Origin of the sequence: Rhizobium zaerense, assembly GCF_051810725.1 — a bacterium.
Classification (GTDB): Bacteria; Pseudomonadota; Alphaproteobacteria; order Rhizobiales; family Rhizobiaceae; genus Rhizobium; species Rhizobium leguminosarum_I.
The window spans coordinates 225,659-280,984 of sequence record NZ_JBPWQY020000003.1; the positions used below are offsets into that span (position 1 = coordinate 225,659).

Genomic DNA, 55,326 nt, shown 5'->3' on the forward strand with positions numbered 1-55,326 from the left:
ACGGCGGGCATGTCCCGCCGTCTGATTTCGTTTGGATATCGTCATTGGATGGTGCCGCTGCCGATCGGCTTACGGGATCGGGTCGAACTTCAGCTCGGAGAGCGATACGACCTTGTCGGTACGGGTCATTTTATATTCGGTATCCGGGCCGAGCCACTTGTCCCAGATCTTGTTGATCTCGCCCGATGTGTCGAGCTTGCGAAGGATCTCGTTTATCTTGGCGGTCAGCGCCGGCTGATCCTTGGCCATGCCGATGCCGATCGGCTGGTACAGCATCGGCTCCTCGATCATCCGCATTTCCTTGCCCTTGCTCTTCGATTCATTGACGAACTTGGTCGTCGTCATGGTGTTGGCCACCATGCCGCGCGCCTTGCCCTGCTGGACGGCGAGATAGGCCGAGGCGGTGTCCTGGAAGGTCAGCGGGTCGGATTTGTTGAGCTTGATCGACATCTCGGAGGTCGAACCCTTGGTCGAAGCGATGCGCTGACCCGCGTAATCGGCCTTCTTCTTGCCGGCATCGTCGGCCGGCACGATCAGCATTTCCTTAGCGAGATAATAGGGATCGCTGAACTGGATCTGCTCGGCGCGGCTTAGAGTATAGGCAAGGTTGGCAACGGTGATGTCGACCCGGCCGAGCTTGACCTCGGGCACGCGCGCCTCGACCGAAACCGGCTTGATTTCAGCCTTGACGCCCAATTCCTTGGCGATGGCGCCGCAGAGATCGACGTCGAAACCGGCCATCTCGCGGGTCTTCGGATCGGGTGACGCGAAGGGAGGAACGTCGGCGAAAGTTGCGCAGCGCAAGGTTTTCGCCGAGATGATGTTGTCGAGCTGATCGGCTTTTGCGGGCACGGCTGCCGCCATGCCGGCAAATGCGACGGTGAGGGTTAGACACTTCCAGTTCATTGCTGTTCTCCTTTGTTTTTGGTGGTTGGTATCAATGCCTGAGATCAGCGAGGAAACGCTGCGCCCGGGGGTGACTTGGATTGTTGAAGAATTCCTCAGGCGTCGTCATTTCGAGGATCTGGCCGGCATCGATGAACCAGACCCGATCGGCGACGTCGCGCGCAAAACCCATTTCGTGGGTGACGCAGAGCATGGTCATGCCTTCCGACGCCAGGCTCTTCATGACGGCCAGCACTTCGCCGACCATTTCAGGATCGAGCGCGCTGGTCGGCTCGTCGAACAGCATCACGGGTGGTTCCATGGCAAGAGCGCGGGCGATTGCCACCCGCTGCTGCTGGCCGCCGGAGAGTTGACCGGGATAGGCCCGCGCCTTGTCGGCGAGACCGACCCGATCGAGAAGCTTGAGGGCCTTGTCCTCAGCAACATCGGGCGCCACGCCTTTCACCCGGATCGGCGACATCGACACGTTTTCGATCACCGAAAGGTGCGGAAACAGGTTGAAGTTCTGAAATACGAAGCCGATCCGGCTGCGCAGTGCATTGAGTTCTTTTGCCCGCATGGCGGCGTGAATGTTTTGCCCGTCGAGCGTGATCGATCCGCTGTTGATCTCCTCGAGGCGATTGATCGTGCGGATCAGCGTCGATTTTCCCGAACCGGACGGCCCGCAGATGACCACGACCTCGCCGCGCGAGACCTGCGCATCGATCTCTTTCAGGACCGGGTAGTCGCCGTAGCTCTTGCAGACCTGCGACAGCCGAATCGTCTGCAATTCCTGTGCTGAAACCGACATGGTCATGGCTGCTCCGATATGATTTTCGATGGCGCGACCAAAGCGGCGGCAGGAAGGTTGGAAAGTCCCGCACGCCGCCGCGTGATGCTCCGCTCAAGGCGATTTGCGAAGTAGGTGAGCGTCCAGCAGATGGCGAAGTAGACGATCGCCAGGATCAGGAAGACCTGGAAAGGCTGCGTCAGGAGCTGGTTGTTGACCTGGCTTGCGGCAAAGGTCAGGTCCGGCACGTTGATCACGTAGCCGAGCGTCGTGTCCTTGATCGTTGAGACGAAGGTGGAGATGATGCTCGGGATCATGTTGTAGAGCGCCTGCGGCAGGATGATGAAGCGCATCGCACCGATATAGCTGTGGCCAAGCGCACGCCCCGCATCCATCTGGCCTGGTCCGAGCGCGACGATGCCGGCACGCACGACTTCGCTCAGGAACGCGCTCTGATAGACCACGAGCGTCGTCAGCATCGTGACGAAGCTCGGCACATCGGCGCCGGTCAGCAGCGGAACGAGGAAATAGCTCCACAGGATGAGCATCAAGAGCGGCACGCCCCTGGTGAAATAGACGAGTGCCGTGACCGGCCAGCGCAGCAGCGGCGACCTGGAGAGCCGCGCCAATGCGAAGAGGATGCTGACCGGAAAGGCGAGAGCGATGCTGAGCGCCGAAAGGATCAGCGTGTTGGCGAGCCCGCCAAGCGGTCCGTTCGGATATTGGCCGATCAGCAGCAGCAGCCAGTAGTCTCGGACGATGGCGATCATATCGTGGATCATGCCCGCGCGCTCCGGGCAGGATCCGTGCGCATCGACAGATAGGCGCCGATGCTCATGATCACGAGCGAGAAGAAAAGGTAGAGAACCGTGCCGATCAGGTAGATCTCGAAGGTCCGGAAGCTAAGGTTCTCGATTTCCTTGACGGCATGCGTCAGCTCCGAGGCTCCGATGACGACGGCGAGACTGCTGTTCTTGAACAGGGAAACGCTGTGATTGATGAGCGGCGGCAGCGCGTTGCGCATGCCTTGCGGCATGATGACGAAGCGCATCGCCGAGACATAGCCGTGGCCAAGCGCGCGGGCTGCCTGCATTTGGCCTGGACTGACCGAGCGCACGCCGGAACGAAGATCTTCGCTGAAATAGGCTGCCTGGCAGAGCCCGAGCCCGATCACCGCGAAAATGGCCTCGGCATTATGGACGGCCAGCCATTCGGCTACCCCGCTCGGCATCAGGGTGAAAATCCCGAAATACCACAGCATCAGCTGAACCAGGGTGGGGACGTTGCGGTGGTAGGAGACGTAAGCGGCAACTAACGGATCGCCGAAGCGAAAGGGCGACAAACGTAATGCCAGCAGCAGAAGCGCCAGCGCCATCGCCATAGACCAGGAGCCGGCATAGATGATGAAGGTCATCTCGATGCCATGCAGCAGCATGGCGGTATATTCCGGATTTCCGAGGATTGCCGAAAGGTCAGATCCGCTCACGGGTTTGGCTCCCCGGACTGATCTGTCTTCGCCGCAGGTTGGGGCTTTGCTGTCTGCAGGCCGCCCATGACCTGCAGCGTCGGCGTAATCTCCATATGCCCGATGTTGACGGCGACGGGGGCCGCTATGGCGAAGGCAATCGCGTCGGCGATATCGGTCGCCTGCGGCAGTTCGAAGCCATCGATGAACCGTTCCCTAATGCTGGGGTCATCGCCATGGACGTGATTGAAAATGTCAGTGGCGACCCGGCCGGGGCAGATTTCCGTGACCCTTACCCGCTTGCCGAAAGCGTCGATCCGCAGCTGGTTGGACAGCATGCTCACGCCGGCCTTGGTGGCGTGATAGGATGAGTTGCCACCGAAATTATAGGCGCCGGCAATCGACGAGATGTTGATGACATGTCCGCGGTCGCGCGCCACCATGCCGGGCACGACCATGCGGCAGATGTGCAGGACCGCCCGGAGATTGACGTCGACGAGGAGATCGATATCGCCCTCGTCGGCTTCCAGGAATTTCTTCGGTCGGTCGACGCCGGCATTGTTGACGAGAATATCGAACTCCACTCGACGCGTGAGCTCGGCCATAGCCTGACGGTCGGTCACATCGATGACGTGGGCGATGCAGCCCGTTCGCGCGGCCAGCTGCTGCAGCGCTTCGGCGCTACGGGCAACCGCATGGACCTCGATGTTCTCCCGGCGGAACCGCTCCACCACGGCTGCGCCGATACCGGAGGATGCGCCGGTCACCAGTGCGGTCTTGTAGTCGGAGAATGGCATTGTCGTTCCCTTGTTGTTGATCGAGACAGTAGCGAAGCTTAAACCCCTTGCCTAAGACCGATTATCTCTGGAGCAATAAGCAACGGTTATGGAGCCGGCGCAGGCTGCTGAAGAAACGACAGAGCTGATGCCGGGCATCGCCTCGCGGCGTCCGTGCCTCAGGCAGTCCCCCGTTCTGGCGCCGGCGTCGCGTTGCAAAAGCAATGCGCGTCTGCAAACATGTAAGCCGCGCAGAGCAGAACGGTACCCCGATCCTCATGGACATCAGACGCCTCAAATCTTTCATCGTGATCGTCGACAGCGGCAGCATCACGCGAGCGGCGGACCTTCTGCATATCGCCCAGCCGGCGCTCAGCCAGCAGCTTGCGGCGCTGGAGGAGCATTTCGGCCAGAAGCTGCTGATCCGCAGCCAGCAGGGCGTCAGCATGACCGATGCGGGGCATGCGGTGTATCGCCATGCGCAGATTATCCTTCGGCAGATGGAGCAGGCGCAAGCGGATGCCTCGGCAGCCGGCAATTCGCTTGCCGGGCGCGTGTCCGTTGGTCTCGTGCCCTTCAGCAGTGCCGCTACGCTGTCGGTCGACCTCCTGGCGGAGACCCGCAAACGGCATCCCGGTATTCTGCTGCACCTGACCGAAAGCGTCGGCCAGACCTATAGCCAGATGATCATGAACGGCCGGCTGGAGATGGCGCTTCTCCACGGAACCGGACCGATCAAAGGTGTCCGGTTCGAACCGATCCTCAGCGAAGAGTTTTTCCTTGTCGCGCATCGGGACTTTGCGATCGAAGCGGATGCGAAACCCGTTCCGGTGAATACTCTCGACGGGATACCGCTGCTGTTGCCGCCGGCCTATAATTTCGTCCGCCGCGCGGTCGATACAGCCTTCACCCGCACCCGCACCAATTTGAAAGTCGTGGCGGAAGTCGAGATCGTCCGTACCCTTGCCCGCGCGGTGGGCAGCGGTCTCGGCGCGACGATCATGCCGAAAGCCATCGCCGACCGCATCGTATCGGAATCGAGCGAACCGCTGATCTGCCGGCTCGTCTCGCCGCGGATCGAAGAAACCCTGTCGCTGTGTGTGTCCGACCAGAATCCCCTATCGGAACCGGCCCTTGCTGTCCGGGACATCCTTCTTGAGTTGACCGCACGCTTGAAAAACTGAAACGCGTTGCCAATCAGCGCATATCCCTGCAGAATTGAGCTATGCGCGCGCAGCCTTCGCCGAGTTTCTCCATGCTCGTGGCGTAGGAAATGCGAAAGAACGGGCTCATTCCGTAAGCCGCTCCTTGCACGGTCGCGACATGATGCTCGTCCACCAGCGCCATGACGAAATCGACATCGGTCTCGATCTTTCGCCCACCCCTGCTGGTCTTGCCGATCAGCCCGGAAATGTTGGGATAGAGGTAGAAGGCGCCTTCTGGCCTATGGCAGCGCAACCCTTCCACTTCCGACAATCTGTCGAGGACGAAGTTGCGTCTTTCCTTGTAGCTCGCCGCACGCTCCTTCAACAGATCCTGAGGACCGTCGAGCGCCGCGGTCGCCGCAGCCTGGGTCAGCGTTGCGATCCCGCCGCCATTCTGGCCGTTGACGTTGCTGATGGCGGAGATCAGCTCTTTCGGACCCGCACAAAAGCCGAGCCGCCAACCTGTCATTGCGTAAGCCTTGGAAACGCCGTTCATCGTCAGGACGCGCTCATAGAGCCTGGGTTCGACTTCGGCGATCGTGCAGAACTGGAAGTCGTCATAGACCAGGTGTTCGTAGATATCGTCGGTCATGATCCAGACATTGGGATGACGCAGCATGACCTCGGCGATGGCAGCCATCTCCGCCCGAGAGCAAGCGGCCCCGGTCGGATTGTTCGGGAAATTGAGGAAAAGCCACTTCGTGCGCGGCGTGATCGCCGCCTCCAGATCCTCGGGAAGCAGCTTGAAGCCGGTCTGCTCGTGGCAGGGGACGGCGACCGGGATGCCGCCGGCGAATTTGACGATATCCGCATAGCTGACCCAGGAGGGTGTGGGAATGACGACCTCGTCGCCTGGATTGCAGGTTGCCAGCATGGCATTGAAGATCACCTGCTTGCCGCCGCCCGAGACGACGATCTGGCTCGCCTCATAGTCGAGATTATTGTCCCGTTTGAACTTCCTGATGATGGCGGATTTGAGCGCCGGCGTTCCGTCCATCGGAGGATATTTCGTATCGCCCGCGAGAGCTGCCGCATGAGCCGCCTCGATTGCGTGGCCCGGAGTGGGGAAATCCGGCTCGCCAGACGAGAGGCTGACGACTTTGATCCCGTTGGCGGCCAGTTCCCTGGCGCGCTGGGTCATGGCGGCGGATGCGGATATGGAGACGTTTTTCAGGCGGTCTGATGCAGCGGACATCAAGAAGGTCCTTCGATGAGGGATTGGAACGGGAGACCGCCCGCAGGCGATCAGGATTGTATCAATCGGCGAGTTCGGCGGCAGGCGCGAGGGTCGCGCCCGTGGCTTCGATCTCGCCGCGCACGATGCCGGCAAGCTCCAGGGCGCCCGGGGTGTCGCTGTGGACGAGAATGGAGCGGGCCGGCATTGCGATCACCGCTCCGTCGATCGTCTCGACGCTTCCTTCGAGCAGGAATTTCCGTACGCGTGCACGCACCGAGGCTTCGTCCTTGATGACGGCGCCGGCGAGTCCGCGCGCGACGAGTCTGCCCTCGGCGTCATAGGCCCGGTCCGCCAGGAAAAGCGCCAGCGTCTTCAAACCTGCGCGTCTGGCCGCCTGTTGGATCTCGCTGCCTGACGTCACGAAGACGACGAGGCCCGCGTCCACGGCGGCGATCGCATCCATCATCAGGTCGGCGAGCAGAGGATCGCGATTGACCATATTGCCCATGGCCGCGTGGAAGCTGATATGGGACATCGTGACACCCTCGGCCTTGGCGATCGCCATCAGGGCGCCGAGCTGATAGAGCATCTGCTGGCGAAGCTCATCTGCCGAAAACGCTATTTCGCGCCGACCGAACCCGAGCCGGTCGGGCAAGCCCGGATGCGCGCCGATGCCGACGCCGTTCAGTTTCGCAAGCCGGACCATACGCCCCATCGTATCGGGGTCGCCGCCATGGAAACCGCAGGCGATGTTGGCCGACGAGACGAGTTTCATCATCGCTTCGTCGTCGCACAGCCGGTAGGGGCCAAATCCTTCGCCCATGTCGGAATTCAGATCGATCTTCATCAGCTCCTCCTTTTGACGGCCTCTTGGGCGGCACCCATTAGGCCATCGCCTTCAAGGCGCGCTTGACCATTCGGGATGTCTGCCCGACGTCGTCGACATAGCGGGCGACAGCCTGTTCCACCGCACGGGCCTCCGTATGCGTCGAGCGAACGAACTTCAGGCGTGCGCCGATGCGGGCTTGCCCGAGCCGCCAGAGATCGCATTCGATCACGCCGGCGATCTTCGGATAGCCGCCGGCGGTGTTGGCGTCGCTCATCTGCACGATCGGTTCGCCGCCGGGCGGAACCTGGATCACGCCGGGCACGACGCCGTGGGAGCGCATCTCGATGGACGTCGTTGGCGTGATGGGCTCGCCGGACAGGCGGTAGCCCGTCCGGTCGCTTCGGGAGGAAATCCTCCAGGTCCGGCTCCAGAAAGCTTCGCCGTCGCCTGCGAAAAGATCGTGCTCACCGGCAGGCAAGGCGCGGATCGGCAGCGTGCCGTCGACAGCAGCCGGGAAGACATCGCGCAGTGCCACGGCCGGTTCGACGACGGCAAGACCCGAGGTCGGCAGTATGGCGATCTCTGCATCCTTGCCGACCGCGATCCGGTCTCCCTTCGCCAGAGGCCGGCCTGAATTACCGCCAAAGCCGCCGCGCAGCGACGTGCTTCGCGAACCCATGACAACGGGAATATCCAGCCCGCCTCCGAGCGAAATATAGGAGCGCGCCAGCCGTGGAGGCTGTTTCAGTTCGAGAACCTGTCCGGGCTCCGCGATGTAAGCGCACCAGGGAAGTAATTCCAGTCCGTCCAGATGAGGTTTGCCGTCGGCGCCGGTCACGGCAAAGACGATGCGCTGCTCGAAACGCAGGCTGAACGGAAAGGTCTGCACCTCTATCGCGGCGGCATTTTCATCATTGCCGACGAGAATGTTGCCGATCCGGACCGCCAGCGGATCCATCGCGCCGCTGGCCGATACGCCGATATCGCGATAGCCCGGGCGGCCAAGATCCTGCACCGTGTTGAACGGACCGCTTTCCAAGATCTCGATCATAGCTCGATCCTCGCCGGCAGGAACCGCACCGTATCTCCAGGCGCCATCATGGCGGGGCTCGATGAGGCGGGGTCGAACATCTCAAGTGCCGCGAAGCCGATGGAATTCCAGCCGTTGGGGCCCGTGAGCATGGCGACGCCGGTCTGCATGCCGCCAATGGTCACGCAGCCCTTCGGCATCTTCAGCGAGGGCACGGTCTTTCGCGGCATGTAGATGCGCGGATCGAGGCCATGCAGGTAGCCGAAACCGGGCGCGCTGCCCAAGGCGAAGACACGGTAGGTCGCTTCATGATGGATGCGGACAACTTCGCGATCGCTCAAGCCCGAGAGATCGCAAAGGGCCGGCAGATCCGTCGCATATTCGCCGCCATAATCGACGGGGATCTCGATGGTCTTGCCGTTGAGGTCGATGCTGCGCGCATTCTCCCATGCCTCCAGCAGCCGGGCGACCACCGCATCCGGATCTTCGGGCGTCTCCTTGAAGATCACCAGCAGGTTGGTCATGCCGGGAATGTTTTCGGCAAGGTCCGCCCAACCTTTCACGCTCTGGGACAGAGCCCAGATCCGCCGCTGCGCGGCGAGATCGAAGTCGCCAGGCGCCTCGAGCAGGAAGGATCTGGCGCCGATCGAGGAAACCCGCGCCTGGTTTTTGGCGGCCGGAACGATCTCGCGTTGCGATGCATGTCTGTTCGTCGTGGCGATCATGATGGGAGCTCGATTTCGAACAGAGGATCGCCAAAGCCGACCAGCGCTCCGGGCTCGGCGAACAGCCTGGTCAAAACACCGGAACGGCCGGCGCGAAGGGGAAGCAGGATATGCCCTACCCCGACGAAGCCGACGATATCCGCATCGGATACGGAGCGCGGTAGATCTTGCGACATGGCGTAGGAGGCCGGATGATCGAGGCAGAAGTGGCCCGCCATTGGCGCCTTCACGACGGTCGATGCGGAGCCGGGAGCGCGGGGCGTCGCGTCGGTCGAGCTGATCCGGGCGCCACTTTCTCCAGCGACGATAATGCGAAGCTGTCCGCCCGGCCGGGAGATTTCGAGGCCGTTCACGCCGGCGGCCGTCAGCGCGTCGGTGAGGAATGCGATGGTCGCCGGATCGCTGAAGTCGATCGCGCTCATGCCGCCCTCCGCAGCTTCAGCCATTGTTCGAGATGGTGAATGTCAGTCTCGCCCTGCGCGAATACGCCGTCCTCGAACAGGGCGCGCAGGAAGGGGATATTGGTGGAAATTCCGTCGACCTCAGTGCCGGCAAGCGCTTCGCGCATTCTTGCCATCGCTTCCGCCCGCGTCGGCGCATGGACGATCAGCTTTGCGATCAGCGAATCGTAATAGGGCGAGACCTTGTAGCCGGCATGAATATGCGTATCGACGCGGATGCCTGACCCCGTGGGCAGAACCAGATGGGTGACGACACCTGCCGAGGGCAGGAAGCTATCCGGGTCCTCGGCGTTGATGCGGCATTCGAAGGAATGGCCTTCGCAGGTCACATCGCCTTGGACGAGATCGATAACGTGACCCTGAGCCACCCTTATCTGCGCCTGGACGATATCGACACCGCTCGTCATCTCGGTGACGGGATGCTCGACCTGAAGTCGCGTATTCATCTCGATGAAATAGAAAGCACCGTCCTCATAGAGGAATTCGAAGGTTCCGACACCCCGGTAGCCGATCTGAAGGCAGGCCTGCACGCAGGCCATGCCGACCGGCTGGATGATGTCGGGCACAATTCCCGCCGCCGGCGCCTCTTCCACCACTTTCTGATGGCGGCGCTGCATCGAGCAATCCCGGTGTCCGAGCCACACGGCATTGCCGTGATCGTCGCAAATGACCTGGATCTCGATGTGGCGCGGATGCCCTAAGAATTTCTCCATGTAGAGCGCGGGTGAGCCGAAGGCCTTGCGGGCCTCTTCCCGCGTCAGCGCAATTGCTTCATGCAGCAAATCGGCCTTTGGCACGACGCGCATGCCGCGTCCGCCGCCGCCGCCGGCTGCCTTGATGATGACGGGATATCCGATTTCGAGCGCTAGGCGCTCGATCGTGGCGGGGTCATCGGGCAGCGCGGTATCCGGACCGGGAACGCAGGGAACTCCGGCTGCCATCATCGCGCGCTTTGCCGATATCTTGTCGCCCATGATGGCAATCGAGGAGGTGGTCGGGCCAATGAAGACCAGGCCGGCCTTTTCGACAGCGTCGGCGAAGGCGGCGTTTTCCGATAGAAAACCGTAACCTGGATGGATGGCGCCCGCACCGGCCAGGCGCGCCGCCAGAAGGATGGCATCCTGATTGAGATAGCTCTTGGCAGCACTCGACGGGCCGATGCAGAGAAAGCTGTCGGCGGTGCTGCCGTAAGGCGCTTCCCTGTCCGCCTCGGAGCAGATCGCGACTGTCTTCAGGCCGAGCTCGCGGTAGGCGCGCTGAATCCGGACTGCGATCTCGCCGCGATTGGCGATGAGGACGGTATCGAAGCGGCCGCTCGGAGATTGTTCAGGCGTTTCCGGCATCAGGCAATCTCCGCCAGCAGATCGCCGGTCTCGACCTCGCCGTCGTCGATTTCGGTGAGATGGGTGATGCGCCCCGATCGCGGCGCCGCGATCGTGTTGAAGACCTTCATCGCCTCGATGATGAAAAGCGTTTGCCCCTCTTCCACCTCTTCACCGATTGCGACGAATGGCGGCTCCCCGGGTGCCGGGGTCCGGTGCAGAACGCCGAAGACCGGCGCCTTCACCGCATGGGTTTTTTCAGGCTTCGAAGGCGTATCGGCGCCGGCATTCTGGGCAAGGCTTGTCGTCGATCCCCTCTTGCTCGGGCTCGGCAGCAGCCTCCTGACCCGGCGACGTGCGGAAGATCCGAACCGTCACGTCCTTCTCCGTCACGGTCAGCTCGGTAATGTTCGATCGTCCGACAAAGTCGATCAGCGTCTTGATCTTCAAGAGGTCCATATGTGTGCTCGGAATTTCAAAATTCCACCGCGCATAGCTGAAGTTTCAGATCGCCCGGCGTTGTGATTTTCGTAGCACGACGCACCGACTGATGGGGTCAGACGAAGTTTTGATGGAGCGTGACCTGCGCCCAGTGGGGCATCTCGCCGAGCGCTTGCGAATTTCTCTCGACGGCAGCAGCGGCCGCCGGAATCCCCAGACGACTTGAATCCTTCTCGAGAAGTTACGCGTCATCGAACTGGTAGAGGCAACGGCTTCGACGGCCTCGATGCCGGGAGCCTTGTGACCTCATGCGGAACGGCCTTCGTCGAACAGGGAGCCAGACAGCCCCTAGCGATGATTCGCGGAAATCTTGCGGAGATGATCTCTTATCATCGCGCGAAACTCGCGCAATGTTCGAAACCCGATGTGCTGTGCAAGTCGGTGAACCGTCGTTTGAGAAACCTTGCAATTGCGCGCAATCACAGCGGCACTTTCGAATGCAATTATTTCCGGCCGTTCAATGACCTGCCTCGCAACTTGTTCGAGACTGTTTGGAAAGACGATCTGCCGTTTGGCGATCAGGTACTTCAGTTCCTGCAGAGTCGCAGGAGGGCGATGGTCTCTATCCTGTAGCATTGCGCTTCACTTTCCAAAGGCCGTCTTCCGGCAATTTCGGTGCGACCCGGATGCACATTGGAAGGCGGCACGTCACCCCCGGTGGCGATGCGACAGTGTGACAACATGGCCGCATCGCATCGAAGCTTGTTAATCGACCTGCACGGGCCTTCCTGTCTGCCAACTGACAGTGGCGGCCTCCGCCAGTTTCTGAGCCTGGAGGCCGTCGAGTCCGCCGGGCCTCGGTGAGCGGTTGCCGCTGTCGATCGCATCGATGAAAACATTGATCTCACTGGCGTAGGCCTGGGCGTAGCGTTCGAGGAAGAAATATTGGACGGGATCGCCGCTAACACCATGCGCATTGGAAAGCTCGACGCTGGTTGCGTGGATATTCCTCGCCGCAAGCATGCCGGCAGCTCCGTGGACTTCGATGCGCTGGTCGTAGCCATAAGTCGCCCGGCGCGAATTGGTGATGACGGCAATGCGCCCGGATGCCGTCTGCATCTGCACGGCGGCGGTATCCACATCGCCCTCGGCCCCGATCGCCTTGTCGACGAGCGAGGAGCCAAGTGCATTCACGACGATGAATTCCTCCCCGATGAGGAAGCGGGCCATGTCGAAGTCATGAATCATCATGTCGCGGAACAGACCGCCGGAGGATTTGACGTAATCGGCAGGCGGCGGCGCGGGATCCCGGCTGGTGATCGTCACGATTTCGATTTCGCCGATATCGCCGCGGCGCAGGCGCGCTTCCACACTGGCGAAATTCGGGTCAAACCGGCGATTGAAGCCGATCATCAAGGTCGACTTGTTCTTCTCGACGACGTCGAGGCAGGCATTGATGCGCTCGACCGACAGGGACACCGGTTTTTCGCAGAGGATTGCCTTGCCGGCCTTCGCGGCCGCTTCGATGAGATCGGCGTGGCTGGGGGTCGGTGTCGCAATCAGGATCGCATCGACGTTTGAGGACTTGATGACGTCCTCCGCATCGGCAACCTCGGCGCCCGTCTGCGCGGCAAGCGCCTCTGCCGATGCCTTGAAGGCATCCGCCACATAGACGAGCTTCGCCTTCGGGTTCGCCGCAATAGTCGCGGCATGCACCTTGCCTATCCGGCCGGCGCCGATCACTCCAAACCTGATCATTGATATTTCTCCATGATATGTAAGTGTTGACTATCGAAATCTTCAAACCGTGAAGGCGTCGCGGAAACGGGCAAGCGCCGTCTCATCGTCGCCGGAAGCCCAGGCCTCCATGCCGATCGTGCCGCGATAGCCCATATCCTTGAGCGCACCAGCAATTGCCTTGTAGTTGATCTCTCCGGTACCCGGCTCCATGCGCCCCGGAACATCCGCCACCTGGATTTCGCCGATATGAGGCAGAGCGCGCCGGCATAGCTCGATGAGGTTTCCTTCGCCGATCTGAGCGTGATAAAGGTCGAGATTGAGCTTCAGCGCCGGTCGGTTTACCGACGAAACGAGCGCAAGCGTATCTTCGGCCTTGGCAAACGGTGTCTTTGGGTGATCGACTGCCTCATTGAGGTTTTCGAGCACGAAGGTGACGCCCTCTTTGTCGCCGAGGTCGGCGATACGGCTAAGAGTATCGCGCGCCTTGAGCCACATGGCGCCCGTCACCTTGTCGGCCTTGACCACCGGCAGACCCTGGCCGTCGAGACCGGTCCCATGCAGGTTGAGGCGCGGGCAGTTGAGCTCTCTGGCGATCGGAATCGATTGCTTGGCCGTTCGCAGCAATTCGTCTGCGCCCGCGTCATCGGCGAGCGTACCGGTCACATAGCCGGTCATTGACGAGAAGACCGCTCCTGATCTTGCAAGGGCGGCGATGTCATGTCTCGTCCAATCCCAGATCTCGGCCTGAAAGCCGAGTTCGGTGATGCGCTTGAGCCTGTCGACGACCGGCAGCGACTTGAAGACCATCTCGGCACAGATGGCGAGCGTGAAGGGGAGTGAGGCATTCGACGAGCCGTCGTACATGACCGTATTCCATGATTGATGATTGAGTGAAAGGCGGCGACGGCCCTTGAAAGCCAATCGAACGCCGCCTCGGAAGCAAGCCGGCTAGATCGTGCCGCCGAGTTCTTCGGACAATTGCTGCAGTTCCTTGCCGCCGGCCATGAGGTTCTGAAGCTCATCCATCGCGATATCAGCCTTGGCAAAAGTGCCAAGCGTCTGGCCGCGATTGAGGATGGTGAAACGGTCCGCCACCGCGTAAGCATGGCGAACATTGTGGGTGATGAAGATGACGCCCAATCCGTTTTGTCGGACCTGGTGGATGTATTTCAGCACCATCGAGGTTTGCGCCACGCCGAGCGCCGAAGTCGGCTCATCGAGAATGAGGATCTTGGCGCCGAAATAGACCGCACGCGCAATCGCAACGCATTGGCGTTCGCCCCCCGACAAGGTGCCCACTGCCTGATTGGGATCGCGGATATCGATGCCGATCTTGCGCATCTCTTCACGCGTGACGTCGTTGCAATGCGTAAGGTCCAGGTGACGGAAAGGGAAGAAGCCTTTGCGAGGCTCCCGGCCCATGAAGAAGTTACGGGTGATTGACATCAGCGGGATCATGGCAAGGTCCTGATAGACAGTCGCAATCCCCGCATCGAGCGCGTCGCGCGGACTGCGGAAATTGACCGGCTTGCCTTCGACCAGGAACGAACCTCCGCTTGGGCGGACGACGCCGGAGAGTGTCTTGATCAAGGTGGATTTGCCCGCGCCGTTGTCACCGAGGAGACAAAGTACTTCTCCGGCCGACACCTGCATCGACACGCCGTTGAGCGCAATCACGGAGCCGTAGTGCTTGATGATATCGGTCACTTCGATGATCGGCGTTCGATTGTTGATATCAGACATGATCAGCGCTCCCCGGTAACCTTGCGGCGGATGAAATTGTTGAAGAGAACGGCCAGCAGCAGCATCGAGCCCAGGAAGACCTGAAACCAGTCGGAATCGAATTTGGTGTAGGTCAGGCCGATCGAGACCGAGCCGAAGATGATCGCGCCGAAGAAGGCGCCAATCGCCGAACCATAGCCGCCGGTCAGCAAGCACCCACCAATGACGGCGGCAATGATCGCCTCGAACTCTTTCTGAAAGCCGCGTCTGGCGTCAGTCGAGCCAGCATCGAGCACGGTGATGATGGCAACCAGAGCTGCCGCGCATGCTGTCAGCGCAAAAAGGCCGGTCTTAACTCTGTGAACGGGCACGCCGGAGTTTCTAGCCGCATTGGGATCGCCACCGGCGGCAAAGATCCAGTTGCCCGTGCGGGTGCGCAGGAGGACCCAGGTCGCAGCCAGCGCAAGCGCGACAAACCACAATACGGAAACCGGGACGCCCGTGACCTTCGGCATGCCGTTGGGGAACTTGTCGATCAGATCGTGATCCGCGAGCCAGACAAATGCGCCCTTCAGCGCATCGCCGGAAAAAAAGCCAAGCAGCGGACTGTCTTTGACACGATCGCTGATGCCGCGAAGCTGCGTCGAACCGCCCGTCGCCCATTTCAGGCCGACGAGCGTCAGGCCACGGAGAATGAAAAGGAATGCCAGGGTCACGATGAAGGACGGAAGGCGCGTGCGAATGACGATCTGCCCATTGATCGCTCCCATGAACGCGGCGAAGAGCATCGTCATGACGATGGCAACCGAAAGCGGCTGGCCGAAATTCGTGAGGATGACGCCGAAGATCAGTCCGGCAAAGGCCACCATCGAGCCGATCGAGAGATCGAACTCTCCTCCGATCATCAGAAGCGCTGCTGCAATGGCAAGGATTCCCAATTGCGAGGCCGGCGCCATGATGGTCATCAGGCCGGAAAGCGAAAACATCGTCGAATCTGCGGTGAGAAAGAAAAAGACGATGACGAGAACAAGGCCTGCCACAGCACCAAGCTCTGGCCGCCGCATCATATGCGTCAGAAAACTCACTTGTTTGACGCGCTCATCGGTCTTCGGCGTAGCTGCCGTTCTCTGCTCAAGCGAAGCCATAACTCCTCCGACTGGATCGTGATTTAGGGTGGCGGGGCGCTGTTCGGCAGCGCGATCGGTCAGCCAAACCCCCTCCCCACTGGGAGGAGGAGAGTCTGGGAGAATGCCTTACGGCAATTGCGGTTAGCGAATGCCCTTGGCGGAAAGATCCACAACTTGGGCAGCCTTTTCCTTGGTGATAAGGTTCGGGCCGGATGGAACATTCCCTCCCGGGATAAGCCCGTATTTGGCGTAGTTGGCCAAAAATACGACCGGCAGATAGCCCTGCAGGAACTGCTGCTGATCGATCGCGAAAGCTGCCTTCCCATCGGCAACGGCCTTCAGGAAATCAGCTGAAAGGTCGAATGTCGCCACCTTGATCTTGCCGGTCATTCCGACATCCTCGACGGCAGCCAGGGACGGCTCGCCGGCCGTGCCGGCACCGAGCGCCATGACAGTGTCGACGGCAGTATTGGAACTCAGCGCCGCCTTGACCTTCGCGCGGACATCTGCCGGATCGTTGCTGACGGGCAGCACCGTGACCTTGCCGCCGAAACCGTCGGCAAAGCCCTTGCAGCGCAGATCGAGCGAAACATTGCCGACCTCCTGGTTCACGCACAGGCCTTCCTTGCCGCCCAACTCATGCAGCTTCGCGCCGGCGGCCTTGCCGGCGGTATATTCGTCCTGGCCAACATGGAGAAGTGCTCCCAGCTCCTTTGAAACGTCAGAACCGGAATTGATGGAGATAACCGGGATACCGGCGGCGACAGCCTTCTTGATGGATGGACCGAGTGCCGAGGCGTCTGGAATGGAGACGATAAGCCCATCGGGCTTCTGATTGACGGCAGCATCGATGAGCTGCCCCATAGACACCATGTCGAAGGTTTCCGGAGCGCGATAATCGACGCTGACACCCATGTCCTTCGCCGCTGCGTTGACGCCGTTCTTGACGACCGACCAGAACGGATCATTGGCTTGGCCGTGGGTGACGGCGACGATGCGAATGTCAGCCGCGTTGGCGATTGCCGAAGAGCACATGAGCACAGCAGCAACGGCCGCACTCGTGAGAAGCGATTTCACACCGAATTTCATTTGACCCTCCCAAAACACAGTCCGCTCCATGCGAACTTGAGAATGCTACCGGTTGCAACTCCTATTGCACCCGGTAGCAAGCTCGACAAAACTACTTTATTGTCGACAAAAATCAAGCATCCATTCCATTTTTATTTTTTTGTGGAATATTCATTCCATTCAAGAGGAGGCAGTCATGCGCAAACGGGCGACGGCGAAAGAGGTGGCGGAAGCCGCCGGCGTGTCGAAATGGACCGTCATCCGTGCGTTCACGCCAGGTGCGTCCATTGCGGACGCAAGCCGGCAAAAGGTGCTTCGGGCGGCGGAGACCCTGAACTATTCGCCCAACCTGCTTGCCCGAAGCCTCGCGACGAACACCACCCATCAGGTGGCCGTCTTCGTCGACGACTTCGCCAATCCGCATAAGCTTCCGGTTCTGGAGACGTTGACCGAGCGCCTGCAGGCGGAGGGTCTGCTGACAGTATTGATCAACATCAACCGCCATTTCGATCACGTTCACGCCTTGATCAATGCTGACCAACGACAATTCGATGCCGTGATCCTGTTCGGTACGGCCTTTCGCGAGGAAACGCTGGGTGATCGACGGCTTGGCCGAGGTTTCCCCCCGATGTTCGTTCTTGCGAGAGACAGCCAAATCCCCGGCGTTCCCGCGATTGCCTGCGATGCAGAAATCGCTCTCAGCGAGATCGTCGATTACCTGTTCGACAAGGGCTATCGCCGTCCCGGCTTCATGACCGGGGCGAGAACCCTGTCGACGGCGCTCGGCAGGCGTCATCACTATGCAAATTTTTGGCGACGAAAAGGTGTCGAAGGCGTTGCAGAATTGGCCGCGGAACGATACAGCGCCCGGGCCGGCGCCGAAGCGGCACGCACTTATCTGAACGCAACTTCGCCCGCATCGCGCATCGATGTTTTGATGTGTGAAAATGATATTTTGGCGCTGGGAGCGATGGACGTTGCCCGCAGAGAGTTCGGTCTTGGGGTTCCGCAAGACTTGGCAGTCGTCGGCTTCGACAATATCGAACTCGGCGGGGCTCCTGCCTACGAACTAACCAGCTACGAACAGCCCACCGACGAGATGATCAACGCCATGGTCGCAATGATAACGGGCAAGCGCGATGCCGAAATGGTTGTCATGCGGGGACGGCTTGTGCCGAGGTCATCGGCATGACGTGTCTCAAGGATCTTCCCAGGAGCACCTCGCGTCGCACTTCTGACCACGATCGAATGATGGTCATCCCGCTGTTGATGGGAATTGAACCGCAAATCCTGTGCTATGGTGGCCCTTGGGACGATCACCGATGAATCTCATGCTGACAAGATTCGTCTTGGGCTATTACGAACTTGAGATCCATGTCTCCCCAGATCCAATTCGGATTGGAATTGACTATTCGCCGCGCAGATCCGTACTCGACGGCAAAGCTGCGCTGCACTTTTCTCACTTTGAGAAGCTTGGATGTCCGCGGTGATGTTTCGGCGACGTTTTCAGCATCGCAACAAGCCCTGCAGATAACCACTATTGCGCTGCCGGTCTAAGCCCTTGCTCGGCCAGCGGCGCGAGGCCTTAGGCTCGAAATCAACATCTGTGCACGCTCAGTCAAAACCAATTGCAGACGTAGACACGACGGCTCCGCTGCTTTCGGCCATGATGTTCCTCTAGGGTGAGAGGAGACATCATGCGCTTCAAGAACAAGACCGCCTTGATTACGGGCGGGGGAACGGGAATCGGTGCGGCGGTTGCGCGCCGGATTCGGTTGGAGGGTGGCAACGTTGCGCTTGTGGGACGGCGTCCGGACCCACTTCACGCCGTTGCCGAAGAGATCGGAGCCGCGGTCGTTGTCGCCGATGCAGCTGACGGCACCAGCATGAAGGCTGCCGTCCTTACCGTCGCAGAGCAGTTCGGCGGACTGGATATTCTCGTGGCCAATGCCGGGGGCCACGGTGTCGGCCCAACGGTCAGCATGTCGGACGAGACTTGGGATCTGGCCATCAGGCTCAATCTCAACACGGCCTTCGTCAGCGCGCGCGAGACGTTGCCGCATCTGATCGAGAGCAAGGGCAATATCGTCGTGCTTGCCTCGATCGCGGGACTTTTTGCCGGTCCGGATGCCGCAGGCTACGTCACCATGAAACACGGCTGTATCGGCCTGGCAAAGTCGCTGGCTCGGGACTATGGCCGTCTTGGCGTGAGGACCAACACCGTTTGCCCCGGCTGGGTGATGACGGCGATGGCCGACGAGCAGATGGAATTCATCATGGAAAAATTCAAGCTGAAGAGCATCGAGGACGCTTATGCCCTGGTGACGAAGGACGTGCCGCTTGGCCGTGCCGCAAGGCCTGAAGATGTCGCCAATGCCGTCTGCTTCTTGGCCTCGGCGGAAGCCACGATGGTCAACGGCGCCATCCTGACCGTCGACGGCGGAGCCGGGACCGTCGATCTGCCCACACTCGCATTCACCTGAGGAGGAGACAATAATGAACCAGAATCCGAAAGACTGGAAAACCTACGATCAGTTCGCATATGGGATCGACGCGAACCGTCTGCCGGCGACGAATGCCCTTTCCGGCTCATCCCACACGATCGTCTTTGACGATGCTCGCAAGCTTCAACTCACCTTCCACGATAACAATTTGCAATGGTCGGACGGCGATGACAGCGCAACCGACAAGGTCGAAGTCATCGAGGTCGCGCCCGACACCTTCTTCGTCGAAATCATTTTCGCGGGTCGACCCAAAGAAGCCGAGACCTTGATCCTGAACGTTTCCAGCCGACGCGTTCTGTCGATCTACTCGATCGTGCGCGAAAAGGAGCAATCCATCGGAGAGCCGCAGGTGGCGCAGATTTTCCGACCCGGTATTCTCGAAGGCGGCGCAGTCAGCGGACCGGTGCCGGCCGAAAGCCGCGACCTGATCGGGCTGAGGGCGCATTTCACCTATAGCCCGAACCACGTCTACGAACATACCTATCTCTCGTCGCAACGCTATGCGTGGCAATGCCTAGTCGGCGTGCAACGGGGGCACGGTGACGTCGACCTGACGACCACCTATAAGTTCGACGAGGACCAGTACATCTTCACCTTCCGGGAATTCAAGATCGCTGTCGCCTCGACATTCTTCTACAATTTCAAGGATATGCGTTCGACCGGCAAGTTCCTCGGCATCACCGGCGATGGCCGTATCCAGAACAGCCCGGCTGGCGCCTTCATCCGCAAGGCGTCGATGACCTACTATCTCCCCGGGCAGGAACCCGTCTGAAAGGCAGAACGATGCGCACAGCCTATGAGATTGTGAAAGCACACTACGACGCCAACGCGCGCCGGGATATGGACGGCATGCTTGCCGACATCGCCGCCGATTGCCGATGGACCGAAATGGATGGCTTTCCCTGTGCCGGCACCTATGTCGGTCCGCAAGAGGTTTTCAAAAACGTCTTCTTCGCACTCGGAGAAGCCTTCGACGGCTACACGTTCGCCCTGGATCGGCTGCTGGATGCCGGCAGCGATGTGATCGGAATCGGTGATTATTCCGGGACTTACAGACAGACCGGCAAGTCCTTCAAGGCGCGTGTCGTTCACGTCTGGAGCGTTGCAGGCGGCAAGATCCGGGGCTTCGAACAATTCACCGACACGCTGCGTGTGGCGGACGCAATGCGATAAACGCGTGGCGGCCTGGCGAATTCACGCCGGGCCGCCCTTTCGCCAATCGGAGGGCGAAAGCGCATAGCGGCCGCGAAACGCCCGGGAGAAATGCGCGCTCGAAGAAAACCCGAGCCCAAAGGCAATCTCCGATATTTCCCCCGGGCGGCATGTAGCGTCCCGTAGTCGGGACGCGGCTCTTTCCAGTCGCAGGCTCCAGATATAGTCGGCCGGCGTCGTGCCCTCGACTTCGAACGCGCGATAGACATAGCGTACGGAGCAACCCATGCGGCGCGCGATCATGGCGACGTCGAGATCGGGCCGAGAAATGTGGTCCGAGACGAAGTCCTTCATACGCCTTCGCAGCAGGTCGAGGGAATGGGCGCTTGATCGTTCCCGTTGCGGATCGACGCCGATCATGGTGCGAACCAGTTCGATCATCGTCTGGCCGAGACTGGCGCGTGCGGTATCGTCCAACTCGCTGATCTCCCGGATTGTCGAATCCATCAGCGAAAGCAGGATGCGCTGCATCCCCGCATGTTCGGGCATGGCGACAAATGGCTCCATCAGCCGGTTGACCGCTTGAACTGGAAGCGCGCCACGCGGCAATTGCAGGAGAAGCAGGCGGACAGCCGTTCTGTTGGTCAGCACATAGGGACGGCTTGGATCATACATGATGCTCGCGCCGGCGCCGACTGGAACGCTACGGCCATTTTGGTTGAGGGACGAAAAGCCATGTGTCTGGATGACCAGTTTGATGGCATCGGGAGAGTCCGAGCCGAGGGTCACGCGCTCGCCAAAAACCGTGTGCGGATCGGCTTCCAGCAGCGTCAGGCGGCAGGCACCGAGCATTGCCGACAACAGCTGGCTTTGATCTTCGTCACCCGATTGAAAATCGAGCCGCACATTGCCGAACAAGCTGCGGGCAACGCTCGGAAAATCCCTTCCCCCTGCAACTTTAACGGATGAGAAAACCGGTTCCATGCTGTCTTCCTCATGAGGTCAGGTAGCCGCCGTCGACCGGCAGGCAGACGCCGGTTATGTAGCGTGCGGCCGCAGACGACAGGAAGACGATCGCGTCGGCGACTTCCGCCGCCTCGCCCCATCGTCCCGCCGGTATGCGGTTTCTGATCGGCGCCGAAACGACTTCATCGGCAAACAATGCCCGGCTCAGCGGCGTTACGATCCAGCCCGGCGCGACGGCGTTGACGCGGATATTCTCCGCCGCAAATTCCTGCGCCAGCGACTTTGTCAGTTGTACGATCGCTCCCTTGCTGGCCGAATAACCTGGCCGATCGGCCGCGCCGAACGTCGAATACATCGACGCAATGTTGATGATGGACGAACCGGATTTCATCCGGCTGCGGCCCAGGCGACAACAATCCATGACGGATGTCAGGTTGATGGCGATGACCTCATCGAATGTCTCTTTCTTCCATTCGTCACGATCGCGGCTGATCCCGGTGCAGTTTACAAGGACATCGATCCGATCGAGGGTCGCAAAGAAATCGGCAAGAGCGTCGGGCTGAAGGACGTTGATTTCCCGGCTCTCGATCCGCTCGCTGCGCGGCCCGCTGGAGGCACCAAGGCCGCAGCAGACGACCCGGGCGCCGAGCTCGGCAAAACGATGAGCCGTCGCAGCCCCGATGCCCGATGTTCCGCCGGGAATGACGACCGTGCGGTCGGCAAAAAGATCGTTGGCAAAGGTCATCGTCTCTCCTTGAGATCAGCTGGCGAGATAGGCGCCATGCAGGATTTTGGGATTGGCCTTCAACGTTTCGGAGGCACCGTCATAGACCAGCCGGCCGCGCTCCATGACCATCGCGTGGTCGGCAAGATCGAGAGCAAGATTGGCGAACTGTTCGATCAGGAGCACACCGATGCCGTTTCGGGCCGCAATCTTCAGCGCTTCCGCCAGCCGTTTCACCACAGTCGGCGCCAGCCCAAGCGAAAGCTCGTCGACCACCATGAAGCCTGGTTTGGCGATGAATGCCTGTGCCATCGCGACCATCTGCTTCTGCCCCCCTGAGAGATCGGAAGCCAGCTGGCGTTTGCGCTGGGCAAGTTCCGGAAATATCTCATAGGCCCTTTCGAGCCCCTCGCGGCGACCGGATGGTGACCCGTCGAGGGCGGCAACGAGGATGTTGTCTTCCACCGAGAGCTGGCCGAGCACCCGATGCCCCTCCGGCACCAGCGCCAGGCCGGCCCGGCGGATGCGATCGGGCGAAAGCCCGTTGAGTGACATCGCATCGAGCCGTATCGCGCCGCCAGCGACTGGCAGGACGCCAGCAAGCGCCATGACCGTGCTGGATTTGCCTGCGCCGTTGGCACCCAGCAATGCCGTGATTTCTCCACTCCGTATTGCAAAGGAGACATCGTGAATGACCCGTTTGCCACCGCGCTCGACGACGAGGTTTTGGACGGCCACGGATGAGATCGCCACCATCTCAGAATTCCCCCAGATAGGCGCGGCGGACGTTCGGGTCGGCAAGCACCGCTTCCGTCGGCCCCAGCGCCAGCAGCTTTCCATAGTCAAGCACCATCGTTTCGCTGCACATGGCGCGAATGAGCTCGACGTCATGATCGATCACCAATACTTGCGCCCCGACTTCGGTGGGGATGCGCAATACGAGTTCGCGAAACATGCCTCCCTCCTCGTCGGTCAAGCCTGCTGCGGGCTCATCGAGCAGAATGAGTTTGGGATTGCCGATCACGCATTTGCCGAGTTCGACCAAACGGCGCTGGAACAGATTGAGCGACTGGCCCAGCTTATCGGCCACGGTGCGAAGGCCGACAAAAGCAAGTGCGGCATCGACGGCCGCCGCACGGTGAAGTGGTGCGACCACGTGATCTGCGATTGCGGTGAGATTGCCCGACACCGACAGGTCCTCGACCACCTGCTCGGTCTGGAATGACCGGCGGAGGCCGGCGCGGACGCGCTGCAGCGGGGCAAGATCCAGCAGTTGATCGCCATTCAGTGCGATGCTGCCTTGAGCCGGCCTGACAAAACCGGAGAGAACATTCAGCAGGGTTGTCTTCCCCGCACCGTTCGGGCCAATCAGGCCGGCGATCGGCGCAGCGAGTGTCGCAGTTAGTTCATTGATCGGCCTGACGCCGCCGAACTGGACGACGAGATTGTCGATGGCGATCATCGCGCCCTCTCCTTTGCCGAACGGAATTGCAGCCGGGTGACCAGCGAGGCGATCTGCCCGGCAATGCCGGATGGTGCCGTCGCCAATGCCTGGAACAGCGCAACGCCGAAAATCCCGATGGTCACATATCCGTCGATGCCGAGATCGGTCAGCAGCGCCGGCACCGCCCGCAACAGCAGCCCGGCAATCAGCGCTCCGTACCAGTTGTAGACTCCGCCGACGATTGCCAGCGCGAAGAGGTTCAAGCTCTCGAAGGCGCCAAAGGCGCGACCGTCGAGCTGGCCGACGTTTCCGGCCAGCAGTGCACCGGCGACACCAGCGAGGAAGCCGCTGAGCGCAAATGCCCATGCCTTATAGGTCAGCACATTGACACCGCTGGCAATGGCGACCGTCTCGCCTTTGCGGATCAGAGCCCAGGCGCGGCCTGGTCGCCCCAGCTTGTGCCATTGCGCGATCAGCAGAGCGATCGTCGCGGCGAGGCAAACATAGAGAAAATAGGCGACCGCTCCCTCGGCAATTCCGGGCCGGGGAAGCATGGCGCGGCCCGAACCGTCGGCGCGGCCGAGAAAACCATCGCCACCGTCGGGAAAGCCCCAGGCGCTGATGATGATCTGAAACGCGCCCGCAAGCATCAGCGTGACAAGGGCAAGATAAAGCCCTCTCAGGCGCAACGCCGGCAAGCCGAAGGCAAGGCCGACCAAGGAAGCGATGATACCTCCCGCCAGAAGGCTGACTTCGAACGGCGGGTGAAAGGCGTGGCCGACACGAAGCGTTACCCAGCCGCCAACCCCGACGAGCGCAAATTGGCAAAGCGAGACGAGGCCGAGCTGCCCATAAAGGATTGCCAGCCCCGCCACCGAGAGCGACAGCGCTACCGCCGACGTTGCGGCCGACAGCCAGTAGGAATTGGCAAAACACATGACCACGGCGGCAAACAGAGCCATCGTCGCGGGAACCTGGAGAAGCTGTTTGGGAAACCGGGCCACCGGAACGCGCTCGGGCAATGCCTGTATGGTCTGCTGCGAAGTCATCATCGGTCCTTCAATACGGCCTTGGCCGTACTCCCCAAGATCGTGACCGCGACGAGCGCGATAATGAAAGGTGCGGCCGCGCGATAGGGTGATATCCAGGCGACCGGGGTGAGCGCAGCTTCGGCAATGCCGATCAGAAGCCCGGCGACGGCCGTTTGCCAAAGTGAGCGCAACTGGCCGAGAATTGCCGCCGCGATTGCTGGGATCACCAGCAAAGTCAGGAACGTGCCCTGGAGGCGGACGAGGTCGGCAAGCAGCAGGCCGGCGAAACCGGAAAAAATCCCGGTAATGACCCATGCCGCCGTCTCTGTGTAGAGAATGCGAACACCGAGGATTGCGCTCAGGTCGCGGTCGTTGGCCAGGGCTCGCATGTCGAGCCCAAGGCGCGTCCGATTGAGCAGCAGCGTGATCGCGCCGACCATGACGACGGCAAGCAGGATAGCGATGATGCGCGTGTACGTGAGGCGAACGCCGAAGAGAGAAACGAACATCTGATCGGTCGGAAACTGCAGGCGACGCGGCAGTTCACCCCAGATGATTCCCATCAGTGCGATCAGCACCAGGGCCGGCGCCAAGGTCCCGACGGCACGCACGACCGTATCGCGATGCGATAGCATAGGTGCAAAGAGCCGCCCGTAAAGAAAGCTGATGGCCGTGGACACGACGACGGCCGCCAGGATGGCAACGGAAAGCGGTATTTTCCATTCGAGAAGCTGCCAGGCGCAGTGCGCGCCGATAGCACCAAACGCGCCGAAGGCGAAGTTAAGGACCCCGGTTGCCCGAAAGAGGATGACAAGGCCGACGCCTGACAGGGCGTAGACGGCCCCAATTCCGAGACCCGATATCAGAAATGGTAAAAAGGTCATGAGCGGATTCCGATGTGCGGCCGAAGAGACGGCGGGCAGCGTATCCCGTGGCTCGGACCACGGGACGATGCGTGATGCCTCAATTTACGGAGCTATTCCGGCGCTCTTTTCAAAGGCGCGGATGTCGGCCAACTCCGGATCGGGCGATGGCGCGCAATCGGAGATCACCTTCCACTTGCCACCCTTGCTGACTGCCATGCGCGTCGTCGAATTTGCATTGTGGCGCGGCTGACCATCGCCGAAATACCAAGGCGCGCAGAAAATATCGCTGGCAAAGCCCTTGACCTGCCGGATGGCGGAACTGGTGCTTTCGCGCGTGATGTCCTTGGGATCAAGTGACATCAGTGCCTTCTCGGCAATCCGGGCGGCAAGATATCCGGCCTGGGCGAACGTGTCGCGCGGATCGGAAGGCTGGCCATATTTGTCCATGACGGCAAGCCAGTTCTGATTGTCGGGCGTCACGGCCTCGAGATCGTTGAACTCCATGTTGACATAGAAGTTTCCATCCCAGCCTGCGCCAATGGTCCCGGGCACCGAAAGGTCATAAGCCGATGCGGCACTCAGGAACTTGATGGTCTGGTTGAGCCCCTGTTCTTCGGCCGCAGTCAGAAGCGGGATTGTGACGCCCTTGGGAAGGGCGAGGATAATGACATCAGGCTTGGAAGCCGCCGCCTGCAGGATGATCGAGGTCGAATCGGCCGTACCGGGATCCATCAGGATCGTTTCCGCCATAAAGCCTTTTTCCTTGGCCAGAGACTTAATGCCGTCGCAGGACCATGTCCCGACGTTCGGGATGTTCGGACCGATGCAAACCACCGACTTTGCCTTGAGCTGATCCAATGCGTAGCCCATGGCGCCCAGCGTGGAGACGCGCGGCCCGGCATTCGTCGCGGCGTAGTTCTCGGCAAAGAAGCACTCGCGAGGAACGCCGACGCCAGCGACGACGACAATGCCGGATTTCTTGTAGAAATCCGCGTTTGCGCCACATTCGACAAAGCTCGAATTGCCGACCATCAGCACCGCCTTCTCGTCGTTGACGAGCTTGGCGGCCAGCTGAGCGGCCGTCTCAGGATTCCACTGATCGTCTTCGACCAGATATTTGACCGGCCGCCCTTTAATGCCGCCATTGGCGTTCAAGCAGTCGAAATAGGCCTTGGCGGCCCTTGTCGAGTTCGAAAAATCGTCCGGACCGGTTTTGCCGGTGATCGCACCGATGACAATCGGATCACCGGTCGCGGCTTTGCCGGTATTGTCGCCGCAGGACGCAGCCGCATGAGCACTGAATGCCGAAAGCAGCATCAGGCCGAGGCCGACCACCAGCCCCCTCATATTTATTCTCATCGTTTCCTCCTCCAGTTTCCGTTATTGTCCGCACTCCCCGCGAACGTCTTCAATCGTGGAATCTCTGCCTCAGCCGGCGATCGCCTTGCCTGTCATGAACGCGGCGGCGCGGGCTGCAATCATCATCACCGGAGCGTTGGTGTTCCCCGATACCAGCGTCGGCATCACCGATGCGTCGCATACCCTCAGACCCTCGACGCCGCGCACCTTCAGATCGGCCCCGACGACCGCCATCGGATCGTCTGGCCGCCCCATGCGCGCCGTGCCCGCCGGATGGAAAACGGTCTTGGCGGTCTGCCGGATGTAGTCGCGCAATGCCGCCGGATCATTTTCGACCCCCGGTTTCGGCAGGACGCGTCGCTTGATAAGTTTCGCAAGCGCTGGTGCATCCAGAATGCGGATCGCTGTCTCGACACCGCGCACCAGCGTATCGAGGTCGGCCGGGTCCGAGAGGAGATTGGCGTTGAACTCCGCCTTGTCATTCGGGTCGGCGCTTCTGAGGCGAATGGTGCCGCGCGAGCGCGGCCTGAGGTAGCAGGGGCCGATGCTGAGACCATGACCGGGTTCGGGATCGCGGTCGACGAAACCCACAAGAACCGGCAGGACATGGAACTGAACATCCGGCTGGCCGATGCCGGCCGTATCCACGAAACCACCGCATTCGACCACGTTCGACGAAAGCAGGCCACGATGCGACAGCAGGTAGCGCGCCATGTGTCCGGCGGCGCGAATCCCGCTGTCATGCCCAAGGATGGAGATCGGCTCGTGGGTCTCGCCTTGAACCGGCGCTTCGAGATGATCCTGATAGTTTGCGCCGACGCCCGGCAGATCAGCCACCACATTGATGCCGTGAGAGCGGAGATGCTCGGCCTCGCCGATGCCCGAAAGCTGCAGGATCTTGGGTGTCGCGATCGCACCCGCCGTCAGCGCGATTTCCTTGGAAGCGGTGAATATGGTGCCGTCCTGCAGCGCCACACCCGTCGCGCGCCGACCCTCGAACAGAATGCGGGCGACCTTGCGTTCGGTCAGGATCGTGACGTTCGGCCTGATCTCCGCGTCACGCAGGAACGCCTGCGCGGAACTCCAACGACGCCCCCGGTAAGTCGTACTCTGATAGAACCCGACGCCTTCCTGGGCTGCGCCGTTGAAGTCCGGATTATACGGAATGCCGACTTGCGTGGCTGCCTGAATGAAGGCTTCGCTTAGTGGATGGCGGTGACGGGGGTTCGAGACGTGCAGGCCACCGTTGCGGCCATGAAATTCGCCATTGAGGCTTTCATTGTTCTCGAGCGATCGGAAAGCCGGCAGCACATCTTCGTAGGACCAGCCGTGACACCCCATCTGCGACCAGGTATCGTAGTCGTTCCTGTGGCCACGGATGTAGATCATCGCATTGACGGAACTGCCGCCGCCAAGCACGTTTCCTTGCGGGGTAATGCAAGGGCGGCCATTGAGACCTTTCTCCGGCTCGGATGCATAGGGGTGAATGTCGACCCCTTTGCCGAGAACCTTGAAGAAGGTGGCTGGAATATGGATCCAGGGGTCGGCGTCACGCCGGCCGGATCTGATCAGCAGAACCTTGTTCGCCGGGTTCTCGGAGAGCCTGTTTGCCAGCACGCAGCCCGACGATCCGCCGCCGACGATAATGTAGTCGAAGTTGGTCATGGCTCAGCTCAAAACCGTCTGGATGGTGGTAAATTCCTTCAGCCCTTCGGCGCCGAACTCGACACCCATGCCCGATTGCTTGACGCCGCCAAAGGGCGCGTTCGGCTGGATCGTGCCGTGCTTGTTGATCCATACCGAGCCGCATTCGAGCTGCATTGCGTAGCGCTTGGCTTTTTCGGCGTCTGCCGACCAGACCGAGCCGCCAAGCCCGGCGGGATTGGTGTTGGCGCGAGCGATGACCTCATCGATATCGGAGTAACGAATGATCGGCAGTGCCGGCCCGAACTGCTCTTCGTCGACGAGACGCACACCATGGTCGACGTCGGCAACAAGCGTGATCGGATAGAAATAGCCCGGCCGGTCGATCGGCGTGCCGCCGGCGAGAATTCGGCCGCCATTGGCGCGCGCATCATCGACAAGTTCGCGAACTTTGTTGAACTGCATTTCGTTCTGGACCGGGCCAAGAATGCTGGTTTCGTCAAGGCCGTCGCCGATCACGATCCTGCCGGCATAGTCGGCAAGCCGTGCGCAGACGTCTTCATAAATGCTGTCGTGCACATAAAGGCGCTTCAGCGCTGCGCAGGTCTGGCCGTTGTTGATGAAGGCTCCCCAGAACAGGCCCTCGGCGATCTGCGCGGGGTCGGCATCGGGAAGAACTATACCGGCATCATTGCCGCCAAGCTCGAGCGTCAGGCGTTTCAACGTCGCGACAGCCGAAGCCATGACCTTCTTGCCGGTCTCGGTCGAGCCTGTGAAGGTCATCTTGGCGATGCCGTCATGGGCGGAAAGTGCTGCACCAATGCTGTTTTCGCCGGTGATGACATTGACGACGCCGGGCGGCAGCACTTCGTTCATGATCTCGACAAGACGGATCGTCGAAAGTGGTGTCAGCGGCGAGGGCTTGATGATGACCGTATTGCCGGCTCGCACCGCTGGCACGATATGCCAGCAAGCGATCATCACCGGCCAGTTCCAGGGTGTGATCGAACCGACGACGCCAATGGGTTTACGATGCAATTCGACGCGGCCCTCATTGTCGTCCTGCAGGATCTCAACCGGCAGATTCAGTTCGGCGGTGTGGCGTGTCCAGGCAAGCGCGCCACCGATTTCGAACCGGGAACCGAGACCATTGAGAGGCTTGCCCTGCTCCAGCGTCAAAAGCCGCGCGAGCTCCTCGCCATTGGCTGCGATCTTTTCGGCAATGGCGCGGCAGGCGGCCTGGCGCTCTTCTTCCGGCGCCTGGCTCCAAGTGCGAAAGGCGGCTGAGGCGGCGGCAACGGCAAGGTCGAGATCCGCCGCCGTCGCCAGCGGCATCTGACCGACGATTTCGCCGGTCGATGGGTTGCGAATGTCGGCATAGGTTGCGGTCTCGATGCGTGCTCCGCCGATGAACAGACTGTACTGCTTCACGATTGGCTCCTCCCTGAGCTTTGGAAGGAGTATGACGGGGCAGAAGAAAGCCGTCTTGGGCAGGAGCGCGCCGCGACTTGGTTTCAAACGCAACAGGCCGTCGGCTCATCAAGTATTCAAACCGCACTATTGTGCGGTTGATGTCACCGGCCTGAGCAGATCGGTCGGCGCGCAGTCGAACAGATCCTTGAAGCTGCGATTGAAATAGGAAATATCATTGAAGCCGGCCGAATAGGCGACTTCCGCGATCGTCCTTGGGCTTCTTTGATCTTTGATCTGCGCAATCTTTTCACGCACGAGGCGCAACCGCTTGTCACGGATGACCGTGGTGCAGGTCATGCCGATACCTTGAAAATCCTGTTGCAGCGTGCGGATGGATACGCCGATCCGTGTCGCCAGCCACTTGGCGCTGAGATCGCTCTCGGTCAGGTGTCGGTCGATCAGTATGTCGACCATTTCCAGCCGCCGCGAAGCGCTGTCGTTGAGAGCGGACATGGCGTCGCCGTTTGAGACGAAGGCCTGTCGCGTCGCATTGAACATCAGGTGCCGCAGATTGGCAGACGCGGCATCCGATGCCGAATTGGACATGATCTTCGCCACCAGCGCACGCAGCATCATCGCCATCGGGTCAAAGGCCTCGAGTTTGCGGGCGATGTCGAAATCGATCGGGCTTTCGGCATACATGATCTGGCGTGGCAAATGCAGCGACAGATGATTGCTGAACTGTCCACCGAAATGGAATGTCGTGGGCCGGGTCGAGTCGACGAGAATGCAATCACCGACATCCAGGACTGCCTGGAGGCCGACGTGCTCGAGACCACAGGACCCTTCGAGCTGCATGATGAGAAAAAGGTGTTCGTTGGCGTCTCGGCGAATGTCATCCCAATCTCGATGGACGCGATCGAGATCATTGGAAACATGGGCGAACTCCATACCGCAGACATCGATACGCCGCGCTGCCCCCGTTACGGGCTTGCCGCTCTCCATTGCTTTCGGATTGAAGTTGCCGCAGATCGATTGGAGATCACTGGTCCATTGATCATAGGGAACGGTTGCCCATGCGTGTTGCATCAGGGCCTGATTGTTCAAGAGCTCCAACTCTGCCTCCCAACAGTGTCAGTCAACGACATTTCCGTCTCGCGCGACTCTCCCACAAGCGCAAAAAGGCGGCAACACCTGAGACCGGTAAACTGAAAGAGTGTCGAAGATCGATCGCCCTGTCAATATATTTCACATGTTAACTAGAATCCGTCATCCCGACTCTTCTCGCCAGCTATGTTTTGCCGCCGCCATTCACTGGGCGGCATACCGGTGCGCGCGCGGAAAAAGCGCGAAAAATAAGCGGCATCCTTCAAGCCCACCTCGTAGGCTATGTTCTCGAGCGATCGGATGGTGAAGAGCAACAGCCGCTTGGCCTCGAGCAGGCGGCGCGCGGCGATCATGTCCTTGACGCCCTGGCCGAATGCCATGTGCCCTGCCTTGGCAAGAAGATGCGGCGTGGTGCCGAGGGTCGAAACGTAGCGCGCGACTGGCCAGTTCTCACGAAAATGCCGGTCGATCAGCCGTCGAAGCTCGCCAGCAAGCAGGCGTTGTGGCGATTGCGCCAGCATCGGGGCGTCTGACGCCAAGCGTCCGATCTGGGTCAGTACGGCGGCGGTCAGCGGTGGGATAATGTTGTCGGCCTGCCCTCTCCCCTCGGCATATTCTTCCAGGATCAATCGCATGGTGCACCCCAGCCTCTCCCAGAGCGCCTCCGCGCCCCGCCCCGTCACCATCACCGGACGATCCAGCGGCAGGATCGTCTGACCCGCGATCGATGGCAGCAGACTGTCGGCGATCGACACGACGATCGCGTCGGAGACGAGCGGATCGACGTTGAAACCATGGACCACGCCGCTCGGCACGAAACTAACGGCGGGCGCCAAAAAGTCCAAACGTTGGTCTTCTATGAAATAGGACCCGCTACCACTGGTCCAGAAAGTGACCTGCATCATCCGGTCATGTTTGTGGGCTCGAACTTGGCCGGAATGGAGATTTACTCGGGCCATCACTGTTTCCACATGAAGAAAACCGATCTCCAAAGGACGATCCGGTTCGCCGTAAACAAAGAAACTTGGGACGATATCGTTCATGCCGGCCACCAAGAAAAGTACAAGTGATTTCTCTATTCTGTCCATGGTGGAGGTCGGACGCAAGGACTAGCTTTGACTGACATCATAGGAGGAGACGATGAGAGCAGAAGAGTTCCGGGCCGATACAAAGCGGCCTTTCACCGGCGAAGAATATCTCGCCAGCCTGCGCGACGGCCGCGAGGTCTATATTAATGGCGATCGCGTCAAGGACGTGACGGCGCATCCGTCCATGCGCAATTCCGTCCGATCGCTTGCAAGGCTCTACGATGCACTGCATGCTGAGAAGACGAGGGATCGCCTGACATCGCCCACCGACACCGGTTCTGGAGGCTACACCCACAAATATTTCCGTGTCGCAAAGTCCTCCGCCGATCTCGTCGCTCAACAGGGCGCGATCGCCGATTGGGCCCGCATGTCCTACGGATGGATGGGCCGCACCGCCGACTACAAAGCAGCATTGATGAATACGCTGGGCGCCAATGCCGACTGGTATGGTCCCTTCAAAGACAATGCACTCGCCTGGCACAAGCGCGCCCAGGAAGCTGCTCTCTTCATGAACCACGCGATCGTCAACCCACCGATCGACCGCCACAAGCCGGCGGATGCCGTAAAGGACGTATTCGTTCATATCACTAAGGAAACCGACGCCGGCATCTACGTCTCGGGTGCGAAGGTGGTGGCGACGTCCTCTGCTTTGACGCACTACAATTTCCTGGCACAGAGCTCGGCGACGGTTACGGAAGATCCGTCTCTGTCGGTGATGTTCATCGTCCCGATGAATGCGCCCGGCATCAAGATGTTCTGCCGCGTTTCCTATGAGGAAACCGCAAACCGTGTCGGCACGCCGTTCGACTACCCGCTCTCTTCCCGCTTCGATGAGAACGATGCCATCCTCGTTCTGGACAATGTCTTCATCCCCTGGGAGGACGTGCTGGTGCTGCGCGATGCGCCGAAGATCCTGTCCTTTCATCCCGCTTCCGGCTTCATGCACGGCTACTGCTTCCAGGGCTGCACGCGTTTCGCCGTCAAACTTGATTTCCTGGCAGGCCTGCTCGCCAAGGCTTTGCGAGCAACTGGCGGTGATGCCTTCCGCGGCAATCAGGCCGCACTCGGTGAAGTCATTGCGTTGCGCCACATGTTCTGGAGCTTCTCCAACGCCATGGCCTACAATCCGATCCCCTGGGCGAACGGCGCAGTACTGCCCAATCTGGAAGCGGCCCTTGCCTACCGCACCTTCATGTCGGAAGCCTATCCCCGCGTCATCGAGACGGTCCGCAAGGTCGTTGCCTCGGGATTGATCTATTTGCCGTCCTCGGCCAAGGATTTCGGCAATCCGGAGATCGACCGCTATCTCGGCCAGTATGTGCGCGGCTCCAACGACATGGGCCATATCGAACGCATTAAGATCATGAAGCTGTTGTGGGACGCAACCGGAACCGAGTTCGGCGGACGGCATGCGCTCTACGAATTGAACTATGCCGGAGCGCCGGAAGAAGTCCGGCTTCAGGTGCTGAAGGGGGCCGAGCGTGGCGGACGGTTGCGCGAAATGGAGGCCCTGGTTGACACCTGCATGAGCGACTACGACGAAAACGGCTGGACCGGCGATACCTGGCTGCCGCCGATCGGTGCCGCAGACCCGTTCAAGTCGGCCGCGGAATAGGAGGCGACCATGGAGGAAGCCTTTTCCAAAACCGAGTTCCGCAACGCCATGGCGCGCGTTTGCGCGCCGGTCAACGTCATCACCACCAATGGTCCCGCCGGTCGCGGCGGGTTCACCGCCACGGCCATGTGCAGCGTCACGGATGAGCCGCCGACGCTGCTCGTCTGCATGAATAGCCGATCCGCCCAAACTGCACTGTTTCTGGAAAACCACCGGTTCTGCGTGAACGTATTAAGTCACGACCACAGAGAGCTAGCCGGGAAATTCGCCGGAGCAACCGCCGATATGGAGGCGCGTTACGCCTCTGCGGATTGGGTCGCAATGCCTTCAGGTACGGATGCTCTCGCGGATGCGATCGTCTCATTTGATTGCGAGCTGTCCGAGGCAAGACTTGTCGGCAGCCATCACATTTTCATCGGGCGGATCGCCGGCATCCGATCCCGCCCCGATGGCAATGCGTTACTGTATTTTGACCGGAATTACGTTCATGTCCCGACGCAAATTGGCAGCTTCGGAGGTTGAACAAGCGGGCTGTCTGCAGCCTTGCTTTATCAAGGCATGGGAGACATCCAACTATTTGTGCAGCATCGCCAATTCGTCGAGCATATCCAGTAGCGTATCGATCCGTTCCCGACCAAACCGCTGCTCCAGCGCCGTGTAAATCATACGGCTGTCTGGGCTGACTTCATTGATCACTTTCAGCCCGGCGGCCGTGATCTCAAGAAGGATCTGACGACCGTCTTCAGTATCCTTTGTCTTGGTGATGAAGCCGCGTTCCTCCAGGGATCGGATGATCCGCGTCAGGCTCGGGGCAAGGATGAAGGCCCGCTCCGACATCTCCGAGGCATCCAACGTTCCGGCTTCGGCCAGAATGCGGATCACCCGCCATTGCTGTTCGGTCACGTCATGCAGCGCCAACATCGGACGGAAATGCCCCATGACCGCCTCACGCGCCCGAAGCAGCGCAATCGGCAGCGAGCGGCGAGTGTCGCGCGGGAGAAGAGCGTCCTGCACTATGCCGTTCGTCTTAGGGGGTTGTCTCGTCATAAGGGTTCTATGGATCATATTTTTGCGACACGCAACGAGCCGAGTGCCCATCATCGTTGACAAGGCCGTAAATATTGTTAACATGTTAAATATATAAGTCACTGTGGCGCGGGAGGAACGATGCCGCATTTCACGATGGATTATTCGGCCAATCTCGATCGAACCGTGGACTTCGACGCGCTTTGTCGCGTGGTCCATATGGAAATCCTGAAAACGGGCCTGTTCGAGGTCGGGGCGGTGCGGGTGCGCGCTATTCGGTGCGAAGCCTATGCGATTGCGGATCTTCTTGCCGATAATGCCTTCATCGACATGTCTTTCCGTATCGGCGAGGGACGCAGCGAAGATGACAAGCGCCGGACCGGAGAAGCTATCTTCCAGGCGGTGACGCAGCACCTGGAATCCCTTTTCCAGGCGCCGCATTTTGCACTGACGCTTGAAATCCGTGAGATCGATCCGGCGCTCAGCTGGAAGAAAAACGCCATTCATCCGCGTCTTCGCAAAACGAACAGCTAAGCAGCTCGCCTGAATCCAGACGCAGCAAACGGAAAAGCGCGGCAACTGCCTCGCAGTCCGGCGCGGCAAGACCAGCAATATTGGAGAAAAAATGTCGACATTTGAAAACAACATTGCAAAAGCGGAGGCCTATCTGGCCCGCTTCCGCGCGCGGGGCGTGCTGAACCATATCGATGGCGAAGCGGTGCCGGCCGCCGACGGCACGACCTTCGATATCATCTCTCCTGTCGATCTGAAGGTGCTGGCAAAGGTGGCGCATGGCAAGGCGGCGGATGTGGACCGGGCGGCACAAGCCGCAAAAGCCGCCTTTCCTGCCTGGGCCGGGATGTCGGGCGACGCGCGCAAGAAACTTCTTCATAAGATTGCCGACGCGATCGTGGCGCGTTCCGAAGAGATCGCGTTCGTCGAATGCATGGATACCGGCCAATCGCTGAAATTCATGGCGAAGGCCGCCCTTCGCGGCGCCGAGAACTTCCGCTTCTTCGCCGATCGCGCCGTGGAAGCCCGTGACGGCAAAACGCTGCGTGCGAACGGCCAAGTCAATATCACCACTCGCGCACCGATCGGCCCGGTCGGCGTCATTACGCCATGGAATACGCCCTTCATGTTGTCGACGTGGAAGATTGCGCCGGCGCTTGCCAGCGGCTGCACGATCGTACACAAGCCGGCGGAATTCTCGCCGCTGACGGCGCGGCTGCTGGTCGAAATCGCCGAAGAGGCTGGTCTGCCGAAGGGTGTCTGGAACCTGATCAACGGCCTCGGCGAGGACGCCGGCAAGGCGCTGACCGAGCATCCTGATATCAAGGCGATCGGCTTCGTCGGCGAGAGCCGGACCGGCTCGATGATCATGAAACAAGGTGCCGACACGCTGAAGCGGGTACATTTCGAGCTTGGCGGCAAGAACCCCGTCATCGTCTTTGCCGATGCCGATCTGGAGCGCGCCGCCGATGCTGCCGTCTTCATGATCTATTCGCTGAACGGCGAGCGCTGCACCTCCTCCTCCCGTCTGCTGGTGGAGGAAAGCATCTACGACCGCTTCACGGCGATGGTCGCCGAGAAGGCCAAGCGCATCAAGGTCGGCCACCCCCTCGATCCAGAAACTGTGGTCGGCCCGCTGATCCACCCGGTGCACGAAAAGAAGGTGCTGGAATATATCGAGATCGGCAAAGCCGGCGGCGCGACGGTTGCCGCCGGCGGCACGAAATTCGAAGGGCCGGGTGGCGGATGCTACGTATCCCCCACTCTCTTCACCGGCGCCAACAACCAAATGCGCATTGCGCAGGAAGAAATCTTCGGGCCCGTTCTGACCGCGATCCCCTTCAAAGACGAGGCCGATGCGCTGGCCCTTGCCAACGACGTGCAATACGGCCTGACGGGCTATCTCTGGACCTCGGACGTCACCCGTGCGTTCCGCTTCACCGATGCTCTGGAAGCGGGGATGATCTGGGTGAATTCGGAAAACGTCCGCCATCTGCCGACACCTTTCGGCGGCGTCAAGAACTCCGGGATCGGCCGTGACGGCGGCGATTGGTCCTTCGATTTCTATATGGAGACCAAAAACGTTGCTTTCGCCACCAAGGCGCATGCGATCCAGAAACTCGGCGGCTGAGTGCACCGGACACCCTATTGAATTTGGAGGAGAACCCTATGCCCCTGCCCACACCCAATCTTTATCCGCCTTTCAACATCGTGCGCCTCAGCCATGTCGAGCTTGCCGTGACCGACCTTGCGAAATCGCGCGCCTTCTACGTCGATACGCTCGGCTTGCAGGTGACCGACGAGACGCCAGACACGATCTATCTGCGTGCGCTCGAAGAACGAGGGCATCACTGCATCGTCCTGAAGAAAGACGCCGTCGCCGAAGCACGCGATCTCGGCTTCAAGGTGTTTTCCGACGAGGACCTCGACAAGGCCGAGCATTTCTTCAAGGGCAAGGGCCTGCCGGTCGAATGGGTCGAGCGGCCCTACCAGTCGCGTACCTTCCGCACCCGCGATCCGCACGGCATTCCGCTGGAATTCTATTCAAAGATGGACCGCCTGCCGCCGATCCACCAGAAATATGCCCTCTACAGAGGCGTGAAGCCGCTCCGTATCGATCACTTCAACTGCTTCTCACCGAATGTCGACGAAAGTGTCGCCTTCTACAATGAGATCGGCTTCCGCGTGACGGAGTACACCGCCGACGAGGAAACCGGGAAGCTCTGGGCGGCATGGACGCACCGCAAGGGTGGCGTCCACGACATCGCGTTTACCAACGGTCGCGGTCCGCGTTTGCATCACACCGCGTTCTGGGTTCCGACGCCGCTCAATATCATCGATCTGCTCGATCTGATGGCGACCACCGGTTGGCTGCCCAATATCGAGCGCGGACCGGGCCGGCACGGTATTTCGAATGCCTTCTTCCTTTATATCCGCGATCCGGATGGCCATCGTATCGAGATCTATTGCTCGGATTATCAGACGGTCGATCCGGATCTCGAGCCGATCAAATGGGATCTCAAGGATCCGCAGCGCCAGACGCTCTGGGGGGCTCCGGCGCCGAAATCCTGGTTCGAGGAGGGCAGCACCTTTGCCGGCACCGAGGTGCGTGATTCCGTGCTGAAGGCCCAGCCGATCGTCGCGCCCTGAATTTCCCCAGCTGGGCGGGCGCGAAAGCGTCCGCTGTTTTCTCAATGCTTGGTGAGGAGCCAGCCATGAAATTGCAAGATCCTTCCTTGTTCCGCCAAGCCGCTCTTGTCGGCGACAATTGGATCGAGGCCGATCCGAACAACGCGATCGAGGTGAACAATCCGGCGACCGGTGAGATCATCGGTCGGGTGCCGAAGCTTGGTGCCGCCGAGACGAGGACGGCCATCGAGGCCGCCCGCCTGGCGCAGAAGGGTTGGGCTGCCCGCACCGCCAAGGACCGCTGCGCCATCCTTCGCAAGTGGTTCGATCTGATGATCGAGAACAAGGATGACCTCGGCCGCATCCTGACGCTCGAACAGGGCAAGCCGCTGGCCGAGGCGACCGGTGAAATCGTCTATGGTGCGAGCTTCATCGAATGGTTTGCCGAGGAGGGCCGCCGCATCTATGGCGACCTGATCCCCGGCCACCAGCCGGACAAGCGCATCATGGTGATGAAGCAGCCGATCGGCGTCGTCGCGGCAATCACGCCGTGGAACTTCCCCAATGCGATGATCACTCGCAAGGCCGGTCCCGCCTTTGCCGCCGGCTGCGCCATGGTGCTGAAGCCCGCCTCGCAGACGCCGTTCTCGGCGATCGCGATTGCGATCCTGGCAGAACGCGCCGGATTGCCGAAGGGTCTTTTCAGCGTCATCACCGGCTCGGCCGCGGCCATCGGCGCCGAGATGACCTCGAACCCGGTGGTGCGGAAGCTGACCTTTACCGGCTCGACCGAAATCGGCACCGAGCTCTACAAGCAGAGCGCCCCGACCATCAAGAAACTCGGCCTCGAGCTTGGCGGCAATGCGCCGTTCATCGTTTTCGACGATGCCGATCTCGACGCGGCGATCGAAGGGGCGCTGATTGCCAAATATCGCAACAATGGCCAGACCTGTGTTTGCGCCAACCGCATCTACGTGCAGGACGGCGTCTATGACGCCTTTGCAGAAAAGCTGGCAGTTGCGGTCGCCAGGCTGAAGATCGGCAACGGCTTTGACGAGGGCGTCATCCTTGGGCCACTGATCGACAAGGCCGCCCTCGCCAAGGTCGAGGAGCATATTGCCGATGCCTTGGGCAAGGGCGCGCGCATCCTGCAGGGCGGCAAGCGGCATGCGCTGGGCGGCACCTTCTTCGAGGCGACCATCTTGGGCGACGTCACCAAGGACATGGCGGTGGCGCGCGAGGAAACTTTCGGGCCGCTGGCGCCGCTGTTCCGTTTCAAGAACGAAGCCGACGTCATCGAGCAGGCTAATGACACCGAATTCGGCCTCGCCTCCTACTTCTACGCCAAGGATCTCGCCCGGGTATTTCGTGTGGCCGAGGCGCTGGAATACGGCATGGTCGGCGTCAATACCGGCCTGATCTCGACAGCCGAAGCGCCGTTTGGCGGCGTCAAACTGTCGGGTCTCGGCCGTGAGGGCTCGAAATACGGCATCGAGGAATTCACCGAGATCAAATATATCTGCCTCGGCGGCATCGGCTGAACTGAATAGGAGGAAAAACGATGTCCCACCCGAAGTTTGTCAGCTTTACCCGCAACGACCACAGTGGATACGGCGTTCTTGCCGGAGATGGAATCATTGACCTTTCCGCCCGCCATGGCACGAAGTGGCCAACGCTGCGCGAGGTTATAACCGACGGCGTGCTGCTGAAGCTCGCTGAGGAAGCGGCGAGCTTGGAGCCCGATTTTCCGGTGTCGGACATCCGTTACGAAGTCCCTGTTCCCGCCCCGGAGAAGATCATCTGCGTCGGCGTGAACTTCCCCGACCGCAACGAGGAATACAAGGATGGGCAGGCAGCGCCCTCCAATCCCTCCCTGTTCATCCGCTTTCCGCGCTCCTTCACCGGCCACGATCAGCCGCTGATCCGACCACCGGAAAGCCCGCAGCTCGACTACGAAGGCGAAATCGTCATCATCATCGGCAAGACCGGCCGGCGCATTCCCGAGGCTGAGGCACTATCCCACATCGCGGCGCTGTCGCTGTGCAATGAGGGCACGATCCGCGACTGGGTCCGCCATGCCAAGTTCAACGTCACCCAGGGCAAGAACTTCGACCGCACTGGCTCGATCGGCCCGTGGCTCGTGCCTTACCGCAATGAGAGCCAGCTTGCCGACATCAAGCTCCAGACGCGGGTCAATGGCGAAGTGCGCCAGAGCGACCGCACCAGCCGGATGATCTTCTCCTTCCGCAGGATCATCAACTACATCTCGACCTTCACCACACTCGTTCCCGGCGATGTGATCGTCACCGGTACGCCGACCGGCGCTGGTGCCCGCTTCGATCCGCCGATCTGGCTGCAGCCCGGCGACCTCGTCGAGGTCGAGGCCGATGGTATCGGCATCTTGCGCAACACGATCGCTGACGAGGTGTGAAATGTTGACTTCAGACGATATCAGGCAGGCGGCAGAGCGACTCGACATCGCCGAGCGGACGCGCGAACAGACGGAGCTTCTGTCGATCCAATATCCGCACATGACGATGGATGACGCCTATGCCGTGCAGTCGGCCTGGGTCACGAAGAAGATCGCCGCCGGGCGCAAGGTGATCGGCTGGAAGATAGGGCTGACCTCGAAGGCGATGCAATATGCGCTGAACATCGACACGCCGGATTCCGGCGTGCTGTTCGACGACATGCTGTTCGAGGACGGCGCGACGGTGCCGGCCGATCGCTTCATCCAGCCGCGGATCGAGGCGGAGATCGCCTTCATCATGAAGGCTCCCCTGAAAGGCCCAGGCATCACCGTGTTCGACGTGCTGAATGCCACGGAGTACATCACCCCGGCCCTGGAAATTCTTGATACGCGCATCCTCAGGGTCGACCCCGAAACAAAGAAGGCCCGCACCATCGTCGACACGATTTCCGACAACGCGGCCAATGCCGGCATCGTGCATGGCGGGCGCATGGCGCGGCCCGATACCGTCGATATGCGCTGGATGGGGGCTATCGTCAGCCGCAATGCCGAGGTGGAGGAAACCGGCCTGGGTGCCGGTGTCTTGAATCAGCCGGCGCGAGGCATTGCCTGGCTTGCCAACCGGCTGGCCCGATATGGCGACGGCATCGAGGCGGGCCAGATCGTCCTTGCCGGCTCCTTCATCAGACCGATCGAGGCGCGCCACGGCGACACCATCGTCGCCGATTTCGGACCTTATGGGACGGTCAGTATCTATTTCGCATAGGAGAGCGCTCATGCCCGCGCCCAAGAACACATTCAAGTCGGCCTTGGCCGAGAGGCGTCCGCAGATCGGACTCTGGCTGGCGCTCGCCAATCCCTACACGGCCGAAATTCTGGGTGGTGCCGGCTATGACTGGCTGTTGATTGACGGTGAGCATGCGCCGAACGACATCCCTCTGATGACGGCGCAATTGCAGGCGCTCAAGGGTTCGCCGAGCCACCCGGTCATCCGGGCACCGATCGGCGAGGTCTGGATATTGAAGCAGATTCTCGATATCGGGGCCCAGACGGTGCTGGTGCCGATGATCGAGAGCGGCGACCAGGCAAGAGCCATGGTGCGCGCAGTACGATATCCGCCGCACGGCGTGCGGGGCGTCGGCGCAGCGCTTGCCCGCGCTTCGGCATTCAATCGTATTCCCGACTACCTGCAGACCGCCAATGACGAGGTCTGCCTGCTGCTGCAGATCGAAAGCCGCGCCGGACTGGCCGCGCTCGATGACATCGCCACTACCGATGGCGTCGATGGCGTTTTTATCGGACCCGCCGATCTCGCCGCCGACATGGGCCATCTCGGCAGGCCTGGCGATTCCGAGGTACAACAGGCGGTGGAAGCGGCGCTGATCCGTATCCAGTCGTACGGCAAGGCAGCCGGTATCCTGACCGCCGATCAGTCGCTTGCCAAACACTATCTGGAACTCGGCGCCACCTTCGTCGCCATCGGAAACGATGTCGGCCTGTTGGCGAGCGGCGCATTGCGCCTGCTGTCCGACTTTCAGAAGGCGAGTGCAGCCGGCCATGGAAGTTCAGTAGCCACGACGAAGGTTTACTAAGATCTCCTCCAACCGGGCCTCAATCGTCTTGCGGACGTAGATCAGCGGCTCTCGCTTGCATGGGCGGAGTCGTTGAGTCTCACTATCCGATGCATCTTGTGTCGCTGCCACCAAGCGACCAACCCATCGAACACTGGTGCGAGCTTATAGGCTGCCGGGGTTAGCGCATATTCCACACGCGGAGGGACCTCGGCGAAGATTCGCTGTGTTGTTGGTTTACGCGGAGATCCGCGTGTGGCTGCTGCTGGTGTTGCACCGATGTCGCCACGCCGCCAATATTGAACCAAGCAAGTGAAGTACATAGTGTTTTCTATATTTTATTTTCCAGGTCATTGCTTCATTAAGACATCTTTAGAAGCCGTCGACTACCGTCTCCGTGCCGAACGAAGCAAGAGCTTGTTCGCGCCAACCCAGGAGATGGTCTTGAAGAATTCGTATCGTGCCTTCCGAGCACTGATCGTCGTCGCACATATTGCTTCTCCGTTTGCCGGGGTTCACTCCGCCTTCGCGGCAAACCCGCCGGCGGCCCATGCGAAATCCGGGCCGATGATATCCAAGGCGCTCGATGCGCTGCTGCTGCCGATCAACAAGGGCGTGATCAAGAAGTTCAAGCTCGACAAAGGCGTGCACGGTGTTCTGGTGCTTTCCGTCAAGCCCGGCGGCGTTGCCGACAAGCAGGGGATCAAGCCGGGCGACGTTTTGGCTGAAGTACAGGGCCATAAGGTTCATAAGCCGATCGACGTCGATGTTGCCGTGCGCCGCCAGTTGAAGGCCGGCCATTCCGATATGTCCTTCAGCGTCGCGCGTGGTGGGGCAGTGATCGCGGTTGCCGCAATTATCACACTCGAATCCTACAACGAGACGACCGCGGTCAGCGAAATCTCTAGTTGGGAGACTGACACGACGGTAAGCTCGTCCTCCTACGAGGAATATGTTTCCACGGAATCGACGGAAATTGAGACTTCCGAGGAGAGCGAGGAGGCGACGGTCGAAGAGGACCTGGCCGAGGACGAGTCGGCTGACGCTGATTCCAGCGACGATGCGGACGACAGCAGCGACGACAGCTCGGACGATTCAGGCGATGACGGCTCGGATGATTCAGGTGACGACGGCTGAATCCAGCCGACGTGCCGGCGAGAAGCGCTCGCCCGAATTTCGACGAACGAACTGCGCCAGTCTTGCAACTGGAGCAGTTGGTTTTCTGCCATGTTGCTCAGGAGACACGTGCCAATATCAAAGTCGTCACCGGCAAATCATTCGTTCGCCGGCGCTCATTTGTGGTCCCCCGCCCAACGCCATTCCGGCGGCACGAATGGCGGGCTGAAGGTTCTCGAGTCGATGTGGCGACGCATCTAACTATGTCAGCAGCGATATCGAGGTCGATCCGACTGTCGCGGCGACCTACATCGTGATCGGCCGTTTCTGCCGCTCCACTGCTCCAGGATCCAAAGGCTTGGCGCAAGATCGAGGCGCAAAACACAGCCGAGCCAGAATGCGTACTTGAGCACGGTCAACTCGTTCCAGGCATCGAGGGCAAAATCGCCTGCAGTACCGGGTGGTGAGCGGTCGCCCGTTCTGACCAGCACGAACGAGCATCTTACGCCGGTCATTCGTAACGCGTCTCCAAACCTGACATTCACGCTGTGGCTGCCGCCGCCCGATTCAGACATTGCCGTCAGCGGTCCAAACGACGGAACCGGAATCTGAAACCTCCGTTTCGTCCTCTGCCAGTCATTCTTCAAGAATGCCGCCCCTCCGCGATCTCGACCGGCAATCCTGGCGCCGTTCACCGGCTGCCTCCTCGTCTCGCCCCTCCGTGAACGTACGAACATAATTTAATTCTTGCCTTGCGACCACTCAATCGCTATTGTCGTATGATCGTAATTCTAACTTCAGGAGCTCATGATGACAGCAACTCCGCGGGTTGCGCTCGTAACAGGCGCCACCTCAGGCATCGGCAAGGCCACAGCGATCGCTTTGGCCGCCGCAGGTTTCCAGGTAATCGGAACCGGCCGCAACACCGCGCAACTCGCCGCGCCCGCCGGGGTGACGTACCTCGACCTCGATGTGACCAGCGACGAATCGGTCGCCTCAGCGGTCAGGCAGGTGATCGAACGGTTCGGGCACATCGACGTCCTGGTTAACAACGCCGGCGTTGGCACAACCGGCGCGGCCGAGGAGTTCTCGATCACCCAGACGCAGCACATCTTCGACATCAACGTCTACGGCGTCATGCGGACGACCAAGGCGGTCCTGCCGCATATGCGCGCCCAGGGCCGCGGACGCATCATCAATGTCTCCTCCCTCAGCGGGTTCGTCCCCAGCCCGTTCATGGCCCTCTATGTTTCGACCAAGCACGCGGTCGAGGGCTACTCCCAGTCGCTGGACCACGAGGTTCGCGATTGCGGCGTCCGGGTCCTGCTCGTCGAGCCCGGCCCGATCAACACGCCGTTCGCAGGTCACAGCGTGGTGGCCGACACCCCCATGCCGCTCTACGCGGCGGGACGGCGCAACTACGACGATCTGCTGGAGAAGAACCTCAGCAGCGGCGACGACCCCGCGGTCGTCGCCACGGTGATCGTCGCGGCGGCCACCGACCGGAACCCGAAACTACGGCGCACCGCCGGTACGACCGCCCGGATCATCAACACGGTATACAGCGTCGCCCCGGCCCGGATCTTCGACCGCGTCATCCGCAGATTCAACCGGATGCCGAACTGACCTGGCCACAGCGGTATCCGGAGCGCAAACCCGGCTTAAAAGGAGGAAGGCATGTTGCGTTACACGAAAGAACACAAGCAGGAGACGCGGCAGAGGATCATTGCGACGGCCGGTCGACGGCTCAAGCGGGACGGTATCGACGGCTCCGGAGTCGCGACGCTCATGAAGGACGCGGACCTCACCAACGGCGCCTTCTACGCCCATTTCGAATCCAAGGACAGCCTCGTCGCGGAGGCGGTCACCGACCAACTGCACACATTGCACGCGAACATCGTCGAGCTGGCGGAGCCGGGCCCTGCCGGCCTCGAACAGCTCATGCGCTGGTACCTGTCGGCCCACCACCGGGACAACCCCGGCGACGGCTGCCCCAACGCCGCCCTGCTCGACGAGATCGGGCGCAGCGCGGACGCAATCAGGCAGGCGTATACCGACGGCGTGCTGGTCGTCATCGACGGCCTCGCCGCCCGATTGGCACCCGAAGATCCGCTCTCGGCCCGCGTGAAGGCGCTCAGTCTCCTCGGCCTGATGGCCGGGACGCTACAACTCTGCCGCGCCCTGACCGACCGCCAGCTCTCCGACGACCTCCTCGCGCAGGGGCTCAGCAACGCCCTGGCGCTGGTGGACGCCGAACTCCGACGATGACCCTCGTTTCTGCGACAAGCCCGGCACACCCGGCGCGTCGTCCTCCATCAGACAGGAAAAGACGATGACCGAGCAGCCCTTCAACCCACAGCCGAAGGCATTTTCCTTCCTCAATGCCTCCGACCACCAGCAAAATTTAACATTGGAGAAAACGCCGTGAAGGCATTCGTCGTCGATAAGTACAAAAAGAAAGGCGCTCTGCGCCTGGTCGCCATGCCGGAGCCGGCGTTGGAGGCCAATGACGTCCTCGTCCGGATTCAAGCTACCGCAGTGAACCCGCTTGATTCCAAACTCCGCGATGGAGAGTTCAAACTTATCCTGCCCTATCGGCCGCCTTTCGTGCTCGGACACGACGTCGCCGGGACGGTTGTCAGGGTGGGAGCCGCCGTCAGGCGTCTAAAGGTGGGTGACGAGATCTATGCCCGTCCGCGGGATCATCGGATCGGAACATTCGCCGAATTCATCGCCATCAATGAAGCGGACGTTGCGCTGAAGCCCAAGAACCTCAGCATGGCCGAAGCGGCGTCCATCCCACTGGTCGGGCTGACCGCGTGGCAGGCGCTGGTCGAGCTAGCCAAGGTGAAGCCCGGCCAGAAGGTCTTCATCCAGGCCGGCTCCAGCGGTGTCGGGACTTTTGCCATCCAGCTCGCCAAGCACCTCGGGGCAACGGTTGCGACGACGACGAGCACGAAGAATGTCGATCTGGTCAAAAGTCTCGGGGCGGATGTGGTGATCGACTACAAGACGCAGGATTTCGAGAAGGTCCTGTCGGGCTACGACCTCGTGTTGAACAGCCAGGATGCGAAGACCCTCGACAAATCGTTCGGCGTGCTCAAGCCGGGCGGCCAGCTGATTTCCATCTCCGGTCCGCCCGATCCGGCTTTTGCCAAGGAACGCGGTCTGAACCTTTTCCTGAAACTGGTCTTGCACTTGTTGAGCCGAGGGGTCCGGAAAAAAGCCAAGCGCCTTGGCATGCGCTACTCGTTCCTGTTCATGCGAGCGCAAGGTCAACAGTTAGGCGAGATCGCCTCCCTGATCGAATCGGGCGTGATCCGCCCGGTGGTCGACAAGGTTTTCCCGTTCGAGAAGACCGGCGATGCCTTAGCTTACGTCGAGACAGGGCGCGCGAAGGGCAAAGTCATCATAGCGGTCGCAGACTAGAATCCGTACCGGCCTCACCGGATTGGCGACCGGTGAAACTGACGCGGTTTGCAGATACCTGCCACGCGGGTCGCCTGGCCATCCTTCCGAACACCAGGCAGGAGCATCCCGCCGAGCGCTATCGGACGGCGGGCCGATACCCCTGGAAGCCACCGGCAATAACAAACAGAGGATAGATCAATGACATTCAAAGCACTTATGGCCAGCAAAAGCGGCGATACGATATCGACGGATCTGGTCGAATTGGAAGAGCAAGACCTCATGCCGGGCGATGTCACGATCGCCGTCGACTACTCGACTGTGAACTACAAGGACGGCATGGCGCTTGCGGGTCGTGCTCCGATCATCCAGACATTCCCGCTCATTCCTGGCATTGATCTTGCGGGAACAGTCGAGGGGTCCTCCTATCCAGGCATCGAAGTCGGTGACCGCGTCGTTGCCAATGGCTGGGGACTGAGCCAGACCCATCATGGCGGCTACGCGCAAAAGGCCCGGCTGAGCGGCGACTGGCTCGTCAAGATTCCGGCCCCCCTGTCTACCTTGGATGCCATGGCCGTCGGAACAGCGGGCTACACGGCAATGCTGTCGGTGCTGGCGCTCGAACATGGCGGCATTACGCCCGACCGGGGCGACATCCTTGTCACGGGTGCCAACGGCGGCGTCGGATCGATCGCGATCGCCCTTCTCGCCGACCTCGGCTATCGTGTGGTCGCATCAACCGGGCGTCTCGAAGAGGCCAACTATCTGCGCGAGCTTGGCGCAGCCGATGTCATCGATCGCCGAACCCTTTCCGAACCGGGCACGCCTGTTACCAGCGAACGATGGGCCGGTGCGATAGACTCCGTTGGTAGCCATACGCTGGCGAACGTGCTGGCCCAGACCCAGTATCGCGGTGTGGTGACCGCTTGCGGCCTCGCCCAGGGCCTCGATCTTCCCGCGACCGTCCTGCCCTTCATCCTGCGCAACGTCACGCTCGCCGGCATTGATTCCGTCAACGCGCCGCAATCGGTTCGCCTCAAAGCCTGGTCGCGTCTGGCCCGCGATCTCGATCTCAACAAGCTCGCTCGCACGACGAAAGTTATCGGGCTGGCCGACGTGACCGACGTTGCGCGACGGCTCCTTGCAGGACAGGTTCAGGGTCGCACGGTCGTCGACGTCAATGCCTAACCCTCGTGTGGTCGGATGGTCAGCTGGCACTGGGCGGCTTGACGGGAGCGGCTTGCGGGCTTTGCCGTGATGGTTTCCTTCTCGGTTTTCCGAAGCGGTTCCGGCCCCTTAGCCGGTCTGCCCTCCGGTGCGGTCGAAAGGAACCGGCGCAAGCCGCGCGTTTCAGGGTCCGGGTTGGCCAGGTCGAGCGGAGCCGGTGAGCGGGCAAGCGGGTCCCCGGACCTGCGAAGCCCGCGTGCCTGCTGCCACAAACGGCTTGACCGGCCGCCACGCGGCGCGCAAGCGGCCCCGCGCCAGATCTGAATTAATCCGCCAGCAGCCTTCTGCGCCAGCGCGGCCGGGATGCTCCGACATTCCGCGAGGCTCGCTGATCCGCTCAGTGCAACCGACGTAAAACGCCCGCCGTTTGATCTCGACGCCGTTCCACGATAGACGCGCATGACATGAGGGACGGTCAAAAAGGACTCTCCCGAGAAAGGGCAATGCAATGAGCGACCAGAATGACGACGATTACATCTATGACGAAGCAACCGGCGAGTGGAGGCCCGCTTCCGAAATTGCTGCGGACAAGGCCAAAGCCGCGCAAGTCCACGACGCATCCGGCAATCTTCTTGCCGACGGCGATTCCGTCGTGCTGATCAAGGACCTGAAGGTCAAGGGCGCGGGCCAGACCCTGAAGCAGGGCACCGTCATCCGGTCGATCCGGCTCACCGACAACCCGGAAGAGATCGACTGCCGCCACGATGCGATCAAGGGGCTGGTCCTGCGCACGGAGTTTGTGCGCAAGCGCTGATCGGCGATCTGCCTGGCGTTTCGGCAGGCGATAGCGATCGAGCCAGGTCGGACCGTGGGTGTTGCGCAGCCGGCGCAGGGTGCCACCGTCGTCATAGGGCGCTTCGCCCATTCACACCCGACTCAGGATGCTTTTCCAGCGCCGCCGTGTTTGGCTGCATAGTCCTGGAGGGCATTCACCTCTTCCCCGGTCAGGGACGCAAGCGGCTCATGGCTTGTCGGATTCGCAGCCCGTGGAATTTTGGGCAGCTCGACGGACGCATGACCGTCGAGCGCGTCGGCCTTGACCAGCGCCACGCCGGCTAAGACCCATCGGTCGCGTCGGCTCGCGGATCAACACGACCAGCGCCTCGAACAGATCGGCGCGCAGCATCGGATGGACCGAAGTTCGTGCCGGCGATGTAGGTTTGCCTATGGCCGTTCAATTCGACCGCTGCCGCATGTCGGATTCAAATTTGTATCTCTTGCAGTCACCGGCTTCGCTTTCGGGCGAGCGCCCGTGCGAGGGCATCTTTGAGAATTGCACGGATTTCGTCGTTCGCCAGGCCCTGAATGGCGAAAGCCCTGCTCGGTTCGGCACCGGGATCTTCTTCCTGATCGCCGACGGTTTCATTTTCGTGCGCCAGCGATTCCAACGCCTGATGAAACTTTGGATCGCCGGCGATGATTGTGAGCAGTGACACAAAGAGCCGGCGGTGGGCGTTCAACCGCGCTTCCGTTTCGTCTGCCATGTCGTTCATTGAGGTAATCCTTCACTGATCGGCGAACGACAACCTGAAAGATTTGTTCCAGTGAAGCACTTCGCCTTACCCGCCCCTGTCTCGGTTGTCAGCGTTCAGAAAGAGGCCGGGAAGATGCGAGGCGCAGGCCATGACATGGGTGATCGCTTCCCTGTCATATTCGTCATTTGAGCGGTAGACATCGAAATAGGTGTTCAGCCGGTCGACCCGCTCCGGCCATCGATCGATTGCCTGCAATCCCAGCGATACGCCATAATTGGCGAAGGCAATACGGACATGCGGTGCGTAGCTGGCACGCCCGTAATAACCCGGCGGGTCAATCCACAATCGATCGAGCGCCGCCAGGCTCCGTTCCGTCTGGACGCGTGCCCAATCCTCTGTCGGGAAGAAATGGCAGAGCCACAGCATCATGCCAAGACCGAGATCCTGGTCGATGTCCAGCGTGCGGTACTGCCGCTCGATCAGCGTTCGCATTTCGGCGATTTCGGCGGCTAGCGCGTTCCGATCGAGAAGAGAGTAGGAAACATACCCATCGAACGCGTCCATCGCCCCCAGGCCATAGCCGGGATACGGCGCACTCAGATCCTCCTGCATCTTCCAGATCACGCCGCGCCCGGGCAGGACGAAAGCCGGGTGGATCGCCTTGGCGACTGCGATGCCCTTCGCGCGGTACTCCGGCTTCACATCGCCCAGTCTGGCCAGCGCAAACAGCCACATGGCAAGATAATGGAAGTACTGGCCATCTCGGTCTGACGCCTCGCCGATGCGATAGCCACGTGGCCGCCCCAGGACGCGCCCGACCTCGCCGACCAGTTCCTCCGCCGCATCCAGCCAGCGCTCTTCACCAGTCTGTCGGTAAAGCGACAGATAGAGCACGACACCGAACGCGTCGGTCCAGAGATAGCGCAACCCATTGGGCCAGATGCGTTCGCTGCGCATCCAGTCGAGCTTGGCCAGGACATAATCCATGTCGCGAAGCATCGTCTATTCACCGAAGGGATAGGTTTCTGGCATGCCGCGATGGTGCTCCGGCCCGAGCGGCGTCACTGCCTGGGTCTCATCGAACCAGACGTAGGCATCGAATTGCTCGGGAAGGATCGCTTGGCTGTAGTGGCTCCACAGCTCTGTGTCTGGCCGGTAGACAACGCCGATGAAACGCTCGAGCCGCGGCTCCGAGAGGCGGCGCCTGAGCGGCTCGTGCCTGCCAGGCAACAAGTCGAGGAGGAAGCGGCGCTTGCCCGCATCATGGCACATCCTTTCATAGCTGTCGGCTCGGGAGGGGTTTACGCGCATGACCTCCATATCTCCATCCCAGTCATTGGCGGCCGCCACCGTACCGCTATGGGTGCCAAAACCGATGAGAGCCGCGTCGTCTCCGAAAGCCTCTCGGCAAAGCTGGCCGATGTTGAACTCATCACGCGTTGCGCCCATATCGGTAAAGCGCGCGTCACCGATATGACTGTTGTGGGCCCAGACGATCGCCTTGGCATCCGGTCCCTTCGCGTCAAGCAGATGCTGCAGCGTTTCGAACATATGCTTGTCACGCAGGTTCCAGCTTTCCGCTCCGCCATAGTACATGATGCGATAGTAGCGTTCCGCAGATGCAATCAGCCGGGCATTCTGGGTGGCATCGAGGAAGGCATCGCCGTCGTTGTCGGCATAGTCCAACCGCCGGCGGAAGAGCTCCTGGCATTGGTCGATCACCGCCTGCTCGCATTCTGCATAACCGCGGCTGAGTGTCGCCCGGCCATAAGTCGCGGGATTCTTCTGCCAGGGCGTCAGGCAGCCGTAGCGCTCGCGCGCGACCGCTGCCGCCTGCGGGTCGACCCGATCCAGATAGTCAAGCACGGCGCCGATCAAATCGGACATGTTGTAGATGTCGAGCCCGTAGAAGCCAGCCCGATCCTCCATGGCGTCGAGACCCGCATTGTGCTCCCGCATCCACTCCGTCAGTGCCCGAACTTCCGTGTTGCGCCACATCCAGGTCGGAAATCGTTGAAACGGAGACTCTTTACGGTCGGACGCGGATCGATGTCGGACGTATCGATCAACTTTCGCCGCGTCCGGCCAATCTGCCTCGACAGCAATGATCCTATAGCCGTGATTGGCGATCAAATGACGTGTGATCGCGGCTCGGGCCTGGTAAAATTCGAGCGTCCCATGGCTCGCTTCCCCAAGCAAGACCACGCGCCGATCAACAAAGCGGTTGAACAAGCGGCCGAAGGCGGGGTCGTCGAAACCGGGCAGGTCTTCGGCCGCTTCGGCAATCATCTCCGGCAGGCTCTGCTTTCGTGAGGCGCCGGGCTTGTGATTGCTCGCGGTGCGGCGGCCATCCTCGGACCATCCCTGCTCCCCGATCAGCGGCACGAACATCACAGCCCCAAGATTCGTTTCCTCGTAGCTGGTCTCGGTGCGCCGGATGACCTTGCAGAGTGTCTGGCTGAACTCTTCACCGACAGGAATCACGAGCCGCCCGCCGATTGCGAGTTGTTCCTTCAGCGCCTCCGGCACGACAGGACCACCCGCGGCCACCAAAATGGCGTCGAACGGCGCTTGTTCAGGAAGTCCGCGGGTGCCGTCGCCGGCAAGAACCTCCACATTGCCATAGCCGAGATCAGCCATCCGCCGCTTTGCCGACCTAGCCAAGGCCCCGTGGCGCTCGATCGCATAGACATGCGCCGCGATCTGGCCGATCACCGCGGCCGCGTAGCCGGAACCGGCTCCGACCTCGAGAATACGATCGCCCGGGCGCACCTCCGCCGCCTCGATCATCGCGGCGACGATATAGGGCTGCGAAATGGTCTGCCCCTCCTCTATCGGGAGCGGCGCATCCTCATAGGCGAACTCTGCCATGCCTTCGGCAACGAAACGCTCTCTCGGCACGGTGCGCATCGCCTTCAGGACATGCTCATCCCGTATCCCCCGCCGTCTTATGTAGACGTCGACCATGTGATCGCGCATGCGCTGGTAGTCGACCATCCCGGCCTCCTTCCTTTTGCGGCCGTTTCCTTAGTAATTTATGGCTATGCAACAGGCCGACCCCCGATGTCGGGGCACTTGCTTGTTGCGTTTCTCGCCAGCCCGCAACATCAGCGGCTCGATCGCCTCGACAATGGTTTCAACGCCTGAGGTCAGGATCAAATTCAGCGCTGGAGGCAAATCCATCTTGCCGTCAATTCCCTCGCATCAAATCAATCTGCCCCAGGTGGGATTCCAGCGTATACCTTCCGCAAGCTCGACGAAGATGGGCGTGTCGGGCGCTTCCCGGTGCTTGTTCTCGGCCATCAGAAACGCATCGTCCACCTGCAGTTCCTCGCTCGGGAAAACGGTATCCTTCTCCTGCTTGGGGTCGGTGACCTTCCTGATATATCCTCTGATTTGGTCACCCGAGTGATAGAACTTGATGACAATTGAGCCGACACTCGCCTCGCCTTTCCGATATCGTCGAAACGTACGCATCTTATGCTCCTTTTCTCCTATTGAGCCGGATTGCCTTCGGAATGTTCCGATGACGACACCACTGGATCAACAACAGCACTTCAGGTTTTCCCTGGTATCAGAGCGCTGACGACCTGGTGCACCGTGCCGCGGCTCACGCCGCTTATGCGAATCCTCCTTCATCGGCGGCCAAGGAGATGTTTGCGCATCTGCTCGAAACTAATGTGCGTCGGCACCACCCTCGGGACGCCATCTAGGAGGCGCCGGGACCAGACGTCGCGATACAGACGCCTGCGCGATTGAGCGCTCGGAAAACATGGTTAATCCCGTCACAGAATAGCCGAAGACCTATTTGACGCCCCATTCAGATGCTCTGGCAGCGCAGGCAGTTGTCGACGCATTGCTGCGTCTCGCTGTCCAAATGGATTGTTATCTCCTTTGGCTATTGTGTTTGGTACGTACCTGTGACGCTTGCCTCCTCCAGTGCGTGTTTCTTTGCCTCTGCCCACATCGTGCCTATGCCGGCGGCATCCGGAATCGAGAGCTTCGCCACATCGAGGGCGGCAAGGCGGAAGATGTAGCGATGAGGGCGATCGCCGGGCGGCGGTTGCGGGCCATCGTAACGGGCATTGCCGAAATCGTTCTTATAAAACCGCGGCGCTCGCTCCGGCGCTGTGTCGGCGCTTTCCGCAAGCGCAGTCCATTGCGCTGGGATATTGGCAATACCGCAGTGACGGAAAGTGCCGTTTGGAGCGTCCGGATCCTCGACGACCAGAGCAAAGCTTCTGGTTTCATCGGGAGCGCCGCTCCAGGCGAGCGGCGGAAAAAGATTCTCGCCCGCCCGCGCATATTTGCTGGGGATTGGTTGATCTTGCGCAAAGGCCTTGCTGATCAATGTCAAAGCCATGACAATTTCCTTTCCTTGTCAGGAAGAGCCGCTTCCTTTTTTGTGCCCGCTTTCCTGATTGAGGCCCCGGACCATGTTCCGATCTTCACTGCGAAGATCTGGGTCGGCCTTCAGGTCGGTTCCTTTTCGATAGGCTTCCCTTGCCTGTTCATTTCGATGCAGATCTGCCGCCGCGTCGAACGCCTCGTCGGCATTTGCGGTTTTCTCGCGTTTTTCGATAACGCGAAGTTGTTGCTCATGAGTCTTTCTGCCCGTCATGACATTTTTCCTTCCTTAGCAGGCGCATGCCTTGCAATTCGGTGAATTTGCCCGCGGCCGATCGCTGTGGACGGCCCGACTTTTCTAATCGCATAGTCGAACCCACCGGCGTTCTCATTGTTCCCTTGGATTTGGAAGAATGGTGCTTAAGTTTCTGTGGGGCACTCCCGGATTCTCATGCCGTAGGAATTCGGCTTTTGTCACCGGAGCGGCGGCCCGTAACAGCTTTGCCGATGGTCTTTAATTTGCGGCTATTTGCAGCATGCATCTTTCTCGTTTGCCCCGCGGAATATCTTTGCGGACCGGTGGTTTCCTTAAATTGCCACCTGTTGGGCGACAGCCAGCAACGAAGCAGGAGAAAAGCCATGACAAACCGTAACATAACGGCTTCGACACCCTCTCGGGGCCTCCATCCGCCGGGGCTCGATCCGTTCATGTCGTTCCGTTGAGAAATCAACCGCTTTTTCCCCGACGGTCGATGCCGCCACCGCAAATACCGCTGGGAGTTTATGGCCGAGCTTTGACCTGCACGAAACCGATCAAGCATATGACATCACCGCTGAATTGCCCGGCCTCGAGGAGAAAGAAATCGAGGTCAATTTGCGCGACAACGCGGTTTCAAACCAAATCTCTTAAGAAAAGCTTCCTGATGAGATTGCAGGCATGCATCGAAGCAATGGTTGAACAGGGAGCCCTGTGGAATCCGACGGGGCAATGTTGAAGTGCTCGCATCAACCTGGAATTTTATCGGAACCTTCCGTCGACAATTGGGTTTGGTAGCTCAAAACATTCCCCGACGCAGTCGGCAGCCTGAACGCATCCTAAGTTCGCCCGTTGGCGGGCGCAAACGGGCAGGAGCGAGTTCCAGCTCTCGTCCGGAGAGGAAATCGAAGCGCGACAAAAAATCTCCGTCACTTGATCGCGCGTCGAAGTCACGCTCAATTTGGGAATATGTCCCAGATGCTTGGACCAGCTATCGTCCGAAAAGGAGGCTTCGATGAAGCACCATGCCCTTGAACAACTGCAGACCGTCGCCAGCATCAATCTCGACTACCCGCGTCCGGCACCGGCAATGTCGCGCCGCGAACGCCTTGAACGCTGGGCGGAACTTCTGGAGCGCAGTGAGCATCATGCACTTTCAACCCTGCATCAGACGGAATATCAGCCGGCCGGGGAGCGTGCGATCATGCGCGCCCACCATTCGCCGATCTCGGTGGCGTTTGCCGACCCGGTGATGCGAGCAGCCGGTCTGGAGAACGACAGCTACGGCGAAGCCCAGAGGTTCTTCGAACTGAGTGACAACCAGCTGCATAGACTTGTCTGCTATTGCCACTTCGGGGCGACGGTCAGCTCCGCGACGGCCGCTCGTCATGTCCGTGCACTGATCGCCGCAGGCGATCGGCAAAGCATTTTGGCCAGGCTGCGAAACTTTTTCGTGCGATAGGTCCATTTGTGCGAAGCGCCGTTGAAATAAGCGACGACACCAAGGCAGACGTTGGAGGCCGGTTTGGGTTTACATCGGCCAGCCCGACGATTGTTGAGAGAATGGCGCGCCAGAAGCCGATGTGGTCGAGCGTCATGAGACGGCCACTTCA

At 60.5% G+C, this 55,326-nt stretch carries 57 protein-coding genes and 2 pseudogenes; 21 read left to right on the plus strand and 38 right to left on the minus strand.

Annotation, left to right across the window (positions count from 1 at the left end):
- Positions 1–69 precede the first annotated feature (69 nt).
- The 5 genes from ACS4RR_RS27460 to ACS4RR_RS27480 are packed head-to-tail and all read right to left on the minus strand — an operon-like array spanning position 70 to position 3,937.
- Positions 70–906: an ABC transporter substrate-binding protein gene (locus tag ACS4RR_RS27460; protein WP_017968714.1), complete on the minus strand. Its 837-nt coding sequence runs from the start codon at positions 904–906 to the stop codon at positions 70–72.
- Between the two features lie 31 nt (positions 907–937).
- Positions 938–1,702, minus strand: a complete 765-nt coding sequence (locus ACS4RR_RS27465; protein ID WP_260112047.1) for an amino acid ABC transporter ATP-binding protein — start codon at positions 1,700–1,702, stop codon at positions 938–940.
- Positions 1,699–2,457 (minus strand): amino acid ABC transporter permease, encoded by a 759-nt coding sequence (locus tag ACS4RR_RS27470; RefSeq protein ID WP_222384887.1) that lies wholly within the window; start codon positions 2,455–2,457, stop codon positions 1,699–1,701. The genes ACS4RR_RS27465 and ACS4RR_RS27470 overlap by 4 nt, the downstream gene beginning before the upstream one ends.
- Entirely contained in the window at positions 2,454–3,161 is a 708-nt protein-coding gene (locus ACS4RR_RS27475; protein WP_456190396.1) for an amino acid ABC transporter permease, read from the minus strand. The genes ACS4RR_RS27470 and ACS4RR_RS27475 overlap by 4 nt, the downstream gene beginning before the upstream one ends.
- Positions 3,158–3,937: an SDR family oxidoreductase gene (locus tag ACS4RR_RS27480; protein ID WP_221988814.1), complete on the minus strand. Its 780-nt coding sequence runs from the start codon at positions 3,935–3,937 to the stop codon at positions 3,158–3,160. The genes ACS4RR_RS27475 and ACS4RR_RS27480 overlap by 4 nt, the downstream gene beginning before the upstream one ends.
- A gap of 203 nt (positions 3,938–4,140) precedes the next feature.
- Between ACS4RR_RS27480 and nac the strand changes: the two genes are divergently transcribed.
- Entirely contained in the window at positions 4,141–5,100 is a 960-nt protein-coding gene (gene nac, locus ACS4RR_RS27485) for a nitrogen assimilation transcriptional regulator NAC (RefSeq protein ID WP_017968719.1), read from the plus strand.
- Between the two features lie 13 nt (positions 5,101–5,113).
- Here nac and ACS4RR_RS27490 read toward each other — a convergent pair whose 3' ends face one another.
- The 13 genes and pseudogenes from ACS4RR_RS27490 to ACS4RR_RS27550 all read right to left on the minus strand — a co-directional run bounded on the left by ACS4RR_RS27490 (position 5,114) and on the right by ACS4RR_RS27550 (position 16,784).
- A complete protein-coding gene (locus tag ACS4RR_RS27490; protein ID WP_222280570.1) occupies positions 5,114–6,316 on the minus strand; it encodes a pyridoxal phosphate-dependent aminotransferase in 1,203 nt (400 codons plus the stop codon).
- Between the two features lie 61 nt (positions 6,317–6,377).
- Complete coding sequence (locus tag ACS4RR_RS27495; protein ID WP_456190397.1) at positions 6,378–7,145, minus strand: 5-oxoprolinase subunit PxpA; 768 nt, start codon at positions 7,143–7,145, stop codon at positions 6,378–6,380.
- Between the two features lie 37 nt (positions 7,146–7,182).
- Positions 7,183–8,178: a 5-oxoprolinase subunit C family protein gene (locus ACS4RR_RS27500; RefSeq protein WP_260112048.1), complete on the minus strand. Its 996-nt coding sequence runs from the start codon at positions 8,176–8,178 to the stop codon at positions 7,183–7,185.
- A complete protein-coding gene (gene pxpB, locus ACS4RR_RS27505) occupies positions 8,175–8,882 on the minus strand; it encodes a 5-oxoprolinase subunit PxpB (protein WP_260112049.1) in 708 nt (235 codons plus the stop codon). The genes ACS4RR_RS27500 and pxpB overlap by 4 nt, the downstream gene beginning before the upstream one ends.
- Positions 8,879–9,304, minus strand: coding sequence for an acetyl-CoA carboxylase biotin carboxyl carrier protein (locus ACS4RR_RS27510; protein ID WP_260112050.1), 426 nt, complete (start codon positions 9,302–9,304; stop codon positions 8,879–8,881). Before ACS4RR_RS27510 ends, pxpB begins: the two co-directional genes overlap by 4 nt.
- Positions 9,301–10,686, minus strand: coding sequence for an acetyl-CoA carboxylase biotin carboxylase subunit (locus tag ACS4RR_RS27515; RefSeq protein ID WP_456190398.1), 1,386 nt, complete (start codon positions 10,684–10,686; stop codon positions 9,301–9,303). The genes ACS4RR_RS27510 and ACS4RR_RS27515 overlap by 4 nt, the downstream gene beginning before the upstream one ends.
- Positions 10,686–11,124, minus strand: a pseudogene (locus ACS4RR_RS27520) (acetyl-CoA carboxylase biotin carboxyl carrier protein). Before ACS4RR_RS27520 ends, ACS4RR_RS27515 begins: the two are co-directional and overlap by 1 nt.
- 330 nt (positions 11,125–11,454) lie before the next feature.
- A complete protein-coding gene (locus ACS4RR_RS27525; protein ID WP_017968727.1) occupies positions 11,455–11,742 on the minus strand; it encodes a MurR/RpiR family transcriptional regulator in 288 nt (95 codons plus the stop codon).
- 129 nt (positions 11,743–11,871) lie between these two features.
- Positions 11,872–12,864, minus strand: coding sequence for an inositol 2-dehydrogenase (iolG, locus tag ACS4RR_RS27530; RefSeq protein WP_260112052.1), 993 nt, complete (start codon positions 12,862–12,864; stop codon positions 11,872–11,874).
- Between the two features lie 42 nt (positions 12,865–12,906).
- Positions 12,907–13,710, minus strand: a complete 804-nt coding sequence (locus ACS4RR_RS27535) for a TIM barrel protein (protein WP_456190399.1) — start codon at positions 13,708–13,710, stop codon at positions 12,907–12,909.
- A gap of 84 nt (positions 13,711–13,794) precedes the next feature.
- Positions 13,795–14,589: an ATP-binding cassette domain-containing protein gene (locus ACS4RR_RS27540; RefSeq protein WP_017968730.1), complete on the minus strand. Its 795-nt coding sequence runs from the start codon at positions 14,587–14,589 to the stop codon at positions 13,795–13,797.
- A gap of 2 nt (positions 14,590–14,591) precedes the next feature.
- Positions 14,592–15,713 carry an ABC transporter permease gene (locus ACS4RR_RS27545; RefSeq protein WP_170255324.1) on the minus strand — a complete coding sequence of 374 codons (1,122 nt, stop codon included), beginning with the start codon at positions 15,711–15,713 and terminating at the stop codon, positions 14,592–14,594.
- Between the two features lie 123 nt (positions 15,714–15,836).
- On the minus strand, positions 15,837–16,784 hold the full coding sequence (locus ACS4RR_RS27550) for a sugar ABC transporter substrate-binding protein (RefSeq protein WP_222293770.1): 948 nt from the start codon (positions 16,782–16,784) through the stop codon (positions 15,837–15,839).
- Positions 16,785–16,959: 175 nt separating this feature from the next.
- Here ACS4RR_RS27550 and ACS4RR_RS27555 point away from each other — a divergent pair, with 175 nt between their 5' ends.
- Entirely contained in the window at positions 16,960–17,955 is a 996-nt protein-coding gene (locus tag ACS4RR_RS27555; protein WP_170260151.1) for a LacI family DNA-binding transcriptional regulator, read from the plus strand.
- 154 nt (positions 17,956–18,109) lie between these two features.
- On the opposite strand, the pseudogene ACS4RR_RS27560 reads toward ACS4RR_RS27555, so the two are convergent.
- Positions 18,110–18,226, minus strand: a pseudogene (locus tag ACS4RR_RS27560) (transcriptional regulator); the annotation flags it as partial.
- A 234-nt stretch (positions 18,227–18,460) separates the two neighbouring features.
- On the opposite strand from ACS4RR_RS27560, the gene ACS4RR_RS27565 reads away from it, so the two are divergent.
- Genes ACS4RR_RS27565 through ACS4RR_RS27575 form a run of 3 tightly spaced genes read left to right on the plus strand, consistent with a single transcriptional unit; the run spans position 18,461 to position 20,440 of the window.
- A complete protein-coding gene (locus ACS4RR_RS27565; protein WP_260112053.1) occupies positions 18,461–19,246 on the plus strand; it encodes an SDR family NAD(P)-dependent oxidoreductase in 786 nt (261 codons plus the stop codon).
- Positions 19,247–19,259: 13 nt separating this feature from the next.
- On the plus strand, positions 19,260–20,039 hold the full coding sequence (locus ACS4RR_RS27570; RefSeq protein ID WP_456190400.1) for a MoaF C-terminal domain-containing protein: 780 nt from the start codon (positions 19,260–19,262) through the stop codon (positions 20,037–20,039).
- 11 nt (positions 20,040–20,050) lie between these two features.
- Complete coding sequence (locus ACS4RR_RS27575; RefSeq protein ID WP_260112055.1) at positions 20,051–20,440, plus strand: nuclear transport factor 2 family protein; 390 nt, start codon at positions 20,051–20,053, stop codon at positions 20,438–20,440.
- A gap of 21 nt (positions 20,441–20,461) precedes the next feature.
- Here ACS4RR_RS27575 and ACS4RR_RS27580 read toward each other — a convergent pair whose 3' ends face one another.
- From ACS4RR_RS27580 to ACS4RR_RS27630, 11 genes are all read right to left on the minus strand, one after another.
- Positions 20,462–21,403, minus strand: a complete 942-nt coding sequence (locus ACS4RR_RS27580; RefSeq protein ID WP_260112056.1) for a helix-turn-helix domain-containing protein — start codon at positions 21,401–21,403, stop codon at positions 20,462–20,464.
- Between the two features lie 10 nt (positions 21,404–21,413).
- Positions 21,414–22,130: an SDR family NAD(P)-dependent oxidoreductase gene (locus tag ACS4RR_RS27585; RefSeq protein WP_170255330.1), complete on the minus strand. Its 717-nt coding sequence runs from the start codon at positions 22,128–22,130 to the stop codon at positions 21,414–21,416.
- Between the two features lie 15 nt (positions 22,131–22,145).
- A complete protein-coding gene (locus tag ACS4RR_RS27590) occupies positions 22,146–22,865 on the minus strand; it encodes an ABC transporter ATP-binding protein (protein WP_170260116.1) in 720 nt (239 codons plus the stop codon).
- A gap of 1 nt (position 22,866) precedes the next feature.
- Positions 22,867–23,571, minus strand: a complete 705-nt coding sequence (locus ACS4RR_RS27595) for an ABC transporter ATP-binding protein (RefSeq protein ID WP_222293753.1) — start codon at positions 23,569–23,571, stop codon at positions 22,867–22,869.
- Positions 23,568–24,605 (minus strand): branched-chain amino acid ABC transporter permease, encoded by a 1,038-nt coding sequence (locus ACS4RR_RS27600; RefSeq protein ID WP_170260118.1) that lies wholly within the window; start codon positions 24,603–24,605, stop codon positions 23,568–23,570. Before ACS4RR_RS27600 ends, ACS4RR_RS27595 begins: the two co-directional genes overlap by 4 nt.
- Positions 24,602–25,468, minus strand: coding sequence for a branched-chain amino acid ABC transporter permease (locus ACS4RR_RS27605; RefSeq protein ID WP_170260119.1), 867 nt, complete (start codon positions 25,466–25,468; stop codon positions 24,602–24,604). The genes ACS4RR_RS27600 and ACS4RR_RS27605 overlap by 4 nt, the downstream gene beginning before the upstream one ends.
- A gap of 84 nt (positions 25,469–25,552) precedes the next feature.
- Complete coding sequence (locus tag ACS4RR_RS27610) at positions 25,553–26,809, minus strand: ABC transporter substrate-binding protein (protein WP_456190401.1); 1,257 nt, start codon at positions 26,807–26,809, stop codon at positions 25,553–25,555.
- Positions 26,810–26,878: 69 nt separating this feature from the next.
- Positions 26,879–28,474, minus strand: coding sequence for a GMC family oxidoreductase (locus ACS4RR_RS27615; protein WP_456190402.1), 1,596 nt, complete (start codon positions 28,472–28,474; stop codon positions 26,879–26,881).
- Between the two features lie 3 nt (positions 28,475–28,477).
- Positions 28,478–29,884 (minus strand): aldehyde dehydrogenase family protein, encoded by a 1,407-nt coding sequence (locus ACS4RR_RS27620; RefSeq protein WP_222384905.1) that lies wholly within the window; start codon positions 29,882–29,884, stop codon positions 28,478–28,480.
- A gap of 126 nt (positions 29,885–30,010) precedes the next feature.
- Positions 30,011–30,955: a helix-turn-helix domain-containing protein gene (locus tag ACS4RR_RS27625; RefSeq protein ID WP_407766912.1), complete on the minus strand. Its 945-nt coding sequence runs from the start codon at positions 30,953–30,955 to the stop codon at positions 30,011–30,013.
- A 170-nt stretch (positions 30,956–31,125) separates the two neighbouring features.
- Entirely contained in the window at positions 31,126–32,061 is a 936-nt protein-coding gene (locus tag ACS4RR_RS27630; protein ID WP_456190403.1) for a helix-turn-helix domain-containing protein, read from the minus strand.
- 52 nt (positions 32,062–32,113) lie between these two features.
- Here ACS4RR_RS27630 and ACS4RR_RS27635 point away from each other — a divergent pair, with 52 nt between their 5' ends.
- Both ACS4RR_RS27635 and ACS4RR_RS27640 read left to right on the plus strand, forming a co-directional pair.
- Complete coding sequence (locus ACS4RR_RS27635) at positions 32,114–33,676, plus strand: 4-hydroxyphenylacetate 3-hydroxylase N-terminal domain-containing protein (RefSeq protein ID WP_222384907.1); 1,563 nt, start codon at positions 32,114–32,116, stop codon at positions 33,674–33,676.
- A 9-nt stretch (positions 33,677–33,685) separates the two neighbouring features.
- Positions 33,686–34,198 carry a flavin reductase gene (locus tag ACS4RR_RS27640; protein ID WP_003550320.1) on the plus strand — a complete coding sequence of 171 codons (513 nt, stop codon included), beginning with the start codon at positions 33,686–33,688 and terminating at the stop codon, positions 34,196–34,198.
- Positions 34,199–34,249: 51 nt separating this feature from the next.
- Here the strand turns inward: ACS4RR_RS27640 and hpaR are convergent, their stop codons facing one another.
- Positions 34,250–34,723 carry a homoprotocatechuate degradation operon regulator HpaR gene (gene hpaR / locus ACS4RR_RS27645; RefSeq protein WP_456190404.1) on the minus strand — a complete coding sequence of 158 codons (474 nt, stop codon included), beginning with the start codon at positions 34,721–34,723 and terminating at the stop codon, positions 34,250–34,252.
- Between the two features lie 120 nt (positions 34,724–34,843).
- Between hpaR and ACS4RR_RS27650 the strand changes: the two genes are divergently transcribed.
- The 7 genes from ACS4RR_RS27650 (at position 34,844) to hpaI (ending at position 41,905) form a co-directional block, all read left to right on the plus strand.
- Positions 34,844–35,236 carry a 5-carboxymethyl-2-hydroxymuconate Delta-isomerase gene (locus tag ACS4RR_RS27650; protein ID WP_222384908.1) on the plus strand — a complete coding sequence of 131 codons (393 nt, stop codon included), beginning with the start codon at positions 34,844–34,846 and terminating at the stop codon, positions 35,234–35,236.
- A gap of 91 nt (positions 35,237–35,327) precedes the next feature.
- Entirely contained in the window at positions 35,328–36,845 is a 1,518-nt protein-coding gene (gene hpaE, locus ACS4RR_RS27655; RefSeq protein WP_456190405.1) for a 5-carboxymethyl-2-hydroxymuconate semialdehyde dehydrogenase, read from the plus strand.
- A gap of 38 nt (positions 36,846–36,883) precedes the next feature.
- Complete coding sequence (gene hpaD / locus ACS4RR_RS27660; protein WP_456190406.1) at positions 36,884–37,864, plus strand: 3,4-dihydroxyphenylacetate 2,3-dioxygenase; 981 nt, start codon at positions 36,884–36,886, stop codon at positions 37,862–37,864.
- 65 nt (positions 37,865–37,929) lie between these two features.
- Positions 37,930–39,384 carry an NADP-dependent succinate-semialdehyde dehydrogenase gene (gabD, locus tag ACS4RR_RS27665; protein WP_456190407.1) on the plus strand — a complete coding sequence of 485 codons (1,455 nt, stop codon included), beginning with the start codon at positions 37,930–37,932 and terminating at the stop codon, positions 39,382–39,384.
- A gap of 20 nt (positions 39,385–39,404) precedes the next feature.
- Positions 39,405–40,274 carry a fumarylacetoacetate hydrolase family protein gene (locus tag ACS4RR_RS27670; protein ID WP_456190408.1) on the plus strand — a complete coding sequence of 290 codons (870 nt, stop codon included), beginning with the start codon at positions 39,405–39,407 and terminating at the stop codon, positions 40,272–40,274.
- 1 nt (position 40,275) lies between these two features.
- The gene (gene hpaH / locus ACS4RR_RS27675) at positions 40,276–41,079 is read left to right on the plus strand and encodes a 2-oxo-hept-4-ene-1,7-dioate hydratase (RefSeq protein ID WP_170260132.1); all 804 of its coding nucleotides are present in this window, start codon (positions 40,276–40,278) and stop codon (positions 41,077–41,079) included.
- A 10-nt stretch (positions 41,080–41,089) separates the two neighbouring features.
- Positions 41,090–41,905: a 4-hydroxy-2-oxoheptanedioate aldolase gene (gene hpaI / locus ACS4RR_RS27680; protein ID WP_456190409.1), complete on the plus strand. Its 816-nt coding sequence runs from the start codon at positions 41,090–41,092 to the stop codon at positions 41,903–41,905.
- 41 nt (positions 41,906–41,946) lie between these two features.
- Here hpaI and ACS4RR_RS27685 read toward each other — a convergent pair whose 3' ends face one another.
- On the minus strand, positions 41,947–42,207 hold the full coding sequence (locus ACS4RR_RS27685; protein ID WP_260112062.1) for a winged helix-turn-helix transcriptional regulator: 261 nt from the start codon (positions 42,205–42,207) through the stop codon (positions 41,947–41,949).
- A gap of 115 nt (positions 42,208–42,322) precedes the next feature.
- Between ACS4RR_RS27685 and ACS4RR_RS27690 the strand changes: the two genes are divergently transcribed.
- The 6 genes from ACS4RR_RS27690 (at position 42,323) to ACS4RR_RS27715 (ending at position 48,389) form a co-directional block, all read left to right on the plus strand.
- Positions 42,323–43,021 (plus strand): PDZ domain-containing protein, encoded by a 699-nt coding sequence (locus ACS4RR_RS27690; RefSeq protein ID WP_456190456.1) that lies wholly within the window; start codon positions 42,323–42,325, stop codon positions 43,019–43,021.
- Between the two features lie 786 nt (positions 43,022–43,807).
- Positions 43,808–44,626, plus strand: a complete 819-nt coding sequence (locus tag ACS4RR_RS27695) for an oxidoreductase (RefSeq protein ID WP_170260135.1) — start codon at positions 43,808–43,810, stop codon at positions 44,624–44,626.
- A gap of 51 nt (positions 44,627–44,677) precedes the next feature.
- Positions 44,678–45,268: a TetR/AcrR family transcriptional regulator gene (locus ACS4RR_RS27700; protein ID WP_456190410.1), complete on the plus strand. Its 591-nt coding sequence runs from the start codon at positions 44,678–44,680 to the stop codon at positions 45,266–45,268.
- A 156-nt stretch (positions 45,269–45,424) separates the two neighbouring features.
- A complete protein-coding gene (locus ACS4RR_RS27705; RefSeq protein WP_162117655.1) occupies positions 45,425–46,429 on the plus strand; it encodes a zinc-binding dehydrogenase in 1,005 nt (334 codons plus the stop codon).
- Between the two features lie 180 nt (positions 46,430–46,609).
- The gene (gene acuI / locus ACS4RR_RS27710) at positions 46,610–47,596 is read left to right on the plus strand and encodes an acrylyl-CoA reductase (NADPH) (protein WP_260112065.1); all 987 of its coding nucleotides are present in this window, start codon (positions 46,610–46,612) and stop codon (positions 47,594–47,596) included.
- 487 nt (positions 47,597–48,083) lie between these two features.
- Positions 48,084–48,389, plus strand: a complete 306-nt coding sequence (locus tag ACS4RR_RS27715; RefSeq protein ID WP_017968764.1) for an alkylphosphonate utilization protein — start codon at positions 48,084–48,086, stop codon at positions 48,387–48,389.
- Between the two features lie 469 nt (positions 48,390–48,858).
- Here ACS4RR_RS27715 and ACS4RR_RS27720 read toward each other — a convergent pair whose 3' ends face one another.
- From ACS4RR_RS27720 to ACS4RR_RS27745, 6 genes are all read right to left on the minus strand, one after another.
- The gene (locus ACS4RR_RS27720) at positions 48,859–49,128 is read right to left on the minus strand and encodes a hypothetical protein (RefSeq protein WP_017968767.1); all 270 of its coding nucleotides are present in this window, start codon (positions 49,126–49,128) and stop codon (positions 48,859–48,861) included.
- A 66-nt stretch (positions 49,129–49,194) separates the two neighbouring features.
- Positions 49,195–50,097: a hypothetical protein gene (locus ACS4RR_RS27725; protein WP_246709781.1), complete on the minus strand. Its 903-nt coding sequence runs from the start codon at positions 50,095–50,097 to the stop codon at positions 49,195–49,197.
- A 15-nt stretch (positions 50,098–50,112) separates the two neighbouring features.
- Positions 50,113–52,107 carry a protein-L-isoaspartate(D-aspartate) O-methyltransferase gene (locus ACS4RR_RS27730; RefSeq protein WP_456190411.1) on the minus strand — a complete coding sequence of 665 codons (1,995 nt, stop codon included), beginning with the start codon at positions 52,105–52,107 and terminating at the stop codon, positions 50,113–50,115.
- Positions 52,108–52,314: 207 nt separating this feature from the next.
- Complete coding sequence (locus tag ACS4RR_RS27735; protein ID WP_162117660.1) at positions 52,315–52,587, minus strand: hypothetical protein; 273 nt, start codon at positions 52,585–52,587, stop codon at positions 52,315–52,317.
- Between the two features lie 421 nt (positions 52,588–53,008).
- Positions 53,009–53,473 (minus strand): YbhB/YbcL family Raf kinase inhibitor-like protein, encoded by a 465-nt coding sequence (locus ACS4RR_RS27740; RefSeq protein WP_170277477.1) that lies wholly within the window; start codon positions 53,471–53,473, stop codon positions 53,009–53,011.
- A gap of 18 nt (positions 53,474–53,491) precedes the next feature.
- Positions 53,492–53,731: a hypothetical protein gene (locus ACS4RR_RS27745; RefSeq protein ID WP_020486284.1), complete on the minus strand. Its 240-nt coding sequence runs from the start codon at positions 53,729–53,731 to the stop codon at positions 53,492–53,494.
- A 997-nt stretch (positions 53,732–54,728) separates the two neighbouring features.
- Here ACS4RR_RS27745 and ACS4RR_RS27750 point away from each other — a divergent pair.
- The gene (locus ACS4RR_RS27750) at positions 54,729–55,175 is read left to right on the plus strand and encodes a hypothetical protein (RefSeq protein WP_260112070.1); all 447 of its coding nucleotides are present in this window, start codon (positions 54,729–54,731) and stop codon (positions 55,173–55,175) included.
- Positions 55,176–55,326 lie beyond the last annotated feature (151 nt).

Bases quoted from the DNA above. Each gene is read 5' to 3' on its own strand.
- ACS4RR_RS27595 (WP_222293753.1), bottom strand. From the start codon at position 23,571: ATGATCGCCATCGACAATCTCGTCGTCCAGTTCGGCGGCGTCAGGCCG.
- ACS4RR_RS27470 (WP_222384887.1), bottom strand. From the start codon at position 2,457: ATGATCCACGATATGATCGCCATCGTCCGAGACTACTGGCTGCTGCTG.
- ACS4RR_RS27500 (WP_260112048.1), bottom strand. From the start codon at position 8,178: ATGATCGAGATCTTGGAAAGCGGTCCGTTCAACACGGTGCAGGATCTT.
- hpaE (WP_456190405.1), top strand. From the start codon at position 35,328: ATGTCGACATTTGAAAACAACATTGCAAAAGCGGAGGCCTATCTGGCC.
- acuI (WP_260112065.1), top strand. From the start codon at position 46,610: ATGACATTCAAAGCACTTATGGCCAGCAAAAGCGGCGATACGATATCG.
- gabD (WP_456190407.1), top strand. From the start codon at position 37,930: ATGAAATTGCAAGATCCTTCCTTGTTCCGCCAAGCCGCTCTTGTCGGC.
- hpaR (WP_456190404.1), bottom strand. From the start codon at position 34,723: ATGACGAGACAACCCCCTAAGACGAACGGCATAGTGCAGGACGCTCTT.
- ACS4RR_RS27630 (WP_456190403.1), bottom strand. From the start codon at position 32,061: ATGGACAGAATAGAGAAATCACTTGTACTTTTCTTGGTGGCCGGCATG.
- hpaD (WP_456190406.1), top strand. From the start codon at position 36,884: ATGCCCCTGCCCACACCCAATCTTTATCCGCCTTTCAACATCGTGCGC.
- ACS4RR_RS27540 (WP_017968730.1), bottom strand. From the start codon at position 14,589: ATGTCTGATATCAACAATCGAACGCCGATCATCGAAGTGACCGATATC.
- ACS4RR_RS27635 (WP_222384907.1), top strand. From the start codon at position 32,114: ATGAGAGCAGAAGAGTTCCGGGCCGATACAAAGCGGCCTTTCACCGGC.
- ACS4RR_RS27555 (WP_170260151.1), top strand. From the start codon at position 16,960: ATGCGCAAACGGGCGACGGCGAAAGAGGTGGCGGAAGCCGCCGGCGTG.
- ACS4RR_RS27510 (WP_260112050.1), bottom strand. From the start codon at position 9,304: ATGAGCGCGATCGACTTCAGCGATCCGGCGACCATCGCATTCCTCACC.
- ACS4RR_RS27495 (WP_456190397.1), bottom strand. From the start codon at position 7,145: ATGAAGATCGATCTGAATTCCGACATGGGCGAAGGATTTGGCCCCTAC.
- iolG (WP_260112052.1), bottom strand. From the start codon at position 12,864: ATGATCAGGTTTGGAGTGATCGGCGCCGGCCGGATAGGCAAGGTGCAT.
- ACS4RR_RS27580 (WP_260112056.1), bottom strand. From the start codon at position 21,403: ATGGAACCGGTTTTCTCATCCGTTAAAGTTGCAGGGGGAAGGGATTTT.
- ACS4RR_RS27480 (WP_221988814.1), bottom strand. From the start codon at position 3,937: ATGCCATTCTCCGACTACAAGACCGCACTGGTGACCGGCGCATCCTCC.
- ACS4RR_RS27590 (WP_170260116.1), bottom strand. From the start codon at position 22,865: ATGGTGGCGATCTCATCCGTGGCCGTCCAAAACCTCGTCGTCGAGCGC.
- ACS4RR_RS27720 (WP_017968767.1), bottom strand. From the start codon at position 49,128: ATGAACGACATGGCAGACGAAACGGAAGCGCGGTTGAACGCCCACCGC.
- ACS4RR_RS27605 (WP_170260119.1), bottom strand. From the start codon at position 25,468: ATGACCTTTTTACCATTTCTGATATCGGGTCTCGGAATTGGGGCCGTC.
- ACS4RR_RS27465 (WP_260112047.1), bottom strand. From the start codon at position 1,702: ATGACCATGTCGGTTTCAGCACAGGAATTGCAGACGATTCGGCTGTCG.
- ACS4RR_RS27740 (WP_170277477.1), bottom strand. From the start codon at position 53,473: ATGGCTTTGACATTGATCAGCAAGGCCTTTGCGCAAGATCAACCAATC.
- ACS4RR_RS27545 (WP_170255324.1), bottom strand. From the start codon at position 15,713: ATGGCTTCGCTTGAGCAGAGAACGGCAGCTACGCCGAAGACCGATGAG.
- ACS4RR_RS27550 (WP_222293770.1), bottom strand. From the start codon at position 16,784: ATGAAATTCGGTGTGAAATCGCTTCTCACGAGTGCGGCCGTTGCTGCT.
- hpaI (WP_456190409.1), top strand. From the start codon at position 41,090: ATGCCCGCGCCCAAGAACACATTCAAGTCGGCCTTGGCCGAGAGGCGT.
- ACS4RR_RS27715 (WP_017968764.1), top strand. From the start codon at position 48,084: ATGAGCGACCAGAATGACGACGATTACATCTATGACGAAGCAACCGGC.
- ACS4RR_RS27640 (WP_003550320.1), top strand. From the start codon at position 33,686: ATGGAGGAAGCCTTTTCCAAAACCGAGTTCCGCAACGCCATGGCGCGC.
- ACS4RR_RS27695 (WP_170260135.1), top strand. From the start codon at position 43,808: ATGATGACAGCAACTCCGCGGGTTGCGCTCGTAACAGGCGCCACCTCA.
- ACS4RR_RS27730 (WP_456190411.1), bottom strand. From the start codon at position 52,107: ATGGTCGACTACCAGCGCATGCGCGATCACATGGTCGACGTCTACATA.
- ACS4RR_RS27615 (WP_456190402.1), bottom strand. From the start codon at position 28,474: ATGACCAACTTCGACTACATTATCGTCGGCGGCGGATCGTCGGGCTGC.
- ACS4RR_RS27700 (WP_456190410.1), top strand. From the start codon at position 44,678: ATGTTGCGTTACACGAAAGAACACAAGCAGGAGACGCGGCAGAGGATC.
- ACS4RR_RS27490 (WP_222280570.1), bottom strand. From the start codon at position 6,316: ATGTCCGCTGCATCAGACCGCCTGAAAAACGTCTCCATATCCGCATCC.
- ACS4RR_RS27725 (WP_246709781.1), bottom strand. From the start codon at position 50,097: ATGGATTATGTCCTGGCCAAGCTCGACTGGATGCGCAGCGAACGCATC.
- nac (WP_017968719.1), top strand. From the start codon at position 4,141: ATGCGCGTCTGCAAACATGTAAGCCGCGCAGAGCAGAACGGTACCCCG.
- hpaH (WP_170260132.1), top strand. From the start codon at position 40,276: ATGTTGACTTCAGACGATATCAGGCAGGCGGCAGAGCGACTCGACATC.
- ACS4RR_RS27650 (WP_222384908.1), top strand. From the start codon at position 34,844: ATGCCGCATTTCACGATGGATTATTCGGCCAATCTCGATCGAACCGTG.
- ACS4RR_RS27685 (WP_260112062.1), bottom strand. From the start codon at position 42,207: ATGTACTTCACTTGCTTGGTTCAATATTGGCGGCGTGGCGACATCGGT.
- ACS4RR_RS27750 (WP_260112070.1), top strand. From the start codon at position 54,729: ATGAAGCACCATGCCCTTGAACAACTGCAGACCGTCGCCAGCATCAAT.
- ACS4RR_RS27690 (WP_456190456.1), top strand. From the start codon at position 42,323: ATGGTCTTGAAGAATTCGTATCGTGCCTTCCGAGCACTGATCGTCGTC.
- ACS4RR_RS27600 (WP_170260118.1), bottom strand. From the start codon at position 24,605: ATGATGACTTCGCAGCAGACCATACAGGCATTGCCCGAGCGCGTTCCG.
- ACS4RR_RS27585 (WP_170255330.1), bottom strand. From the start codon at position 22,130: ATGACCTTTGCCAACGATCTTTTTGCCGACCGCACGGTCGTCATTCCC.
- ACS4RR_RS27575 (WP_260112055.1), top strand. From the start codon at position 20,051: ATGCGCACAGCCTATGAGATTGTGAAAGCACACTACGACGCCAACGCG.
- ACS4RR_RS27670 (WP_456190408.1), top strand. From the start codon at position 39,405: ATGTCCCACCCGAAGTTTGTCAGCTTTACCCGCAACGACCACAGTGGA.
- ACS4RR_RS27565 (WP_260112053.1), top strand. From the start codon at position 18,461: ATGCGCTTCAAGAACAAGACCGCCTTGATTACGGGCGGGGGAACGGGA.
- ACS4RR_RS27515 (WP_456190398.1), bottom strand. From the start codon at position 10,686: ATGCCGGAAACGCCTGAACAATCTCCGAGCGGCCGCTTCGATACCGTC.
- pxpB (WP_260112049.1), bottom strand. From the start codon at position 8,882: ATGATCGCCACGACGAACAGACATGCATCGCAACGCGAGATCGTTCCG.
- ACS4RR_RS27745 (WP_020486284.1), bottom strand. From the start codon at position 53,731: ATGACGGGCAGAAAGACTCATGAGCAACAACTTCGCGTTATCGAAAAA.
- ACS4RR_RS27735 (WP_162117660.1), bottom strand. From the start codon at position 52,587: ATGCGTACGTTTCGACGATATCGGAAAGGCGAGGCGAGTGTCGGCTCA.
- ACS4RR_RS27460 (WP_017968714.1), bottom strand. From the start codon at position 906: ATGAACTGGAAGTGTCTAACCCTCACCGTCGCATTTGCCGGCATGGCG.
- ACS4RR_RS27625 (WP_407766912.1), bottom strand. From the start codon at position 30,955: ATGCAACACGCATGGGCAACCGTTCCCTATGATCAATGGACCAGTGAT.
- ACS4RR_RS27570 (WP_456190400.1), top strand. From the start codon at position 19,260: ATGAACCAGAATCCGAAAGACTGGAAAACCTACGATCAGTTCGCATAT.
- ACS4RR_RS27535 (WP_456190399.1), bottom strand. From the start codon at position 13,710: ATGTACGACGGCTCGTCGAATGCCTCACTCCCCTTCACGCTCGCCATC.
- ACS4RR_RS27525 (WP_017968727.1), bottom strand. From the start codon at position 11,742: ATGCTACAGGATAGAGACCATCGCCCTCCTGCGACTCTGCAGGAACTG.
- ACS4RR_RS27610 (WP_456190401.1), bottom strand. From the start codon at position 26,809: ATGAGAATAAATATGAGGGGGCTGGTGGTCGGCCTCGGCCTGATGCTG.